This window comes from Chitinophaga sp. 22308, from assembly GCF_052045305.1.
GTDB lineage: Bacteria > Bacteroidota > Bacteroidia > Chitinophagales > Chitinophagaceae > Chitinophaga > Chitinophaga varians_A.
In genome coordinates this window covers 1-54,335 of the sequence record NZ_JBQEOP010000012.1, presented here as the reverse complement: position 1 = coordinate 54,335, position 54,335 = coordinate 1, and the positions used below count along the sequence as shown (strand labels likewise).

Genomic DNA, 54,335 nt, shown 5'->3' with positions numbered 1-54,335 from the left:
AACCTCTACTATCATCGGCGCACGCACAACGGAACAATTGCAGCAGAACATGCAGGCGTTGGCGGTAACCCTCTCTCCACAGGTGATTGCAGCACTGGATGCCTTGTCAGCGCCGGACCTCATTTTTCCCTACAACCTGCTGGCCAACGCCCGGCATATAGCGCAGGGGGGCGCCACGATCAACGGACAGGCCTCCGTGTTGCCCGCCATCCTGCCACAGCAGGAGAACGATCCTTATTGACGTGATATGTGTTATTTTTATGGCATGAAGAAAACGATGCCATCACCGGCGATATATCCGGATATCGCCTCTTTTCACAACGAACTGGGACTGCCGGCGCCGCAACATCCGTTGATCAGTTATGTCAGCTACGAAGGGATGCAGTTCCAGCGTGAATTTTCTTCCCGTATCTTGCTCAATTTTTACAAGGTTTCTTTTATTCATAAAACCAACGGCATGGTCCGTTATGGCCAGCACTACTACGATTTCAAAGAAGGTGGGCTGTGCTTTATGGCGCCGGGGCAACTGATCTCCGGCGCCTCTCCGGAAAAGAGCCTTTCAGGCGTGATCATTTTTTTTCATCCTGACCTTATCCGGCATCATTCGCTGGCGAAGAAAATCCGCCAATATGGTTTTTTCTCGTATGCCGTGTCGGAAGCATTACATCTGACGGAGAAAGAAAAGGCGGTGGTCCTTAAAATATTCGATCAGATAGGCATGGAGCTGGACACGCCGGCCGACCGCTTCAGCCAGGACCTGCTGGTGTCCGGGCTGGAGCTGTTGCTCGACTACAGCAACCGTTTTTATCACCGGCAGTTTGCTGCACAGCGCGACGATGACCACGGACTGTTGAACCGGCTGGACACCTTATTGTTGCAGTACTTCGACAGCGATGCACCTTCCCGTTCAGGATTGCCCAGCGTACAATATGTTTCAGCGCAATTACATTTTTCGCCCGATTATCTCAGCGATTTGTTGCGGGCCAATACAGGATTGAACACACAACAACATATCCACCGGAAATTATTGGAAACAGCTAAAGACCTGTTGGGCGCCGGCGAGTGGAGCGTGGCTGATATCGCGTACAAACTGGGCTTTGAGCAACCACAGTCTTTCAACCGGTTGTTCAAGAGTAAGACAGGTATGTCTCCGCTGGCCTACAGGCAATCCCTCAAAGCAGGAACTGATACCTTATGATTTGACATTTTCTTCCTGCACTTTTTTTCTTCTCTCCAGTTCCGCTGCAGATGGCGGTTTCGCATCAATAGCGCGGGTCTGTAATGCTCCCGCCGCTTCGTATGTAATCAGGATCACGCCGGTGGAAGTAGGAATGGCGTCTGTCAGTTTCCAGCTGCCGGGCAGCGTACCGTTTTCAAACAGGCGTTTGCCGGAACCGATAGTGACAGGATGGAGCCACAAATGTGCGATGTCCACCAATTGATGTTTCAGTAGTGTTTGCACCAGCCCGCTGCTGCCATAGACTTGCAAATCAGGTCCATCCGTTTTTTTCAGTGCCTGAAGTTGGGCCACCACATCGCCGGTAATCAATGTCGTATGTTCCCAGGGCAACGGAATGTTGTGATGGGAAACGACAAATTTTTCCGCACCGTTGAATTTTTTACCGACGAAGTCATCATAATGAGGCCAGTGGGCGGCAAAGATGTCGTAGGTACGTCTGCCCAGCAGCAGGTCGAACGGCTGCTCCATCACCGCCATCAGCTTCTTGTGGAGCATATCATCTCCAAAAGGCGCTACCCAGCCACCCCATTGAAAATTGCCGGAGGTATCTTCCTGCGGCCCCCCTGGTGACTGTATAACACCATCTAACGTAATAAAATTAACAAGGATGATCTTGCGCATAATGTTTGGATTTGTACAACAAAAGTACAAACGGCAGTTAACGGGAACGCTGTGTAAATGCGACTTTTTACGGGTGAGATTACGGCAGTCGGGTGGTCCAACGGCCGGTAAATTTGTTAATACAGACTGATTTACGGGAACAGGAGATTTAGTGGGATGGCAAACCATACTTTCGCGCCTTATCCATATTGTTATGCCTGAACAACAAAATATCGAATACAAAACATCCTGGAGGGATGAACATCTCAAATGGATCTGTGGTTTTGCCAATGCCCAGGGAGGCAGACTATTTATCGGTTTTGATGACAACGGAGTGGCAGTAGGCGTAGATGACTATCAGAAGCTAATGGATGAAATACCCAATAAGACTGTTAATCACCTGGGGCTCGTAGTGGATGTTAATCTTCATCGACGGGACCATCATTACTATATTGAGATCGTAGTACCGGTAAGCACGGTCCCTATTGCTTATCATGGCGTTTATCACTATCGCAGTGGCAGCACCAAACAGGAACTGAAGGGAATAGCCTTGCAGAATCTTCTATTGAAAAAGATTGGTAAAAAATGGGAGGAATTGCCGGTAGAAGGAGTTACGATAGCGGATTTTGACCGGGAAACGATTGATACTTTTCTCCGGAAAGCCAGGATGAAAGAACGTATACCGGCGGAGGCGTTAAAATTGAACACCCTGTCTTTGCTGAAAAAGTTGGGCCTGATGGCACCCGCAGGACAGTGCTCACAGGCGGCGCTACTATTGTTTGGGAAGCACCTGGGGCGGGTTTCCATTACCGCAAGCTTTAAGATCGGCAGGTTTGGAAAATCAAACCACGATCTGCTGTTTCATGACATGATCGAAACCAACATCTTCAGTATGGCAGACAGCGTGATAGAGTTACTGGACCGGAAGTACCTGATCCGTCCTGTTTCCTATAGCGGGCTGCAGCGGCTGGAACCGCTGGAGTATCCGGAGGAAGCACTCAGGGAGGCGATCTGCAATGCCATCATACACAGAGACTATTCAAGTACGTACACCTTTCTCCGCGTATTCGACGACCGCCTGCACTTATGGAACCCGGGCTGCCTCCCGGAAGAACTCAAGATTGATGCATTAAAAGAGAACCACTCGTCTTATCCAAGAAACAGAAATATCGCCAATATATTCTACAAAGCCGGTTATATTGAGTCGTGGGGAAGGGGCATTAACAGAATTGTGGAAGCCTGTGTAGAGGCTGGGTTGCCGGAGCCATTGATGGTAGAGGAACAAGGTGGGTTTAGTATTGTGTTTTATAAGAATAGATATACCCGGGAATTTATTGCAAGTCAGGGACTAAGTAAAAAGTTAGAAATGGTGATGTTTTATATTTTGGAACATGGCCGTATCAGTAATATAGAATACCAACAGTTAGCTGGAATATCTAAAAGAACGGCGTCAAGAGATTTACAATTATTAATCGGAATGGAACTTGTTCAAAAATTAGGCACTACTGGTAAAGGCACTTTTTATACCTTTTGGTATAAACGATAAAGGGGTCATGGAAAGGGGCCAAAATGGCTTTAAAGGGGCCATAAAGGGGCCAAAACGGTTTTATAGGGGCCATAAAGGGGCCACTTCTCTTTGGTGGCCATAAGATGACCGTAGTATTTCAGAATATCCATTATCATTATTTGAGCAGCCCCATGGGTGTAATGCCGAACTTCTTTTTAAACGCCCGGTGGAAATGTTGCGGATGCGTATAGCCGAGGCCGTAGGCGATCTCAGATATGTTATGCTCTCCCTGCAGTATCTGCTCCCGCGCGGCTTCCAGTCTTTCGTTGCTCACGAAACCGAAAACGCTCTGTCCGAACAGCAGCCGGAATCCTTTTTTGAGCTTGAATTCATTCAGCCCGCACAGGCGTGACAGTTCCGCCAAAGAAGGAGGAGCCGCCAGGTGTTCCAACAGGTATTGCCGGGCGTGATGGAGGCGTTCGCGGTCGGCGGCACGTAGCGGGTTTGTGGCGGATCTGGAAGAGGCAAGCAAAGCCTCACATTGCAACGCGAACAACTGCAGTACCTGTGTTTCAAAATGCAGCCGCTTCAGCCCTTGCGGAAGAGGGCTTTCCCATATATGGTCCAGCGTGTGCTGTAACCGTGGCGCGAAATAGGCGGCAGGGGAATGTATGACGAAAGGAGTGCCCTTCGCTATTTTGTCTGTCAGCTGATGCAGTTCCGGAGCGTAGCTGTTGAGCAGCGCTATCATCCGTTCGGGTGTAATATGCACGCCCAGGTTACGGAAACCTTTGGCGTCGGCCAGTTCATTCTTTTCCCAGGAGCGGGGGTTGAACAGGATATTGGCATATCCCTGTGTGAACAGCTGCCGGGAGATCAGCCCTTCGTGGGTTTGGTACAGCTTTCCTGCCATCACAAAATTGAGCTCCACAAAAGTCTTTTCGTTATAGTGCTGCCACGAAAATTCCGGTGGACCGGCCACCACGCTGCCATCTGCAATGGCCATATCCTCACAGAGGACAAACCTGCCGCTGCCATCAATGTCGGGCATCGGCAACCGGTACTGGTGCACTTCTCCCTGTGGTATCAGGAAAGCGTCTCTGAAAGCAGCGGTATGGTTAGCGGATGATTGCATCATGACAAATGTAGGATGAAACGGTTACAAAAATGGTACTTATTTATCCGTTTTATGCACCGGGCCCCCCGGCTCAACCAGCAATTTTGTAAAAACATTTTTTCATGACAACACAACATCAGCTGCATGTGCCGGTATTGATCGCCGGTGGTGGTATTACCGGTCTTTCGGCGGCTTTATTTCTTTTACAACAGGGTGTCCGGCCGTTGCTGGTGGAACGGCACCGCAGCACCTCTATCCATCCAAGGGCCAGGGGTTTTGATATCCGCACCATGGAGCTGTTCCGGGAGCTGGGCGTGGGCGAGGCCGTGCGGGAAGCAGGTAAGGCGCTGGGGCCGGCCTGGGGCGTATTGCGTGCCGATACGCTGACAGAAGCGTTGAAGGGTTTAAAACCACGGGAAGGAGGCCCTATTACTTATCCCAGTCAATTAAAAGGGTTGGAGAGCCTGGCGGCGCTTACGCCGGAATCCGGCGCCCGTTGTACACAGGACCTTGCAGAACCCGTACTGCGGACCGCTGCCGAAGAGCGGGGTGCCACCCTGTTGTTTTATACCGAGATGATTTCTTTTTCTCAGGATGATAGTGGCGTAACTGCGGTATTGCAAAACAGGGAAACCGGTGAGACGACTACCGTCACAGCCGACTATCTCATCGCGGCAGATGGCGCCGGCAGCCCCGTCAGGCAAAAACTGCAATTGCCGGTTGCCGGTCCGGGCGTGCTGGCCGATTTCCTCAACATTTACTTTGAAGCGGACATGGCTGAACTGGTGCTTAACAGGGAGTTCAGTATCTGCATCATCGATACGCCGGGCATTATTGGATTTGTGACCGCCATCAATAACAGCGACCGGTGGGTGTATCAGTTACGTTATTATCCGGAAAACGGGGAGCGGGTGACCGATTATACGGAAGAAAGACTGGTCAATCTGCTACATACCGCGCTGGGCATGCCGGAGCTGCCAATCCGTATCCTGAGCGTATTGCCCTGGGAGATGACCGTCCGCGTGGCAGACACCATGCAAAGCGGCCGTATCTTCCTGGCCGGTGATGCGGCGCATGTAATGACGCCATACGGCGGCAAAGGCGCCAATACCGGCATCCAGGACGCGCAGAACCTGGCCTGGAAAATAGCCGCGGTGTTAAAAGGCCATGCAGCCCCTTCGCTGCTGAACTCCTACACCACGGAAAGGCAGCCGATAGGCCTGTCCAATGCCATGTCTTCGGCCATGCTGGCAGATGAACGCGGCATCCTGAAAGACAGGGAGATCATGCAGCGGGCGGTAACCGCGCCTCCGAAGGAAGGCGAAAAGGCTAAGCAGCCGGAAATAGAACTGACACAAAACATCCGCACGCTGATCGGTATTCCGGACTATCAATACCCGGTAACGGTGCCTTCGCAATGTCCGCCATTGCCGGCAGATAAAGTGTTGTATGGCCTCCCTGGTACAAGAGTGCCGCATCTGTGGCTGGATGAGGAACGTAAGCGCTCTACCCTCGATATGCTGAAAGGACGTTTCACGCTCTTTGTTCATGGCGATACCACCCCCTGGCAGAAGATGCTGAACGGGCATAGTGTATTCGTACAGGTATTGCCGTTAGATGGAGACCTGGCGGCGCAGTGGACCGAAGCTACCGGCGCCGCTCCCGGCGATGCCCTGCTGGTACGCCCGGACGGCTTCGTGGCCTGGAGAGGCAATGTAAAGGCGTGTGCACAGCTGCCACTGAAGGAGCTGCTGTCATAGACGAACGGAGATTAATCCGGACAAACATATTACCGGCAGGCTTTCTCAAAGAAAATAGAGTAGCTGTGCCGGTAATATCAGGTCCGCAATAGTTTGCAGGACTTGTAATTATCCTTTCATGATTTGTGATTCGTAAGCGGAACCGCGCATCCAGAGCAGCCAGTTCATACTGGCCACAGCGCAGATATTGATCACGCCGGCGTATACTACCCAGAAGCTAAACCCGTAGAAATAAATAACAGGAATCCAGTAGCTGAACACGCTCCAGTACGATGCCATGCAGATAGGGCACTGGATGACCGGTTTGCGTAGATATTTATTGACTTTAAACACCTCGTCTATCTTAAAAAACCTGACGCCGTGGTCATCTGCCTCCACCTGTATTTTCCCATCGATCTTTGGTAAGATGTTATTAAGCTCTTTTAGCACGGGAATGCGGGAAGCATCGCCCAAAGGAAGCAGGAGGTAGTTATCTTCCGTCTGTAAGGGTGATTCCGGCATCAGCACCCGTAGTTTTTGTATAAGCAGTTCGAACTGCCCGTCGCTGTAATAGATTTTTGTCCACGCTGTGCGGGTGAGGTATTTAAAGATGGGAAACAGGATCATTTCGCTGTCCTTGTCTTTTCCGTTGGGCAGTTTTTCCACGGCGCCTTTTGCGGCCACCCGTACGCCCAGGATGAAGAGAGATTGCAGCACTATATAACCCAGCGCTGCCATGATGCCGAAAAATATTACGTTTGTATCCATTTTGTTTGAATTAGGAAGTACAAATTTACCATCGGGGCGTTTGGCATTTATGACACTTACCGTTGGATATTTGGTACAAAACACAGAAACTCATTATTGATTTTAAAAGCATTGGAAGATGAAGATAAGAAGAGCGACCGCCGAAGATTACCCGGAGATGGTACGTATATGGGAGTCTGCTGTCAGGGCCACCCATGATTTTTTAAAGGAGGAGGATTTTGACCACATCAAAGGACTTCTGGCAGACGCATTTTTCCCTCAGGTGGACACCTATGTGTTGTTGGATGAGAAAGGCATGCCGGTGGCTTTCCTGGGTGTACACGAAGATTCCCTGGAGATGTTGTTTGTACATGATACGGCAAGAGGAAAGGGGATAGGCAGGCATCTCGTGAACTATGCCATTACTGATCTGAACATTCGTAAAGTGGATGTGAATGAACAAAACGGGCAGGCCGCGGGCTTTTACGAGCGGATGGGTTTTAAAGTCAGTGGCCGGTCAGAAGAGGATGCTATGGGCAAACCCTACCCGGTATTACATATGACATTGTAAAAAAGAAGCCTGCGTGATCGCAGGCTTTTTAACTTAGGAACAGCTATGCTTACTTTGCTGGCTGAAGTGACCAGGCTTTTTCTTTGACCCTGGCGCGCGCAGGGAGTATCTGCCGCGCTTCCAAAAGGGTTTCCATTTTATACCAGTTTACAGATACTCTTCCGAAGATGTCTTCTTCCACAGGGCAGCCCAGTGCCGCGTCATCGATGTAGTAATCAGCCTGTACTTTCGGACTGCCGGTCCACCGGCGCTGTAGCGGGTTTCTGTTTTCACCGTACAGGGTAATGCCCCTGCCATTAAGCCATTTTACGGCATCTCTCAGGTATTTTCCCGAGCGCATGGTATTGAGGACAAGTTTTACTCCTTGCTGTTGTAATCTCTGCAACACATGGATACAGTGTGGAATTTCTTCCCCTATCATCGGAAACCGGTGATAAGTGCAGGTACCGTCAAAGTCTATCGCTATGATGATGTTGGAATGCATAAGTCATGAAGGTTTTAAAAAAAGATATGGTAAAATTTTTTATCAACTATAACTAGAGAAAGCGGTAAACCGGAAAAGGCAGATCTGTTCTGAGCATGGTGGGTGCCTTTTTCAGCGTCAGGGCTTTGTACGTGGCGGTATCGGCTATCAGGCGCCACGTTTTGAAATCCAGGAAGTGTTCAGAGAACCCTGCTTTAAAATGGAACAGTGAATCCTGTTGCCCGCCTACGCCGCCGCCGAGGTGCAGGTGCTGCATGCGTTTGGACTGCCCGAAAATACTGGCTTCTTCCACCAGCAGGCGCATGGGGGAGTCGTGAATGAAATCTTCATGCGTGGCTGCCAGGTGCAGCTGCATAATGTTGTTGCAACAGGTAGTGAGCACGCCGGCGGTGTCCCTTCCTTCAAAAGAGGCCAGTAGTATGTTGCTTTGAAACGAGGTGGCCTGTAACAGCTGCCGGAAATAATTTTTATCAAAATGATAATTCGCATTAGCCCCCAGCCGCTGCATATTCTGCAGGTAGATGGCTGCAAATGATGCAATATCTTCTTCGTATATGCCCTGGCGTACCTTGTAGCCTTTATTTCGCAGCTGGTTGATCTTGGAACGGAATGCCTTGCGGTATTGCTGCCGCTGTTCTTCCACAGGCAGTGTAAGGTCTATGGTCACTGTTTTTCCGTTGTCATACAGGCCGCCGGTCTGGCCGGGCCGAAAGTGCTGGTGAATCAATGGGTGCAGCCGTGTGAACACGCTCACTATCTTCTCTTTTTTCAGAAAATGAAGGAAGGTCTGCAAAAACTGCTGCATCAAAGATAATGGGATGTCGCTGAAATCCAAATTGGAAACAGGTCCTGCGTAGCCATACACGGAAGTGCAATCGAAATAATTCGTGTCTTCTATGTTCCGCTTCAGCAGTGGCACTGCCACAAAATGCCCCGCCTGTTCAAATACAAAAATAAAAGGATGGCTGTCTCCCGCTGACAATTGATGATAATACCAGGTATGGTGGAAATCGTAGCTGTGCGCTGCATGAATGAGCTGGTCCCATTGTTCCTGTTCCGTGATGTCAACTGTAAAGTAAGGCATAACAAATGAGGTTTTTAAACATATAGATTTGATGGTTATGTGTTGGCCGGTGCGGCCATAGACGACAGGATATTTGGCGTAACAGGAAAGAAGTTCGTACAGGCTTTCGCACAGGCGCATAGCATCCCTGCAGAGACCAACTGGTATCTTTTTTGTGTAATCCAGCCTGCTATTGATGTAAAAAATCTTTACCTGTTACTATCGCTGAAATCTGCTATTATTTTTTGTATGTGTTGTTTGGGCTTCAGTTTGTATTACAGACCTTCTGTAATTTTTTCCGGGTTAAAAATTTCCATCCGGAATTCAATGACTATGCCATGTGAGTAAGTTATTGTTAACCAGTTGTTTACAAAGGATGTTGGTCTATGCTCCCGTCCAATATTTTGGAGTTACCCAAATGGATATACGAAATATTGGAGATTGTTAACCGGAGTTGTCCCGGCAACTCATTGACCCGATAGTAAATGAAAAGTGAACAGTCAGAACATGATGCTACGTATTTATCAACGTCATACGGACCATTGATAGGGGGGCCTGCTTTGCAGACTGTGGTACAGCAGGTGCGGCAGGTGGCCGCCACCGACGCCACGGTATTGCTAACCGGTGAAACCGGTACGGGCAAGGAAGTGGTAGCGCAGGCCATTCATGAATTATCAGCCCTCCGGGCGCGTCCGATGGTGAAGGTAAACTGCGCTGCGCTGCCGCTGCAACTGATAGAATCCGAATTGTTTGGCCATGAAAAAGGTGCGTTTACCGGCGCACTGCAACGCCGCACCGGTAAGTTCGAACAGGCACACCAAAGCACTATCTTCCTCGATGAAATAGGAGAGCTGCCCTTGGAACAGCAGCCGAAACTGTTACGGGTGCTGCAGGAAAAAGAAGTGGAACGAATTGGTGGCGGAACCGTCAAAACAGACGTGCGGGTCATCGCTGCCACCAATCGTATACTGGAAGCGGAGTGCCAGGCGGGCCGCTTTCGCTACGATTTATATTATCGCCTCTATGTATTTCCCATACATCTGCCGCCGTTGCGCGAGCGGAAAGAAGACATCCCCCTGCTCGCGAAATATTTTCTGGAAAAAGCTGCCCGACATTTCCGCAAACCTATGGCCGCTATCAGCCAGCGCTCCCTGGATGCTATGATGAACTACCATTGGCCTGGCAATATCCGGGAACTGCAACACCTCGTGGAAAGAGCGGTGATCATCGGCAATGCGCCGGTGATCTGTGTGGAACTGCCCCCGCCGGAGAACGCCAGGAACACCGATTCCAGCCCGCCTATCACCAGTCTGGCAGAAGCGGAAAGACAACTGATTATTCGTGTAATGAAGCACTGCAATGGACGTATCCGCGGAGAAAACGGCGCTGCGGCCATTCTACAGATAAAGCCCACTACCCTGGAAGCAAGAATGAAAAAACTGGGCATCACCAGAGAACATGTCCACAACAACTAACACCAAAACTCTTTTCTCCCAAAATAATAACCTGCTACAGCTGTATATTTACTGTGTAAATATACCCGTTGCCGTATGATTGCTATTGACTGGATTCGGAAAGACCACCTGCCGGCACTGTTGTCAGCACTGTCCCATATCTGTCACCATGCTTTTAATGATGCCGATACAGCTGCAGTGTCTTATGGGTTAACCGATACTTCCCTCGAAAATGATTGCTGGTTTGATTATTCCCTGGCGGGAGAACAAACGATTGCACTACAATTTTGTACAGATGATGATGACTCCGACATCATTTGCTGCCGTATTCATTGTGCGGATGACCATCGACAAGCCATAGAGATGATGCAGTTTTTCCTGGAAAATTTTGCGTTACAGTACCTGCATTGATCATTAAAGTGATGAGCACTGCAGCTGCTGTGCGGCCCAGTCTTTTTTGCTCCAGGCCTGCAGCTCGAAAATAACAGTGAGCAATCCTTTCCCTTTGCAGGTAATGCTGTATTCCGTTTGTACGGGCGTAGTGGTGGTGATGCATGTTTTGCTGACAAGGCCCTGCGCTACCAGTTCCCCGAGCCTTTTGCCCAGCACCTGGTCGGATAAAGAGGGATGCGCTTTTTTCAGCTGACTGAAATGCTGCAGGCCGGTGAATATACTGTGCAGTATCTGTACTTTCCAGCGCTGGCTGATATTCAGCAGGGTTTCATTTACGTCGCAGTAGGATGCCAGTACTTTCAGGTTATGGGCGTTCATGGAACTGCCCTTTACTTTCGATGCCATACGTCACGTTTTGCTTACTCACTTCCGGGTGAGTTATTGTTGATGATGATAGGTCTGTCTAAAATTGCAGAAAATTATATTTCATGCAATCAAAGTTAGTCAAATTAATCATTGTATTCCTGTTGGTACAGATGTCCCTGATGGCACAGTCCCACAAAGTGTATGTACTGGTGCACGGCGCCTGGCATGGCGGCTGGTGCTGGCAAAGGGTAAGTGAAAAGCTGAGGGCGGACGGTAATATCGTATATACGCCCACACTCAGCGGCCTGGGTGAACATAACAATCAACCGCATGACAGCATTGATCTCAATACTCACATCACGGACATTGTGAACCTGCTCAACATGGAGGACCTTCATGAGGTGGTGCTGGTAGGCCACAGCTACGCCGGCGTGGTGATCACCGGGGTGGCGGACCGTATCCCGGAAAGAATCAGTAAACTGGTTTACCTCGACGCGGTGCTGGCGGAGAACGGGGAGAGCTGCATATCAGTACATCCGGAACAGGTCCGGAAAGAGTTTGAGAAAGATGCTTCGCAACATGGCATGCGTAGCTTGTCAGTACGGCCTTCCAGCCTGTTTGGCGTAAGCGACCGTAAAGACCGGCAGTGGGTGGACAGCCGTCTTACTTTACAGCCTTACCACACTTTTGCCCAACCACTGATGTTACAGCATCCATACGGGAATGGCCTTCCATTGATCTACATCGCCTGTACCCAGCCACAGCTGCCAGTGCTGCGCCAGTTTGCAGACAAGGCCCGGCAATCTCCCCAATGGAAATATTACGAAATAAAAACAGGCCATGACGCCATGATCACCCAGCCTAAAGAGCTGGCCAACCTGCTGGTGTCGTTAAGCCATTAGGGATTTTGGCGGAAGACGTAATGCGCTTATATTTGATACACTGTTTTTAACCAATACATTGTACTTATTATGAAGAAATTTTTTGGCGCATGCCTGTTGACCGCCGCCCTTTTCACAGGACATGCCTCCTATGCGCAACAGCCGGCAGCCAATACACTCCGCGAAGGAAAGCATGACCTTACCCTTCAATGGATCAGCTGGGACCGCCCCGGAAAAGTCATGATCAAGAAACAAAAAGACGGCACCTATACGGTACAGGGAGAACAACGCGATGCCAAAAGCGGTGATTTTGTGACTATCGACGGAACGCTTACGGTAGACTCGCCAAAGGAACTGACCTTTAATGGCATTATCCGCACGCAGTACAGCAATGTCAACGGCGGCAAGGTGTGCGAAAAAAACGGTACCTACCACTTCGTGTCCAAAGGCGCCAGAAAATACTGGAGGCTCCAGGAAATGGACAACTGTGAAGGCAATAACGTGGTAGATTATGTAGACATCTACTTTAAATAATCTCCCCCAAAAAAAATATGTAACCGATCGGTTTTATATTTATATTTGTAACCGAACGGTTATGTATTTTTTTATTGATTAAAACCACGCTCATGGCAACAACATCTCAACCAGCAGTCGCACAGACCGGCATGCTGATCAGAAAACCGGCAGCGGAAGTGTTTAACGCATTTATTGATCCGGCTGTCACCACTCACTTTTGGTTCACCAGGAGCACAGGCAAACTGGAGAAAGGCAAAGAAGTGATCTGGTCCTGGGAAATGTACAATGTGGCCTCCGCAGTGCAGACAGTGGACATCGTGCCCAACAGCAGGATAGAGGTCCGCTGGTTTGACGGCTTCGACATGAAAACCGGAGACCCCGGCACCCGTGAGAACGCCACCCGTGTGGTATGGACATTTATACCGCATGGAGACAACGCCACTTTTGTAGAGGTAGTGAACGATGGATTCTCCGGTGACGCGGCCACTGTATGCCAGAAAGCACTGGACTCCAACGGTGGCTTCTGCTGGGTGTTGGCCGGATTGAAGGCTTATCTTGAACATCAGCTGGAGCTGAACCTCGTGGGGGACCGTTTCCCCATGGGTAAATAATTTATCAGGGCATCGGTTTGCCCCAGGCGGTCAGCACCAGGTTGCGGGGCCCGCCATAATCCCTATGTTCACACAGGTAAATGCCCTGCCATGTGCCCAGCGCCAGCCTGCCGTTATGGATGGGGACCATCACAGAACAACCCAGCAGCGAGGATTTCAGGTGTGCGGGCATATCGTCCGGCCCTTCGTCATTATGTTCATAGTCCGGATCGTTCTCCGGAACAGCTTTATTAAAATACGTTTCAAAGTCTACACGCACAGTAGGGTCTGCATTTTCGTTGATTGTCAGCCCGGCAGACGTGTGCTGGATAAATACCTGCAACATACCGGACTGCAACGTGCCTATCTGCGGAAAGGCCTGCAATACTTCGTGCGTGATCAGGTGAAACCCCCTGGGACGGGCTTTTAAACGCAATGCCTGCTGAAAAATTTCCATGCTGCTGTATTTTCTGCAAAAGTAAGATTTCTGTACTGCATAAAATTCTGCTTGTAAATCACTGCATTGCACTGTATCTTACCGGGATTGATGAAAAACTAAACCGGAAATTTACTCATGGCGGAAAACGTACAACCTTTACGGGTACTCGTAGTGGGCTGTGGCAATATGGGCACGTCTCATGCGGTGGCCTACCATACCCTGGAAGGCTTTGATATCTGTGGTATTGTATCTACAGGCTCCAGCAAGCAGGTATTAAATGATAAACTGGGCGGCGGTTATACGCTGTACAGCAACTACGAGGAAGCGCTGGCGGCCACGCGGCCGGATGCTGTCTGCATCTCCACCTATCCTGATACGCATGAAAGTTATGCGATCAAGGCGCTGGAAAGCGGTTGTCATGTATTTATAGAAAAACCACTGGCAGATTCCGTGGCCGGCGCTGAACGGGTGGCCGCAGCTGCACAAAAGGCAGGCAAAAAACTGGTGGTAGGTTATATCCTGCGGCATCATCCTTCGTGGGAACGTTTCGTGGAAATAGCACACCAGCTTGGCAAACCGCTGGTGATGCGCATGAACCTCAATCAGCAGAGCTCCGGCAGCAAATGGGGCGTACACCGCAATTTGTTGCAAAGCCTAAGCCCTATCGTGGACTGTGGCGTTCACTATATCGATGTGATGTGCCAGATGACCCGTTCCAAACCGGTACAGGTGAGCGCTATCGGCGCACGACTGTCCAACGACATCCCGGCAGACAACTACAACTACGGCCAGTTGCAGATCCGCTTTGAAGACGGTTCTGTAGGCTGGTACGAGGCAGGATGGGGACCAATGATCAGCGAAACGGCTTTCTTTGTGAAAGACGTGATCGGCCCGCAGGGCTGCGTGTCTATCGTTGCCAAAGAATCCGGCAGCACCGGCAACTCAGATAACATCGAGGCACATACGAAAACAGAGTCCCTGCGGCTGCACCATGCTGCGCTGAATGAAAAAGGAGAGTTTGCAAAAGAAGATACCTGGATTAACATGCAGGATGAGCCGGACCACCAGGAGCTGTGTAACAGGGAACAGCGTTATTTCCTGAAGGCTGTCCGCGAAAATATTGATCTGACGGACCATGTGCAGGACGCGGTGAACAGTCTGCGTATCGCCTTCGCCTGCGATGAATCCGTTCGTACCGGAAAAATTGTAACGTTATAAACAATACAGGCCCGCCTTCGGGCGGGCTTTTCTTTACAGCCATAACCAGCCGCACACACCGGCCACCAATGCGGCAAACAGCGTGTTGGCAAAGTTCACGGCATCATTGCCGATGTAGTGTTTACGCTCCAGCGCAGCTCCCAATACAGAATCCACCAGGTTGCCTAATATGCCGGCTACTACGATAAAGGCTATACGCTGGTCGAACCCTTCCGCCAACGCATATACGACGGCAATAACCGCAGCGCCTGCAGCCCCCAGCAGCGTGCCTTCCAGGCTCACAACGCCATCCAGCCCTTTGGGCTCTTTCCTGAAAGTAAGAATATTAAAAAAACGGCGGCCATAAACGGTGCCCAGTTCAGACGATAAAGTATCAGCGGTGGCAGATGCCAGGCTGCCTGCCAGCATCAGCTCATACAACCCCTCATGCTCCGGGTCTGTAAGCATCATCAGGGCCATCAGGGCGGCGGCGCCACCATTGGCAAATACCTGTCCGGCCTTCCGCTTTTCAGGATGTGCGCCGTCAGCAGTAATAGCTGCTTTGATATTTTTTTTATGCGAGGTGGCCAGTGTGCCCAATACAAAGAATGTTCCCAGCTGCGCAATACCGGAATATCCCGCCCCGGCGAAGACCACCAGTCCGGTAAGGCCCGCCGCCATTGCTGCCGGGACAGACAGCTTGCCGGTCCGGACACAGACCACTATAAAGCTTGCCAGTAAGAAAATAAAGAGGCCGTAATACTGAAACATCGTATTCATAAATCGAGGTCAGCAAAACTAATTAATTACTTTTGCTGTCTGAAAATTTTATATGAAAACATTGTTGAATCTCGAAGAAATTGCCATGTTCCTGGCCGCCGTGGTACTCTTTAATGTACAGTCTCCCTATGCCTGGTGGCTCTTCCCGCTATGCCTGCTGCTACCTGATCTCAGCATGCTGGGTTATGCCGCAGGAAACAAAGTGGGCGCCTGGGTGTACAACTTTGTTCACCACAAAGGCATCGCCATATTGGTGTATTTAGCCGGCCATGCGCTGGCATTGGACTGGCTCGCTTTCACCGGCATCATCCTGTTTGCCCACTCCTGTATGGACAGGGTTTTCGGTTATGGCCTGAAATATCTCACCGCTTTCAAAGACACCCATCTGGGTGAAATAGGCAAAAAGACAATTACGAATTAGGAATTACGAATTACAAATTACGAATTACGAATTGAGGGCTCTCTTATAGCGAGGTTACTAAAATAACCTTTCCATAAAAGAGCCCTCAATTCGTAATTCGTAATTTGTAATTCGTAATTAGAATTTAAAAGCCACACTGGCAGAGAAGCGGCGGGGCATCATTCTTTCCACGGTAGTCCATCCGCTGTAATATGCCTTGTCAGTAAGGTTGTCCAGTTTCAACGCAATGCGGTAAGCATTTACCTGATAGAAAACACCTGCATTCAGCACTACATAGGAAGGCAGCGTGAACACACCCGTAGCTTTGGAATTGGTGATCATGTTTTCGCTGCCGTAGTTGCCACCGAAGCCAAGGCCAAGGCCATGCAATTTACCGCTGGTAGCGGTGTAGCTCACCCACCAGTTGGCCACATGCTCAGGGCCCGCACTGGTTGGACGGCGGTCTAACACGCTCGAATCGGATTTCACCATTTTACTGTCGTTGTAACCATATCCGGCCACAATGTTTAATCCGGGCAACGGGTTGGCGATCAGGTCCAGTTCCACGCCTTTGCTGCGCTGGGAGCCATCCTGGATCGTCACATTGTAAAGGTTGCCGTTTTTTTCCACGTCGATGCTGCGCGTCATGTTGGTAACGAGAATATTATAGTAGCTGGCGCTCATGCTCAGTTTGTTGTTGAGCACATTCAGTTTCACCCCGCCTTCAAACTGGTTGGCCTGCTGCGGTTTCAGTACGCCGCTGTATTCGGGCAGCGACTGTGTCACTGGTGCTGAATTTTTAAAGCCGTTCATATAGTTGGCAAACAGGCTCACTTTATCTTTTACCACCTGGTATATCAAACCAAATTTCGGGGAGACGGAGGTCTGACTGAAATCATCTTTGCCTTTCTCGCCGGTCACGTAGTCTTTGGTGGGTTTGGTGACGAAATGGTCTACGCGTAAGCTGGCCATGGCTATCAGTTGATCAGTGATATTCAGCACGTCTGATACGTAGGCGCTGTAAGTATAGTTGGTGGTGGCATTTTTCACCTGGCCGTCTTTTACCTGTGCCAGACGGGCGTCTACAGCGGCTTTGTTCAGCTGGGAGTAGCGCGGGTCTTTCGGGTTCACGGCATTTACCAGGTCAAAGAGCAGGTAAGGCGAATTGTTGTTTTCGGTGTACTGGCTCAGGAAGTCCAGTCCCGCTACGAGCCGGTTGCGCAGGCCGCCGATTTTAAAGTCACCGATGAAATTCTGTTGAACGTCGGTAGCAGTGGTGGTGGAGTTTTGATTCGTTACGTAGCGGCTCAGCAGCGTATCGTTGGGTTTCTGTACGGAAGCATCGCCCTGATCGAGGAACATCACGTAAGAGTAGTAGCCGTTGCTGCGGCGGGTGCTCCTGGAGATGGTGGTCTGCGAAGTCCATTTATCGGACAGTTGATAGTTGGCCTGACCGAAAAGGTTCACGGACGGCGTTTTCATGGTGATATCATTGCTGGTGAAAGACCGGTTGAAGTCGATGCCCAGCTGGTCCGGCGTTCTGGCAATCAGCTGGCGGCGACGGTTCAGGAACACCATGGTGGGATTGGTGCTTTCGCCGCTGTAGAATTCCGTGTTGACGAGAAAAGACAGGCGGTCATTCACGCGGTAGGAGAGGCTGGGGGCCAGGAACCAGGAGCGTTTGAAGCCTGCGTCCTGGTAGCTGCCTTCGGAATGATAGGCCGCATTGGTGCGCAGGACAGCGGATTTGTCTTTGTTCAGCGGTGTATTGATATCGGCCGTTACGCGGTTAAGGCCATAGGTGCCGCCGGTGTAGCTGATTTCGCCGCCGAATGCGTCGTACGGTTTTTTAGTGACGATGTTGATAAGACCGCCGAAGGAAATGAGGCTACTGCCAAACAGGGTGCCGGACGGGCCTTTGATGGTCTCGATCCGTTCTATGTCTGCCGGATCGGGGCTGCCGTTGGAGATGCCGGCGATACCGTTGACCATAGTAGGCTGCACGGCAAAACCACGCATGGTGAAGTAGCCTGCACCATCGCCGCCACGGCCGGTAGAGGACCACAGCCGGGTTACGCCGGGCGCATTTCTCAGCGCATCGTCAAAGTTGCTGACAACCTGTTCTTTCAGCAGTTCCTTGCCTACTACGTTATATACCTGCGGATTCTCCAGGTTTTTGATAGGCAGGCGCGCGATATAATCACTTTCCTTGTTGGCCAGTTTGTTCTGTCCGCCTGTCACCGTTACTTCCGACAGTTGTGTTTTAGATACCTGTAGCTTCAAATGCACGGTGGCCGTCTGGTTAGCCGTTACCGTTACTGTCTCTGCCATCGGTTCGTAGCCCAGCAGGGACACCTGTAATATATATTTTCCCGGATCGAGGCGACGGAAAGCGAAGTCGCCCTTACCGTCGGTAACAGTGCCCCGGCTGTGTTGTTCTATGCGTACGCTCACGAAAGCTGCTGCTTCTCCTTCACTGGTGACAATATTCCCTTTAATGCCACCGGTGCCGCTCTGCGCGCTTACACCGGCTGTTATGCTAACAAGCATTACCAATAATGCTGATAATTTTTTGACCATTGTTGTGCTATAATATTGATCTAAAGATGCTAAATGACAATCCCGGGCGCAAAATTCTATCAGCAAAAAGAAGTTGCACCATCAAATCGGGAAAAAAGTTTGCGCATTCGGGAATTATACATTGACGGTTCAACCCAGTTATCTGACAACTCGGCAAAAAATGGGCGGCCAGGGCGACGGGACATTGCATTTTTGTACCGTCCATAAACAACACATCATGAAATTTGAAAAAGTGCATAACAAAGGGCAGGCGAGGCTTTTTAAAAGCCGTTACCTGGAAATGCTGACCAAAACGCACCCTGTGGTGATTTTTGGTATGTACCTGCCCGTTATCGGGTATATGCTCTATTACAGCCATGCCAACCTGGGATATTCACTGCTCCGTATTGTATTGACCTACTTCGGCGCCATGTTCTACTGGACATTGTTTGAATATGTGGCGCACCGGTTTATTTTCCACTGGGTCAGCGACCAGCCGGCCATCCGCCGCGTGGTGTATACCTTGCATGGCAATCATCATGAATATCCGCGCGACCGGCAGCGGTTGTTTATGCCGCCGGTGCCCAGCATCATCATCTCTTCTGTTCTTTTTTGTATCTTCTATCTCCTCATGAAAAATAATGCGTTCGTCTTCTTCCCGGGATTTGTGTCCGGGTACCTGTTGTACGGCAGCATGCACTACGCTATCCATGCCTGGGCGCCGCCATTTAAATGGCTTAAACCGCTCTGGCGCAACCACCACCTGCATCACTATAAAAATGACGATCTGGGTTTTGGTGTCAGTTCTACTTTATGGGACCGGGTATTCCGGACCATGTTCACGCTCTGTCTGATGTTGAGTCTGTCGGCCGCCGGTTACGCCCACCAGCAGGCAGAAGGGGAGTACCGGCTGGTGAAAAGGGATAAGTCCATTTCGCTGTACGAAAGATGGATTACCGCAGGTAACGAAGAAAGTGTGCGGGAAATCAAGGCGGTATTTACCGTCAGGTCCGATGTTCCCGCAGTGGCGCGGCTGCTGACAGACCAGCAACAGGGCGTGGTATGGAATGCCCGTGCTAAAAGTTACCAGGTGCTGCCGGTAGACGACGGCCGGTGGATCACCTATCTGAAATACAACATTCCCTGGCCTTTCGGTGACCAGGACTGTTGCCTGCTGTTCCGCCTGAACATGCGTAATGAACATTCCGGGGAAATCAGCTTCGAAAGCACGCAGAACAACCGGTTCCCCGTTTCCGGTGATGTGACCCGCATCACGGGCACCCGGGGCAAATGGCTGATGGAGGAATTGGGCAACAACCATATGCAGATAACCTACACTATCACTACCAATCGCAGCGCCCGGATACCAAGATGGGTGTCCGATCCCATTGTACGGAACAACATGTTTGAAACCATGTCCACCTTCAGGAGCATCCTGGAGAAGCGTTGATCAACTTGTGCGGTATTTGATTATTTTTGGAGAAACCTCCGGTGAATGATCTACAGGGAGTTTGCACCTCATCCGCAACTGGCGCCATATGTTGAATGTTACTGGAAAGCTGATGCCGACAGGCCTCCTTTCCGGGACGAGGAATCGCTGATCCCCGATGGTACCATCGAGCTGATGTTTAATTTCGGTGACCACTATGCCAGCATCAAAGACGGCTCCCGTCAGCCGGTAAAAGGCTCACACATTATCGGTATCCGTCAGCATGCGCTGCGGATCTCTCAAACAGCCCATCAGCATGTGTTTTCCGTGCGCTTCCGGCTGGGAGGCACTTACCCGCTGTTTCGCATCCCGGCCCACCTGCTGGCCAACGATTTCTGGTGTCTCCCCGATGTAGTGGGAAAAGATTATTCCTTGCTGGAAGAACAGCTGTTTGAGGCTGCCACCGATGAACGACGGGTACAGCTCACCGATCAGTTTCTGTTGAACCGCCTGCAATTTGATAATATCCCCCATCGTTTTCTGCAACAATGCACCACATGGATGCTGCAACAGGAGAGTGTTTCCGTGGCCGATGCCTGCCGGGTATTCGGTGTTTCCTACAAAGCGATGGAGCGCCGGTTTAACCAGGTGGCAGGCCTTACCCCAACAGACATGCTAAAGATACGGCGGTTCAACAAGGCCATACTGGCTATGTACAGCTGTCGCTACGAATCCCTCACCGCGGTGGCACACAGCTGCGGCTTCTACGACCAGTCCCATTTTATCCGCGAATTCAAACAGCTTTCCGGCACCACCCCGCGTCATTTCCTTAAGGAACAATACACTATTGTACAGGTAATACAACCGGCCCTCGCAGCACGGTTGTCTAAATCGTACAATTTATAACCGCCCGCATTTATCATCTTCGTAAAAAAATATATGTCATGGAAGGAAAAAAATATGAACTGATTCCCTACCTCACTTTCGGAGGCAATTGTGAAGAAGCAATGAACTTTTATGCCAAAGCACTGGGCGCCACTTTTAAAGTATGGACCCGCTACGACAACCCCAACATGAAGGCGCCGGAAGCCTATCGTGACAAGGTGCTTCACAGCAGGCTGCATTTTAATGACCTGGCTATTTATGCCAGCGATACTTTTCCTGGTAAAGAAACGAAAGGCAACAGCGGAGATGTGTCTTTATCGCTCACTTTCCCCGATGAACAAACCGCACAAAAGGCTTTTGACGCACTGGCCGCAGGCGGAGAAGTGGGCGTGCCTTTCGGGAAACAGTTCTGGGGCGACTGGCATGGTAATCTTACAGACAAATACGGCATTAAATGGATGGTGAATTGCTGATTCGCAAATTTTCCCAGGGCTGAAGCCCAGGGCTACGATTTGTTCTTTCTCTTTTATAGATAACCTCCAATTGATGAGACAGGGTCAATGTAGGCAATAGGAGATTATCTGGTATCATCCAGGTTATCGATGCAAAGTTTCCGAAAATGATGGGTTAAAGCCAATTCATTGAGAAGCTCCACTCTGAAACAGCCTGAAGAACAGAACGTAACCCAGGGCTTCAGCCCTGGGACTTGGCCCTGGGGCTCCTCAGAAAATCTGCCCTAAAGCAATCAGATTACCGCATTCATCCTCGAAAACGGCTTCTATGCCCCAGTCGGCCTTGGTAGGTGGTTTCCGGAACACCACGCCTTTGGCTGTCAGCCGTTCGTATTCGGCTGCAATGTCAGCAGTGCCCAGCATGATAGCAGGTATTCCTGCTGCGTATAGCCCTTCCATATAGGCTTTGGCCACCGGATGCTGGGACGGTTCCAGCAGCAGGGTGGTGCCTTCGGGATCTTCAGGAGAGACCACTACGGCCAGTAATGCTTCGGGCATATAAACTTTCTCTTTAAAACCCAGTTTCTCTGTGTAAAAGCGAAACGCTTCCAGGGGGTCGTTGACGTGGACCCCTGCCATGGCTATTTTCATATGGATATGTTTTTAGTGGTGAGTGATCATGGTGGAGGTGTCTTTCCCGTGTTTGCGCTTTAATATCAAGGCGCTGATGAGCGCTATCACGATGCCGACAGGCAGTACTTCCGAATAGGTGATCAGTATAACAAACAGCGGGTTTTTATAGAGCTGCTTAAAATTTTCCGCTTCGGCCGTCTTTTTAGACAGTGTTGCAGCGTCGGCGCCTGCTTCTCTGGCCTCTTTCAGCAGGTGGGCGTTGTATTTGTCCATAAAATCCGGAACAAACAGGTAATAGTCAAACAGCCACACCACTACATATATGGTAGAGGCGATGAGGGCAATCAACAGGCCTACTTTAAATGCCTTGCCGAAGGTGATGGCGCCGTTGTTGTATTTGTCGCGATAGTTTTTGACGCCCACAAAAATGAAAGAGAAAGCGACGAGCATCCCGGCGTAGCCGAGCACCATATTCCCCTTATAGTTGGGGTCGCCGTAACACATTAAAACGGAAAACACCATCATCAGGCTAACGATGGCGCCGGAGATCAATCCGAAAACGAGCACATTTTTTTTCATCTGGTCAGGATTTGGTAGTGAGTACAAAAATGCTGGTCCTGCATCTTTTTCCGTTCATACTTTAGGGTGATTTTACCTTTCTTACCTTTTTTCCTGCTTTCGGGTGATGATGATTATGGTATGATATTCAGTCGCTTAGCTTTATCTATGGCTTGTGTTCTTCTTTTTACGTCCAGTTTTTCGAATAAACGTGACGCGTGGGTTTTGACCGTGTTCAGTGACAAGAACAGGCGGCCGGCGATCTCCTGGTTGCTGAGGCCGTCGGCCATCAGCTGTAGTACTTCCAGCTCGCGGTTGCTCAGGCCGGGGTGGTCCGGCGCAGGGGTATTTAAAGAGAAGGCAGCTGCCGGAGTAATAGGCACCGGTTTTTCGATGATCACAGTCTCCACTTTTGGTCTGGTGAGTTTTAAGGCCAGCCATATCCCCAGTGCTGTAAAAATGAGGGCCACCATGCCTACATATATCTCCATGGCATGATGAATGATCAGGAAACGCAGCTCCAGCCATTTCAGGAGAAAGAGCAGCAGGGCCAGCGAAAGGCCGTAAAGGATATTATGTTTGTTTCTGGTGATGGCGTGCCACTTCATGCGCAATGGTTTGCTGTTGGCATAAAGTTACATATTTGATGCAAAAGCAGTAGTCTGCGCCCATCCTTTTGCTGCCTGATATGCGTTATATGTTGGAGAGAGGTCTGTATTCAGCAAAACTTTTCCGGATGGTCTGTTGTATTAAATTATTATTCGCCGGACATCCCGGAGTAACATTTAAGTATTCTTGTGCGTTACACTGCTTTTGACGGCCTCTGACAAGAAACCGGCATGATTATTAATCTATTATTTATCATAAAATGACAGCAATTGTTCATTTTAACGCATGAATGTTCAATTACATACAAGATAAAATAAATTACATTTGACACCAGAAAAATTCAATTTTCCCATGAACAGACGCACTGTTATTGCATTGCCATTGGTTTGCCTGACACTTCACAGTTCCCTTGCAAGCCGGGCTGCAAATGTTTACCCCGCAACTGAAACTGTTGTTACTGCCATGGCGGACCAAAACAAAGCTGCCAAAGTGATCAACTATGGTCAGGGTATAGACCTGATCGTAAAAGCCCTGGGCCTCAACATTGACAATATTCGGTTTATCAAAGAGCCGAAGGCTACCGATTACTGCGAATATGCCGATAATAAGGCTCCCTACGCTTCATCCGTGATCATTGCGGCCAACAACGGCATTACGCTGGACCGCAAACAGCGTTTCAATACGCCTATGACACGCGAGCAGTTTGCGCTGGCACTGGAAGAAGCTATTGAACACACCGGTCCTTATCCGATGAACATGATGTGGATCAATATCGGCGATGCCGCAGCTTTTGCCAACAAAGACAAAGCGAATAACGCCGTGCAGGCGCTGATTAAATTTGGCGTGGTGTCGCTGGAGAAAAACAATTTCCGCCCAAGGGCGAATGTTACACCAGCTGAAGCCAATGCTATGGTGGCAAAGGCGGCCAAATTTGTAAAAGAACACAAACAACGCGTGGAAGAACATCAACAACAGAGCGAAGTAACGGTAACGTCTACACCGGTAAATGCGCAGGTGAACAGCGTAGTCCTGTCAAGAGGCAGCCAGCCCAATTCCGGCTACCAGATCGCCATCACGGGTATTGACTTTGCAGAAGGCACTGCCACCGTACGTTACAGGCTTACCAACCCCGAGCCCGGCAAAATGTACATGCAGATGATTACCGAGCCCAAAGCGGAAACTTTCGTGGGCAGCGCTTATAAGGTAGTTATACAACAGGATAAATAATTGATATGGCGGGACTGGACCTGTACCATCTAAAGCCTTGCGCGACACCCGTTGGCCCGACGCTTTTTTTTCGATGGAAGAGTTGGCAGATGCGCCGGCAGCATTCATCGAAAAACATCGGCATTTGATGGTGCAGGTGGCCGTCCCGCCTGATATTTTTCTGTCTTTATTTTTACCGGTGAGCAACAGGTGCGTGTTTTCGAAAAACTATTTGGTAAACATGACGACTACCGGCTGCTCACCGGTACTATGGCAGAGCCCCGGAAAAGTGCAAAAGAAGAGACCCTCCGCAATTTTCGGGAAAACTTCATTGATAATTTTGAAGGTGGTACCAGTGCTTTTTTTCCCGGCTGGTAAGCCTGGTCTTAGAGAAACAAGTCCGGCTGCAGTTTCCCGCCCGGCGTCACAGCATAATGCGCCAGATCAGTTATCCCTTCCGCTTTTAATACTGCTTCATCAATAAAGTTATTGCCCGTACAGGAAGCCGCCGGTTTCCCGAGTATGTAAAACGCCGCGTCCGCCATGATGTCCGGCTTACGGCTTATTTTCATCAGGGCTTCGCCGCCGAGGAGGTTTTTAATGGCCGCTGTAGCGATGGTGGTAGCCGGCCATAATGAGTTGGCCGCAATGCCGTATGATTTTAACTCTTCCGCCCATCCCAGGGTGAGCATGCTCATGTTGTATTTGCTGATAGTATAGGCCACGTGCGGACCGAGCCAGTTGGGGGACAGGTTTACCGGTGGCGACAGTGTCAGGATATGCGGGTTGTTCCCTTTTTTGAGATAGGGGATACAATGTTGTGTTACCAGGAAGGTGCCTCTCACGTTGATGTCGTACATGAGATCGAAACGTTTGGCCGGTGTTTGTTCGGTGTTGGTGAGTTGAATAGCGGAGGCGTTGTTGATGACCACATCGATGCCGCCAAATTTTTCGACTGCCTGTTGCACGGCTTGTTGTATCTGTTCTTCCTCGCGGATATCCACTTTGACGGGCAGGGCTTTGCCGCCGGCTTTTTCCACGGCTTCCGCCACGGAGAAGATGGTGCCACCGAGGCGGGGATCTTCTTCGGTGCTTTTGGCGGCGATAACGATATTGGCGCCGGCGGCTGCGAGCTTCAGGGCAATGGCTTCACCGATGCCTCTGCTGGCGCCGGTGATAAAGATGGTGCGATTTTGAAAGGTCATGTCAGGCTGCTTTTGTTGGGTGTAAGAAATATTTATGGCCGGATGTTTTTACCGGCTTTGTATACGGTCACAATATGACGGGTATTTTTGATGTTTGACTCCGGGTTGTCTGCCAGCACCAGCAGATCGGCCACCTGGCCGGGCGCGATGGTGCCGGTATTGGGGAGCTTCAGTACTTTGGCTGCGTTGCGGGTGCCTGCGCTGATGGCTTCCAGCGGCGTCAGTCCTGCCTGTACCATCAGCTCCAGTTCCAGGTGTTCTGAGAAGCCTTGTGTACGTAGCGGCGTAGCGCCGGAGTCGGTGCCCATGGCCACGAAGATGCCTGCGCGGTATATGCGGCGAAGGTTGCGCAGCGCTGTTTCAAAGGCCGCCTTGTTTTTGGCAAAAGCGGGAGAGCGCTCCAGTTGCTGTTTGTATTCCGGGGAGGTGATCATTTCATATACGCCCGGCTCCAGCGAACGTTTAAAGAATTCGTCGTGTAGCCATTCGGGTTGGCGTGCGTAGATGTAGGCATATTCATCGAGCGACAACGTAGGGATGTACACGATGCCTTTCGCCTTCATGGTCTGCAACAGTTTGTCGTCGATGTCCCGGTCACGGATGCTGTGCGCGAAAATATCGATGCCAGCATCAGCCAGCTGTTGCGCGTCTGCTGCGTAATACAGGTGGGAGGCCACCCTGATGCCGTGGCGATGTGCTTCGCTGATCACTGCCTTGTATACGGCAGGCTCCATCTTTTTAAAACGGCCGCTGAAATCGTCCAGCCACATTTTCACCACGTCGGGACGTACCTGTGCAACCTTGTCCATGGCCGGCGCCACATCGGCGGCCGTAGCGGGACGGTTTACGAGGTCCATGCCAAACTCCAGCGGCGGTGCGCCGTTGGGCACACCGAAGCCATAACCGGCAGAATGCAGGCGTGCGCCTGGCAACAGTCCGGTCAGCGATGAGTCCCGCAGACCGCTTTCAAACAGCATGGGCCTGTCGGTGCCCATGGCCAGCACATGCAGCACGCCATAGTCCGCATACTGTTGCAGCTGCCGCAGGATATTTTCCCGGGTGTAGTTAACGGCATTGGTGGTGGTGCCTTTCAGTGTGCCTACGTGCGTATGAACGCTGATCAGTGCGGGCATGACGGTCTTGCCCGTGAGGTCTACCACGGCGGCGCCCGGCGCTTTCAGGTGGCTGCCAACGGCGGCAATAGTATCTCCCTGTAACAGGATATCAGTATGCAGTTGAGACCGGTGGCCGGTGCCATCTATCACGGTGGCATTTTTAAGCAGGGTGGTCTGCGCTGACACCGCTGTTCCTGATAACAAGGCTGCTATCAGCAGCGCAGAAAAGTTTGTTGTCATTCTTTTGTTTTATGGATCTGTCTTAAATATAACCCAGACTGTATAAACTACCATGTAAAATTTTGCAGGACATTTTACCGGTTTTGCAGAGAAACCAGGCGGTGTTGCACAATACTGTTTGCTGACGCGGTCTGAGCGGCTATTTTTGACCGGCAATCATTTTTTATGGCGTACTGTATTGAAGTGGCCGGTCTGGCCTACCAATTTAGAGACAAAACACCTGTGTTGCAGGATATACAACTGAAGGTGCCGCAAGGGGCTATCTATGGTTTTCTGGGACCTAACGGTGCCGGCAAAACGACGACGCTGCGACTGATCACCGGCCTGCTGCGCATGCAGACAGGCAACGTGCAGGTACTGGGCAAGTCTTTCCGGCAGCACCGGCTGGAGATCCTGCGGCAGACGGGCTGCCTGATCGAAAGTCCGGCTATCTATGAACATCTGAGCGCCGCAGACAACCTGCTGGTATTGCAACGTATTTATCAATGCCCCAAAGCCAATATCATGGAGGCGTTGAACACAGTAGGGCTACAGGCCGTGCGCGATAAAAGAGCCGGTCAGTTTTCGCTGGGCATGAAACAACGGCTGGCATTGGCCATGGCGTTGTTGCACCACCCCAGGCTGCTGATACTGGACGAACCTACCAACGGCCTGGACCCCAACGGTATCATCGAGATGCGTGAGTTACTGAAGAAGATCAACCGGGAGCAGGGCATCAGCATTTTGATCTCCAGCCACCTGCTGCCCGAAATAGAAAAGCTGGCCACCCATATCGGTATCATCAGCAAAGGCCGTATGGTGTTTGAAGGCAGCCTGGAGCAATTGTCCGGCCTGCGGCAGCAGGTGAGGGGCTACTTGCTGGAAACGACGGACAATGCCGTTGCTGCGAAGCTTTTATCAGCCAGGGACATCCCCATTGTGACAGACACGGAAGGAATACAGCTGCCGGCATTGCCGGTGGCGGTCATCACGGAGCTGAACAGTCAGCTGGTGCAGCGTGGTATCGGCGTATATGGCATCCAGCCGGTTAAAAATGATCTTGAAACAATTTTCATGGACCTTATTCAACCTTAAATTATGTTGGCATATCTCCATAGTGTTCAGAGTGAATGGCTCAAAAGAAAGAACAGTGCCGCCACCTGGCTTACCGTTTTGGGCGCCGCGCTGGTGCCATTGATTGTACTGTGTTACCGTTTTTATTATTTTGAACTGCTGGCCACGCAAAACGCATCGGCCGACATATGGGAGCAGCTGTACAATCGTTCCTGGCAGTACATGGGATTCCTACTGTTGCCCATGGGCGTCATTCTGGTCACAAGTTTGATTACGCAGATCGAAACCCGTAGCAATGCCTGGAAGCTGTTGCATATAACGCCGCAACGGCTGACGACCATCTTCTTTGCTAAACTGACGGTTATTTTGATCATGCTGTTATCCTTTTTTCTGTTGTTTAACATCGGTATTTACCTGACGGGCGTACTGCCGGCGCTTTTGATAAAAGAGGTGCCCTTCCCCACAGCACCTTTCCCCTGGCTGAAATATCTGTATGGTAACGGAACATTCCTGGTTGCCTGTCTGCCGATAGTGGCGTTTCAGTACCTGATGGGATTGCGCTACCGGAATTTTATGGCGCCGCTGGGAGTGGGGCTGGGCCTGTATATAGTGTCTTTCATCGCGTTCAAATGGGAATATGCTTATTTTATTCCCTACATTTATAGTATACTGACATTTATCGATGGTATGCATCATACAGTAAGACCGGCGAACATTTATTTGTTGTCGACCGCTTATTTTGTGGGGTTCACCGTATTGGCGTATACGTTATATATCAATAAAAGTGAGAAAGGATAGATCATGTCGACATACATCTGCAGTGTTCAGAGTGAATGGCTCAAAAGAAAGAACAGTGCCGCCACCTGGCTCACCGTTTTGGGCGGTACGTTTGTGCCACTGATCATCCTGGGCGTCAGGTTATATCATTTCGACCAGCTGGCCGGTCAAAACGCCTCGGCCGATCTATGGGAACGGTTATATCATGAAGGCTGGCAATACATGGGCTTCCTACTGCTGCCCATAGGCATAATCCTGGTAACGAGCCTGGTCACACAGCTGGAAACCCGCAGTAATGCCTGGAAGTTATTGCATGTAACGCCACAGCGGTTCACTATTATTTTCCTGGCTAAACTGACGGTTATCCTGATGATGCTGTTGTGCTGCCTACTGTTGTTTAACGTCGGTATTTACCTGACAGGCGTGGCGCCTGCATGGGTGATGCATGATGTGCCCTACCCTGTGGCTCCTTTCCCCCGGATGAAATACCTGGTTGGCAGCACACAGTTTCTGTTGGCCGGTTTACCGGTATTGGCGTTACAATATTTGCAGGGATTGCTCTTCAGAAATTTCATGTTGCCCCTGGGAATAGGACTGGGGCTGTACATTGCATCAGTGATAGCGCTCCCGTGGAAGTATGCCTGCACAATTCCTTATATTTATTGTATGATGTTAGCTAATCAGGGGGCAATACCATCTGGTATTTACATCATGTCGACCGGGTATTTTGTATTGTTTGGCGTGTTGGCTTATATACTGTACGTCAGAAAAAAAGAGAAAGGATAATGACAAAGAAGGTAATCGTTGTACTGCTCCATATTGGATACTGGATGATGTACTTCTTCCTGATCTTACTTTTTTTGGCGATCATAGCCAAAGGTAACCTCCGTTCCGCCAACCTGCGAGGTTCGGCGCCAATGGCTATTTTTTGTTTTGCGCCCGCTTTGCTGGGCTTCTATAGCTTTTATGGCTTGTTGTTTAACCGCTACCTCCATCCTCAACGGGTAGGAACGTTATTGCTTGCTGGCATTGTTACCGTGCTTTGTTGTGGCGCCATTTCCCTGCTGCTGCTCTGGCCTTACAAGGGTCTTGCCTCCGGCCGGCAGCTAGTGGTAATGTGGTTGGTCACATCCGGAATGGCGGCCATTCATGGTATTGTCGCCTTCGTATTAAAGGGATTCATCAGCTGGTATGGAGACATTCAACTGAAAGAAGCGCTCAATAAAAAAAATTATGAGACCTCAATGGCGTTGATCAAAGCGCAGATCAATCCGCACTTTTTATTTAATACTATTAATAATATCGACGTACTGATTTCGAAAGATGCAGGGAAAGCTTCATTATATCTCAATAAACTGTCCGGTATCATGCGGTTTATGTTGTATGAGACCAGGGGAGAGATTATACCGCTGTCGCGGGAGATGGCCTACATAGAACAGTATATTGAGTTGCAGCGTATCCGGTCCTCCCATGCCGGATATGTCACCTATGAAGTAGAAGGCACGCCCGGTAACAGGATGATTGCCCCGATGCTTTTTATTTCCTATATCGAAAATGCGTTTAAACATGCGGAACATAAGAAAGCGGAAAACGCGATCCGTATCCGGTTGCAGATAGAAGACGACCGGCTGGTGTTTTCCTGTCGCAATCTGTATAGTGTGGAAGCGCCGGTGAAGCAGGAACACAACGGGCTGGGCAACGAGCTGCTGCAACAGCGGCTGGAGCTGCTGTATCCAGGCCGCCACGAGCTGGATATTACACGCGAAGGAGGTGTTTATCAGGTAAACCTTATATTGCGGGACGCATGAAGATCAGTTGTATTATAGTAGAAGATGAGCCGCTGGCCATGGAAAGGGCGAAGGAGTACGTTGGGAAACTGCCCTACCTGCACCTGCTGGCCACGTTTGACAATGGCGTGGATGCTATGGTATACCTGCGGCTGCATCCTGTGCAACTTATCCTGCTGGACATCAATATCCCCGGTATTTCCGGCATACAACTGCTGGAAGCGGCCAATACCCGCTGTGAAGTAGTGCTGCTCACTGCTTATGAGGAGTATGCGTTGAAAGGGTATGAGTTGAATGTGACTGACTACCTGTTGAAGCCTTATACGTTCGACCGCTTTGTGCTGGCGATGGACAAGGTCCAGCATAACCTGCAGCGGCAGGCGCCCGCCGCACCGGATTATATCTTCATAAAAACTTCCTGGCGACTGGAAAAAGTGTCACTCGATGATATTATTTATATAGAAGGCCGTCGCGATTACCGTAAAGTATATACGCAGCAGAAACAGATCATGACCCTGCAACCATTTGGCTGGTTTGAACAGGAACTGCCGCCCCAACAGATCTGCCGGGTGCATAAGTCTTACATGGTGGCCATCTCCAAAATAGACAGTATTGAGAAAGAAGGTATCCGCATCGCCGGGATTACCATTCCGGTATCCGAAACATACCGCAAACAGTTTTATGCTTTGATTACGCGCGGCTGATTTTACGGCGGGCAAACCAGTAGGGGACCACAAAAATCAACACAGCGGCGGGTATCCGGTACCAGTTAGCCTCTGGCCCGTAGAAGTCCGGATAATTAGTTTGCTCTATTCCGGTTACATTGAGTATCCATTGCATTATTTCTATGATATGCGCAATGATGCTGACACTGATTAATAGTAAGCAGGTAAACCAAACGCTGGTGTTGCGTTTACGGGAGAATGCCAATACAGGAACGATGCCACATAATAGCGATATCATTACTATCATCTCCCCGCGATAATCCCGATGGACGGGGACTTCCTTATAATATTCTCCACTGAAAAGGTACATTACCCAAAGATGCAGGAGAACCGACACCCCTAACATGATTAACCCCAGTATGGCAAAGGGAATATTGGCATTATGAAGATAATGTGGTCGTATTTTTTTCAGGGCAGGAATGAAAGCTGATGCTATCAGAAAAAGAAAGAGCGAAATGATACAGCCATCCAGCAGATAGATGGTAATGGTCCAGATAAATACCATGGTATATAGGTTGTCCCTTAAAATAGAGAAAACGACTGCAGCCAGGCGTTAGTCTTTGTTATGGTCGCGGTGCGCCATTCCGGTAGTCGCATACTATAAAAACAGGAGCGTCGAGAGTATATAACCAGCTATCAGGTGATGGAGAAAGTTCCAGAAGTATTCCATAGTTAGGGCATAAGCTGTTACTTTGTAAAGTAAAGACAAACGGGCATATGTTCCAACTGCAACCTAAACCGGTAATCGTCACGCTTGAGATAGCCCCTTCTGATATGGCACGGTTCAATACCTTGCGGGAATTGTATTTCCCGTCCCACGCCAATTACCTGGAGGCGCATCTTACCTTGTTCTACCGGTTACCCGGCATGGAAGCTGTTATCCCCGAAACGTTGCAGCAGTACAGCCGAAGGGCGCCTATGGCCCTTCAAGTAAATGGCCTGGTGAACTTTGGTACCGGGGTGGCCTATACATTGTATGCACCGGCATTAGAGGCGCTGCATAAAAAATTACAAGTGGCGTTTGAGCCCTGGCTGGTGCGGCAGGACCGGCAGCCCCTTCGTCCGCATATTACCATACAAAACAAAGTGACTGCTTTTAAAGCGGCGCAGTTACATGCACAACTCTCCGCTGCATTCACTCCTTTCGATATTACCGCTACCGGCTTTGGTACCTGGGCGTATCTGCGCGGCCCATGGAAAGCGCTGGACAAATTTATGTTTCAGGAATAGATGGCCCGGATGATCGCGATGTCATCGGAAGGTCTTAGTCCGTGTTGATGTTCCAGGGCTTTCAGTTTACGGTCCAGCATATCTTCGTGCTCGTTAAAATGGAGGTCATGCAGGAGAAAATCCACGGGATCTGTGCTGGTATCAGCGATAGGGCGGCATGGTTGAAATAACATGATGCCGTCGGTGGTAATGCTGACATCGCGGAGCTGCTCCACGAATATTTTCTGATCAAGGGAATGATACCAGTTATCGAAATTTTCATGCAGGTGGAAGCCAAGGTAGTCGGGCTTATTGTCCTGGTCAAACACGGTAATTGTGCCGTTTACACTGACTAACCCATCGCCGATGGCGAGTATAAGGCCGTTGTTTTGTTTTTTATCGGCCAGAAATAGGACCAGTGTGGTGAGCAGGTCTTTTTGTTCCAGCAGCAGCAGGCTTTGCAGTTGTTTCAGTTGTTGCATCAGTGCGGAGAGTATCTGCTTCATCTGTTCTTCCGGCGACGGAAGCGGAAGGCCAGGCTGGTGCAGTTCCAGGTATCCCTGGGTAACGCATATTTTCCGGAGTATGCGGGCCACGAGCGTGGACGCAAAGTAGCTGTCGCGTGCCATGGTACATCCGTCCATGACGGCCATCAGTGTTCTGTTGGTACCGGCATTTTCAATCAGGAAATAATCTTCGCAGTGGTTGAGGTGAAAATCACCGATTTGAAGGGTGGTGTATATCTTCATATATGGGAAGCGCGAAGATATTCATTTTTTCTTTCGATGATTTCAGGGCTTTCCGCCCCGGCACAAAAAAAAACGCCTCCTTCAGGAAGCGTTTTCATAATGAAATAATCTTGTCAACTATTGCTGTGCTGCTTTTTTCTTTTTGGAGTGATCAACGATCGCGCCGGTACCTGCACCTACGCCAGCACCGATGATGGCACCGATGGCTGCACCTTTTACATGGTCCGGGTTTACGATGGCACCGGTGATGGCGCCAGCGCCTGCACCAACTACTGCGCCTTTAGCGGTATGGCTCCATCCTTTTTTCTTTTGAGGAGCAGGGGCCGGAGCGGGTGCTGCGGCGGGAGTATTGTCGGCTGCTACGGAGTTAGGCGCTGCGTAACTGTTACGTTCCGGCGATTCGATCCGCTGGCCTTTATGAGCAGAGTGGTGGATAGTGTTGATAGAATCGATTACCTGTTGTTTCGCTACATTGATGGCGTTGATGGAATCGATCGTTTCTTTTTTGGCCTTTTCAACCGCTGTGGCAGTGTCTGTGCTGTTACTGTTACAGGCGAAAAGAGTTACTACAGTGGCCAAGGCTAAAACTATCTGTTTCATGGTTCAAAATTTTTGAAAATTCTAGGTTTAACCAGCTGTTAGCGAAAATTATGCCATATGTTTAAAAAGTGTTATAAAATTTTAATTTTATGAGGTCTATGGTTGGTTGAAATTTAATATATGATTGACCGTTAGGACTTTATATCCGGGAGGGATTATGCTTTGGGCATCCGGCGGACAATCAGCCAGGCCACGATGATGTTGGGCACCCAGCAAAGCCAGGCTACTACCCGATAGGCAATGACAAAATAGTGCAGTTCATATACCAGCAGCGGGAGCCATAGCCGGAGGGTAACCGCAGCGAGGCAGGCCGCGTAGCTGTATATCATCAGTTTTTCATGTTGGGCGGTATTACCCTGACGGATAGCCGTGTAGGCCAGTAAGGTAGTGGTGGACCATACCACAGCGAGACAAATAAATCCGGTTTGCGCAATGGGGCCGCCGGTAGCGGTGAAGCCAATACAGAAGCCCGCCAGCCCGCTGATAAGGGCGGTGATGATGTATACCTTGCCCAGTTGCCGGTGCCACTGTACTTTGCGCTCACGCAGCCTGCGGCTGAACTGTGGCCAGCCCGTCAACAGTGCTATTCCGCCGGGTACAATGTGGGCGTAAAAACCGATGCGCCACAGTGTGTTGCTCAGTAATGCGGGTGGTTTGGAACGCAGTAAGCCGAATTTTTCTCCCAGAATAAAATAGAGGGAGGGATAGAGGCCAACGATAACAGCCAGCAGGGACAGGAGTGCCCAGGCGGATATCCGGAAATATTTTGCCGTGGAAGAAGGGGTGGTCATGGTCCAGGGATTTATAACTTCCATAAGTTGCAAATAAAATCCCGGATTAGCAACGGTGATTTTGACCACGATAGGTTAATGCAGGGTTTCCTGCTTCCGGTTCATTTTGCGGTATATGCCCGGTGTGATGCCGCGGTATTTTTTAAACAGGCGGGAGAGGTAGCTTTCATCGGTGAAACCCAGTTCCTGCGCTATTTCCCGTACCCGCATGTTGCTATAGCAAAGGCGGATGTCCACCAGTTTTAGTTTGTAGCCGATGATATAATCCTGTATGCTTTCACCCGTATGTTTTTTAAAGTATTCGCCGAGGTAATGCACCGACATGTTGAAGTGTGCCGCCAGTGCGGGCATGCGCAGCATTTCCGGTTGATAGACATGTTCCTGGAGGTAGCTGATCATGCGCAGTATGGAGAACTGGCCGCTGTTTTCCTGTACGTCAGGGTTTTCCGACATGAGGAGGTTGCGGGCAATGAGATTGAGCAGAATGGAGATGGACTGGCGGATGATCAGCTGATAGCCTTTGCCATGCTGTCGATGTTCGCGGGCGATGCCGCCGAGTAGTGCCTGGGCCATGGCGCCGTCTGCGGCGTCGCGGAAGATGCAGCCCGCTTTGGCGTGATAGTTATTGAAGATGTAGTCTGTCTTTTTTATCCAGTCGCACAGTTCCAGCCGTTCAGCATCATCTTTTAATTGTGTGATAAAAAGCTGTGTGAAGCGAATAATAGTAAAAGCAGTGTGTGCTGTGATATCGCAATGGTAACGATCTTCCGGGGCAACGAGGAACAGTTTGCCCGGGCAGTAATCATATTGGTTGCCATTGATATAGTGATGGCCTTTTCCTTCGCGGACGTATACCAGTTGGAAGGAGGTTTGCGGGTGCCGTGTGTTTTCCCAGGAGTCTTTCTCTTCCAGCACAATGTCGTATGGCTCGTGCAGCAGTTTGTTGAACATGTTGCAAAAGTACTGGCAAAACCCGTTAAAGTACAATTTTTTATTGTACAAATGGGGTTTCCTTTGCAACCATAAAAGCAAGGATTTGTATGGAAGCGATGGAAAGCCGCCGTTGGTGGGCATTGGCGGTACTATGTATGGGCGCGTTTTTGTCGCCGTTGGATTTTTTTATTGTCAATGTAGCGTTGCCGGCCATTAAGAGCAGTTTAAACGCCTCAGAGGGAGGTTTGCAGCTGGTCATTGCCGGTTATGGCGCGGCGTATGCCGTACTGGTAGTAACCGGCGGGCGGCTGGGAGATATCTATGGCCGCAAGCGTATTTTCCTGTCGGGCATGGCGATGTTTACGCTGACATCGGGTATTTGTGCTATGGCAGGGGATATCCGGGTGCTGATTACTGCACGTATTGTGCAGGGGTTGTCGGCAGCTTTGCTGGCACCACAGGTGTTGTCCACTATCCGGGTGATATTTCCGGTGAAAGAGCAACCGTTGGCCATGGGGATTTTCGGGTCAGTATTTGGATTGGCGGCCATAGGCGGACAGCTGTTGGGCGGCATGCTGATTGAAGCCGGTATTTTTGGCTGGACGTGGCAAAGTGTATTTATGATTAATATACCAGTGGGTGTGATCACGGGTATTGCGGGGATGTATATACTGAAAGAGAACCGTCCGCCTGTGCGGCAGCGACTGGATATCCCTGGTATGCTGCTGATCACGCTGACGTTGGGACTGTTTATTTATCCGGTGATCATGGGAAGGGAAGCGCATTGGCCGCTATGGGTATACGGCTGTTTGTCGGCATCGGTGGCGGCGGGACTGTGTTTTGTGTATACGGAGCGCTATATGCTGCAACGGGGAAAGGCGCCGTTGATACACCTGCCACTGTTCCGGGACAGGCATTTTGTGACGGGCCTGGCGATCATCTACCTGTATAATCATACCGCAGCATTTTTCCTGGTGTATCCTTATTATCTGCAGCATGAGTTGCACCGGGACGTGTTGTCTGCCGGATTGGCCGTATTGCCGTATGCCGCCGGTTTTTTTACCGGGCCGTTAATCAGTCCTTTGCTGGCCAGACGGATGGGCGTGTATATTGTGGGCCTGGGCCAGGGCTTGCTGGCAATGGGCTTTGTGCTGGTGGTGACGGGCCTGTGGCATTCGCCGGAGCCGGGTGGTCTTGTACAGGCAGGATTGTTTTTCGCGGGTATTGGTCATGGTATCGTGATGCCTTCCATGATGCGGATCATCCTTTCTGAAGTGGCGGTATCGGTAGCCGGGCAGGCGGCGGGGATCGTAAGTACGGCCATACAGGTGGGCAGCGTGATGGGCGTGGCCTTGCTGGGGACCTTGTTCTTCGCGTTGCTGGATGCATATCCTTCACCAGCAGCGGTAAGCATCACGCTGGGCATTCTGGCCGTATTGGAAGTAGTGGGGCTCTTGTTGGTCATCACCCTAAAATCATCTTCAAAACAAAAGATCATATATGGACAATCTTAGTAAAGCAAAAGAAGAAGTTATCCGGTTTCATGAGCAGATGGCCGCCTGGTTCAGGGGCGGGGAGCAGGCTGCAGCAGCCGGTACAGCGGGGCTATTGGCCAATTTCAGCCCGGATTTCCGGATGGTGTCGCCCCATGGGAAGCGCAGCAGCCTGGAAGATCTGGCGGAATGGATGCCGGAGTTGCTGGGTAAGTTTCCTGATATGCGTATAACCGTAATGGATATACAGGGATATGCGACAGACTACCATGTACTGTTAACCTACACCGAAGTGCAGGCTGACAGTCGAGGTGGAAATACCCGTCATTCCAGCGCTGTATTTATCCGCGATGGAGAGCGCATGTTATGGCTGGACCTGTGGGAGAGCCTTTAAGTTCTGAATGATCCTGTCGAGGAAAAGAATGGTGTAGGCATAGTCTTCAGGGTCTGTGCCTTCCAGCATTTTTTCCCGGATGTGTTTTTGCCGCCCTTCTATTTCAGTGAAAACATCTGCGCCGGCAGCCGTAAAACGGCAGGTATCGTTGCATACCGAGATCCAGTCCCTGTCCAGCAGAGAGGCGATGATAGCCTGGAATGTTTCCGGTGTAATGAAGCGGGCTACCTGCGGGTAGTAGTCTTTCGTATATATTTCTCCATTGTCCGCGATGTTTTTCAGCAGTTGCCAGTGAAAACGGGTGAGGCCAAAGCATTCGAAAGCATTGTCGAAAGTAGAGGTGATCAGGCTGTCTGCTTCTTTCAGGTACCAGCCGATAGGTTTAACGTGTCCCATGTTAGTCTTTGCTTGCGGTAGTTATTTCAATCATGATGTTGTCGTACCGGAAATAGAAACCAAAGGTTTTTCTGATCCGGCGCGGTGATTCTGTCAGCGGAATGCCGCCGTCATGCAGCTGTTGCCAGGTTTGATGCACGGCAGCCTGGTCCGGCAGATAGAAGCCGATATGAAAAGCGTCAGGGTAGGCGCATTGGCCGCTTTCATTGAACCGGTCGTGCATGAGTACCAGTATGAAACCGTCCGGACCGTTCAATACGGCCAGGGCGTCGTTCGGCGGCATGTCAGCAGGTTTGAATCCGAGGTATGTCTGGAAGAAGTGGCTGGCATGGGCCACATCGCTAACGGTCAGATTCAGATGGTTGAGTGTCATTTTTTGAGATATTTAAAAAGAATGATCGTTCGTTTTTATGGTGCAAATATAAAACGAATGATCATTCTTTTTAAAATTATTTTATCGTGACAGGAAGTCCGTTGAAAGCGCTGTACTGTTGGATGGCTTTCTTAAGAGCAGGCTGGTGTGTTTTTTTTAGTGGTTTGATCGGCTGGAGTTCAAGGGAGATATCTTTTTTGTTGACCGTACGTTTCCAGGTGCCGGTAATTTGTCCATCGGCCACAATGACCGGCCCGAGGCTGGCCATCGGGGCCAGGTTGCCGTTGATATGCAATTGTTGGATATCGCGTTTTTTATAGGCTACGGTGAATTCATCGTAGGCGGGCAGGAGGAAAACAGACAATTTTTCTTTTGTTGTTTTCACGGGTGGCGTCCAATAGGTTTTGTCATCCGCTTCCACGGCAATAAGCTGGTCTTTTACCGCTTCCAGTCCGCTTTTGGCTTCAGTAACCGTCAATCCGGACCACCAAGCAAAGTCCTGCAGGGTAGCAGGTCCATGGCTGTGGAAATACCGTTGGGCCAGGGCAGCTATCGATTCTGCTTTGGAGAGCGGGGCAGTTGCCAGCACATGTTCTTCCAGCAATACATAAGAGAACTGTTTGCCGTGCCGGGGACCGCTACAGATCAGCCCGTCCAGCTCTGCGTGTACCAGCAGGGAACCAAGCCGGTATTCATCGGTCACAATGCCGGCCTGCTGCAAGGCAGGGGCTATCTGCAACCGCGTTAGCTGTTGCCGGTTGCGGAGCAGCTTCTCCAGTACTTTCTGGCTTTTGGTGATAACAGCCTTAGTGATGCCCCAACGGTTATCGTTATATGCACACAGCGCCTTGACCCTCGGTGCTGACAGTTTCAGCATCCAGCGCAGGTCTGCCGGCGCCACAAAATGCCAGGTAGGCCGAAGCACATGCGTACGGATGATTTCCCAGTTGCCCATAGCGTCGTCAAGCAAGGTGTCAGTAGCGGCGGTGAGCCGTTGACCGATAGCCCATTTGGCAGCTGCATAATCCTGTGCCTGCACGGCGCCCATCCAGGCCACCAGTTCACCGGGACGGCTGTGTTGCGGTGTGATCAGGCATTGTTGTTGTAATCTCAGTTGGGTGATATCAAAAGCGTTCATCATGGACAAGTTAGTAGTTCTGTTTCTGATTACAAAGAAATACCCCGTCTGTGACAACTATATGTCAGCAGCCTTTTGATTTATTTGGAATATTTTCAAAATGGGACTATGAGCAGTTATGACGCCATCGTGGCAGGCGCCGGTCCTAACGGTCTGGCCGCCGCTATTACCCTGCAACAGCGGGGCTTACAGGTATGCCTGTATGAAGCAAAAGATACTGTCGGCGGCGGCATGCGTACCAAAGAGCTCACGCTGCCCGGATTTCATCACGATGTATGTTCCGCCATTCATCCCATGCTGGCCATATCGCCTTTCTTCCGCAGTTTATCGCTACAGTCATATGGCCTCGAACTGATACATCCTGCCATAGCAGCTGCACATCCCTTTGACGATGGGAGCGTGGCCGTTCTGCGTAACAGCCTCGCCGACACGGCTGCCGCATTGGGAGAAGACGCATCTGCCTATCGGGAACTGATTGCTCCCCTGGTGGATGACTGGGGAAGCATAGGCGCCGATATCCTGGCGCCCCTGCACCTGCCGCGGCATCCTCTAAAGATGGCCCGCTTTGGGCTCACCGCTTTACGATCAGCGGCAGGTGTGGCCAAACGTTTTCGCACACAACAGGCCCGCGGCCTCTGGGCAGGTATGGCCGCGCACTCCATGCTGCCATTTGACCGTTCACCTGGCGCAGCCATCGGCATGGTGCTCTGCGCTGCAGCACATATTGGCGGTTGGCCGCTGGTGAAAGGCGGTTCACAGAAAATAGCAGAAGCCATGGCCGCTTGCTTCCAGTCGCTCGGCGGCACTATCGTCACCGGTGTTACTGTCAACACCATCGATCAGCTGCCGCCGGCAAAAATGGTCCTGCTGGATGTTTCTCCCCGACAGTTGACAGACATAGCGGGGCACCGTTTTTCTTCACGCTACCTCCGGCAGTTGAGCCGTTACCGTTATGGTCCCGGTGTGTTCAAAATCGACTGGGCACTCAACGGCCCCGTACCTTTCACCAACGCCGAATGCCGGCAGGCAGGGACGGTACACCTGGGAAATACTTACGAAGAAATAGCAGCCGCCTCCCGGTTGCCCTTCGTGTTATTCGCGCAGCAGAGCGTATTCGATGATACCCGCGCCCCCCATGGATACCACACCGCCTGGGGTTATTGCCACGTTCCCAATGGCAGCACCACCGACATGACCAACCTCATTGAAGCACAAGTCGAGCGCTTTGCTCCCGGATTTAAAAAGCGTATCCTCGGCAGGCATATCATGAATACTGCCGATATGCAACAATACAATCCCAACTACATCGGCGGCGATATCAATGGTGGCATTATCGATCTTCGTCAGCTGTATGCCCGGCCGGTACTCAGTACCTCACCTTATCGCACCAGTGCCAAAGGCATCTATATCTGCTCCGCTGCCACACCGCCCGGAGGAGGTGTACATGGTATGTGCGGATACCACGCCGCATTACAGGCGTTAAAAGATTTTTAATAATTTTTTTGGAGATGAAAATGTTTTTACTACCTTCGCGCTCCCGTTAAGGGGAAATGATTCCGTAGCTCAGTTGGTAGAGCAATACACTTTTAATGTATGGGCCCTGGGTTCGAGTCCCAGCGGGATCACAAACAACTTCTAAAACCTGCGCTGGTCGCAGGTTTTCTGTTTTTACTCTATAATTTATTCTATAAAAGCTTTGATAAGCTTTTCTGTTGGACGCAGCTTTACAAAAGCGAACTATCCGTACGAAGTTAAAGAAAATTGTTGCGCAATTAAATTCCTTTTTGGCTACTCTTATACTAATGCCTGCATTTGAGATCTAATAATTATTAGAAACAATTAAGAATGAGAAATGTGCGAGATATGAAGAGTAATTTACGTTACATCACTATATTGTTCACTGAGCTTTTATGTTGAGAATATCTGCTACGACTTCTTCGAAATCATGGAATTTGTGAATCATTGTTGTCGAAAAAATCATCTCTTTTGTATCCTCATCTAAATTTGCCACCGTTAATTGAATTTGTCCTCCGATTACGACCCTTTCAGAAATATCCATTAACATATCCTCTTTTTTTTGTTTATTCATTAATTCGATGATCGCAGCAATGTGATCATTGCCATATTTTTTCAGTATTAGATTGTGTTCATTTTGTATCAATCCAGGCTTCATTAAGAAGCCGAATCCAGTCAAGTCTGTAAGTTCTATACCCTTATTTTTTGATAACACAAGCTTAAAGCTCTGCAAACTCTGTGACTGATTCGAATATCCAAAAAAATAAATAGTGCCTATATGATTTGTTGGATAATAGTCTATGTCGATATAGGTTAAAAAGTACGCTTTAAAAGAGTCCAAAAACCCCGTAATGTCAACGGCCTTAACTGTCTCTTGACCAAAGCAAAATATCTGCTGGTTAAGTATGCTAAAGCCTTGTGTTGCATAACATAGTTTAAATTGAGGTAAGCATGTAGTTTTTGATGTTAGATTCAGAGGGACTACTGTATTAAGCGTTTTTTTGTGCGACAGTGTATCTGTAGCTATGATGAAACCATCATCATGCTTTAAGGCAATCAAGCTTGACATATTTAGGAAATTAGAGTGGTAAATATATATATGGATTATAATCTCAAAAAATGATCTCTTATAAAGAGGCCCCGCTGGTTGTAGTTATGACATAGGTAGCATATTACTGTGATCCTATGCTACCCATGTCTTGTCTACATTGGTTTGTTTATTTTCCACTCTTATTTTTAGTAGGATCAACAAGTTTATAAGTTGAACCTGGTTTTTCACTTGGTGGAAGTGGATTGCCTTTTGTTGAGGTAATTTCTTTACCTTGTCCTCCCCTAGGCCCAATTGTAATATACTGTCCAGACTTCGGTGCCTGCTGGCCAGGCTTCAGATTTTTACTCATTTACTTTAATTTTTAGTGTTAGTAATAGCACCATTCATATAATAATTTGCAAATTTGAACTTTGTTTGCTTAAATTTGTCTTATTAATGCAACGATGTCTTTGTAAAGATACGAACTGTTTCACTAATGCAACAATGAATCACAAAAGAAACTTATTCACATGAAATCCACATTAAACACAGAGCTATTTGCCAGTATGATCAAATCAAAGCGAGGCAAAATGGGTTTAAGGGAAACGGCAAAAAGCATTGGAAACATAAGTTCAGCAACGCTTTCACGTATTGAACAAGGTAAGCTACCTGATGTTGAGACTTTTATTACTATTTGTAAATGGCTGGAAGTCAATACAGAAACTTTTGTTTCAGGTGACCCGCAGCAATTCAGTGACTTATCCGAAAAAGATCAGCTGGTATACCAGCTTAGGTCAAGTAGAGAATTAGACTCTGAAACAATAGAAACTATGATTAAGATGGTTGATATGGCATTTACCAAAGTACGTAGAAATGGCTAGAAAATCAATATTGCCGCGAGGCTTTAAAAGCCAAGCAGAGCGACTTTCGAGAGATTACAGGTCTCAAATGAATTTAGACGATACAGCTCCGCTTTGTGCGTTTAGATTGGCGAAACATTTAAATATTCTCGTCGCATCTATAGAAAATCTTTTGTCACCAAATGAGGTTGATATATTGAAAGATAGTTTTAACGCTTTGTGGATGAACAATGTGGATGGGGACAAAGTAATTATTCACAATAATTTTCATTCGGTTTACAGACAGCAAAGTAACTTAATGCATGAAATTGCACACATTATAAGAAAGCATGAAAGACCGGAGAATATTAAGACTCTACGTCTTCCGTTGAATTTGTATTATTATAACGAACTTCATGAAGAGGAGGCAAGGTATTTGGGCGCTTGTCTTCAAATACCAAGAGAGGGCCTGGTACAGGCCCTTAGGCAAAGGTGGACAGAAGCATATATCTCTGAGCATTTCTCCGCAAGTCCCCAAATGGTAAAATATAGGTTATACTCTACAGGTGTTATAAAGCAAGTAAACCATAGCAGGCTCTAGCATATTATGTACCCGTGTGAGCATTGCAATTACTTTCTGAGTTGCTCTATGGCAAAGTAGCTTTTAATGTATCAATAGAGGTCCTCACCTCATTTTCGTACTGGATAGTGAGAATTTTCATTTGTGTATCCATTTTTTGATAGAGTTCCGCATTTTCGTCAGCTAATACAGCAGCAAATGTTGCGTCTATAATTCTGCTCAGTTCATTCACGTTAAGAACTACGTTAGCAGTGCGCCCTTTAAAAAATAAAGCCCCAGTAGGGTTAGATGACCTAAATGATAGTTCTAACTCTAATTTTGGGTAGTAGTTATGTGCCATGCCATTTCTGAAACACCCCATGCCGACTACAAAGTGTTGCTCATTGAATGTCCAGGTTTTATATTCATCCGCTTTTTGAAAAAAAGCTCTCAGATTTTGTTCAGACTTATAATATGTTTTAGCATCCCTAAGCAAAAAACCTAATAATTCTGCTACAGAGAATAAATTTTGAACCAGAGGAATTGCACACCTAGGTTGATCTGGTCCAGGGACAAATACTCGGATATTGGAACCCTCTCTGGATGTTGTTTCATGGTATCGGCCAGTTTCATTTTCTTTATTCTCTGCTTCTGCCATTATGTTATAAAATACTTTTAAATCACTATCAAAATAGCGTTTAACCCCTTCAAGGTATTTATATACTTCAGTGTCTTTTATAGGCATAGTATTAACATTAAATTTCACAAATATTATTGAATGATTTCAACCTCTGCTTATATAGGTAAGTTTTCTTAAATTTAAGGAAAATAGTCGTGTATGAAAAAGATTTTAGAGCGGTTGCTGTCCTTCGTTATCTTCGATCTTCCTCTTAGAAGCTCTTATATCCAACAAACGTTTGTAGTCACCCACGAAAATTATAGTAGAGACTATGTTGGCTGGAGCCTTTATGCGTCTCGTAAAAAAGTCATTGCAGACTACTGGATTAAACATGTTATAGCTCATTTTGCTACCTTTTATCTTGTGGGTATATTCATTACTATACCGTTTGGCACCAAATTTAACCAATTTACTATGTCCAGCCTATTTCTGGGCGGGATGATCAGCTTGACTGTGTTGAGCATTTGGCTTTATGGTCAGCTGTTTTACTTCGATTTCCTACCCAAGCTGGATACTATCATGGAAAATTATGAGGGCAAACGACTACAGCATCTTAAAAAGTGTCAACAGGCACAAATGTCCAATTTTGCAGCGACAGTTGTTTATTATGCTTTGGCTAAAGCTAGCGGGGTACAGATAACAGGAGCAAACCGGCAATATGGGGAGCTGCTAATGCAGCTTTTCGGGAAAGATCCTGACGATATGTACAAGGCTTTAAAGCTGATTACCTGTAAAGTATCAAAGCTATCTCCTCATAAGCAAACCGAAATTGGGAAAAGTCTGGAGGAAGCTCGTAACTTCTTTGAAGCTATCGGTTTCTCTTCCGGAATTAAGGTTATGGAACAACTGGACTCAAAACTAATGACGGTGTAAGCCAGTATAATGGTATAGCCAATGTTGTCAAGCCCGTAAAAAGTATACTTTACTTTTTACGGGCTTGTTGTTTTGCTATAGTTGCAGAAAAATCGTAGAGCTATGCAAGACAATGTGAAGAATGGAAGTGCAGCAACGCCGATGCTATTTCCTTACGAACCGGGTCAATTCTGGCAGAATGTCCGTCAGATTATACGTGAGGAAGTCCAACTAGCAGAAAAAGGCCGGCCCGCTTCCCCGGTTTATGAAACCCCCGGTTTGACCTACAAGCCGCTTTTTAAGATTTCCGAAGTATGCTCCCTGTTCCAAGTGTGCCGACAGACTATCTATGACTGGGTTAAGGATGGCAGGCTAAAGCCTTACAAAATTAAATCCAGAGTCTATTTTCTTTGGAATGACATACAGCGATTGCTGGAGCCCGGAGAACGACCGAAAGAATGACAGGCAGCTTTGCTACCTGTCGCGGAGATGGGGCGGGGCTGCCACGCAGGCCCGCCCGCGAAGATCGAACGGGCCGCCTTCGGCATCCCGTTCGCGGATTCGGAACGGGCTTCGCTCCGTTAGCGAGCGGTGTTTTTGCTGCGCAAAAACCGCTCGCCCCCTCGCCCCCTTGCGACCGGTGGTCGCAAGGGGGAAGTGCGGAGATTTTAGCGGAGAATGACGGGCAGCTTCGCTACCCGTCTGCGGAGAAAGTACAGGCGGCGTTGCCACCTGTACGGGAAGATCGGGCAGGGCAGCAGAGCTGCCAGCCCTCAAAGGTTAAAATGTAGCAGATATGGAACAGACGCAGGAAAAGAAGAAGGGTAAAGGCGGCAGACCGCCTAAAGCTGTAAGGAAAGAAATACGTACTGGCGTACGGTTTACCAAGGCAGAGTACTTTATTGTGAGGGAAAAGGCCATTAAAGCAGGTCTGCGTTATACTGGCTATATCCGTCAGATGGCATTGTTTGGCAGCGTTGTAGCACGTTTAAGCGACGAGGAACTGGCATATATCAAACAGTTAATAGGGATGGCCAATAATATCAATCAGGTATCAAAATAGGCACATAAAGAGCGCATGTTGAATGCCATGTTACTTTTTGAAAGTTACCGCCAACAGATTGACAGCCTTCTAAACTGGTTAAGACGTGATAAGTAAAGTAATTACCGGTAAATCCTTTTATGGCTGTTGTCGCTATGTCTGTGCAGATGAACGACGGGCGGAAATACTGGAAGCAGAAGGTGTGAGAGATTACAGCTACCGGCATATGGGTAACGATTTTGAAACGAACAGGCAGCAGTTGTCAGATAAGCACCGGGCCGTTTTTCATGGTATCCTTAGCTTTTATCCAGGTGAGCAGGTAACTGATGAAAGGTTGGCGCAGATAGGACGGGAATATCTCGAAAAACTAGGCATCACTAATACCCAATATGTGATAACAAAGCATACCGATACCGATCATTTGCACCTGCATATCATCGCTAACCTGGTTAACAACAGTGGAAAGGCAATCCGGGATAACTGGATAGGGTTACGGGGGAAGAAGGCCGCGCAGCAGCTCACCCAAAAGTATCAGCTAATTCCTGCCATCGAAAAGAAAATAGCCCTCACCAACCTACAAGCCCTTAACCATGAAGAAACGGCTCGCTATGAAATTTTTCAGGCTATCGAAGCTGTATTGCCCCACTGTAAGACCTTGCCGGCATTGGAAAACGAGTTAATGAAAAAGGGAATAGACGTACAGTATAAGTACAAAGGGAATACGCAACAACTACAGGGAATTAGTTTTAAAAAAGGTTCATATGCCTTTAAAGGCAGCAGTATTGACCGAAAATGTTCTATATCAGGCTTACAAAAGACAATGCAGCAGCAGATTACGCAGGAACAGCAGCAAATAAAAAAACGTGGTTTGCGCTTGTAACGGTAAACTATTTAAGAATGAATTAAACTATATGTTATGAACGAGTTGTTATTGCAGACAATTGTAGACAAGTTAAATAAAGTTGATGAAGGTATCCGACAAATAAGTAGCGCCGCGCTGCAAATGCTGGACTATACTGAACAGTTAAAGAATGTCAGTACTTCTTTAGAGCAGATAAGAGCCGATGTAGCTGGAATGCCGGAACGCCTGAAATTTCCTACAGCGGCGGTTTATACACTATCGCAGAATCTTGAAATAAATAACGATCTGCTGAAACGTCCGCCTGTACAGGAAATAAAACATCACCATCATGTAAAGGCAGGGGCAGTTGTTTCCGCTTGCCTGTTCCTCTTACTTGTCTTAGGGGCTGTATGGTTATTCAACACACGTTCCATTTTACAGGCTTATAGGGCAGGAGATATAAAATACCGTTATATGCAGCTACAGGGAGGGAAACAGCTACGTCCGTTCCTGTCTACGATAGATAGCTTGTATCATGCGCACCCGCAGGCTTTCCGGGATAGTGTGGTACAATGGGAAGAAGAAAGGCTGCGCATAGCAACTATGCTACATGAAGCACAGGAAAAGGAGGAGGAAGCAAGCCAGTTGAGGAATAGAGCAGGGAAAATTCAGTAAGGCCAGCTTGTCCGGGGGGGAGGCGCTGCCGCCGCGCCATCCCCCGCGCCCCCTCCCGGCGGGGTTTCAAAAAATGGGAAATGGTCAACTATGAACAAGTTGTTGTCATCATAATATTGAAGTTTAAAATTATTTTTTGGTGAAAGATTACTACTTTCCCCATAGTAGCATGTTTTATCGACCGAAATCTGTAGTGTTTTCTTCTTTTGTGACGACTTATTGATATCTCCCTGTGTTGTCTGATAAGCAGTTTTTGTTAATCTCATAATCCACATCTGTTCTGCTGTTCCTTACAATGATCATCAATTTGATCCGCGACTTAATCAAAATTTACCATTTTAAAGCTCAGAGTTGATTTTTGATTTATGTAACAAGAAGCCTTCCACTTTCTAGGAAGGCTTCCACTTTTATCGCACCTCTTTGGCTAAAGTGTTATATAAGTGATAAATTATATATGTGTAATTATAGATTTTAAACAATCAAAAGCTAAATATTTCTAAATGCCATACTTGTTTTTTCATAATTTTTTTTATCTTAGTCAATTGACAACTACTAGAGTAGTTGAATACTCCTATACTGAATTTAAGTAGCGAATAAACCTCATTATTACTGATGATAGATTCATCTTATAAGTTCCTATCGAATGTCCCAATTGGACAAGACCTTTTTGAAGGTAAATCACAAGAGAAAATAGCCAACCTCCTTTCAGAGGTCCTTCAAAAAGATGATTTTCAAATTATTGGTATAGACGGTGGCTGGGGGACAGGCAAGAGCAATCTTGTTAAAATCGTAGAAACAAAGCTCCAAAAAGAATGCAATTTTTTTATTTATGATGTTTGGGGACACCAGGAGGATGACCAAAGGAAAGCAATATTGGTAGAACTTACAGAGTATATTGCTGACCAAAATAGCGGTCTCTCGGTGCAGCATAAAAAGTGGGCTGACAAGTTAGACCGATTATTATCGAAGGAGAAGCGAGTAACTACAATTACGATTCCATTTCTAAGTATTGGCTTTATCCTTTCACTCTTCCTGATCATCTATGTACCTTCAGTAACAGTCTTTGTAAAAGACCTGGAAAAAGATAAATTTTATACAAAACTTGTATTAGTAATGCTTCCAATAATTATTTGGTTTGGCATTTACATTTGTAAGCTCATAGGAAATTTTAAAAAGGCGAAAACACGGTGGACGCGAAACAACGTTAAGAGCTCTCTTAAGCTTACTCTTCAACAAATGATGCAAGTTTACGGAAGTAAACAAACGGATGAAACCAAGGTGGAGACAATATCTGAAAAAGAGCCAACTGTTAGGGATTTTAGAGACTGGATGAAAGAAATTGACTTCGACCTTGGTACAAATAGAAAGAAAATGGTTATTGTCTTGGACAACTTTGATAGGCTTTCTAAAAAACACATCCAAAGTATTTGGTCATCGATACACATTTTCTTTCACGAAGAAAAGTATAAGAACATAAAAGTAATTATTCCATTTGACCGGGCTCATATAAGAACCGCCTTCAGTGAGCTGAATGGGAGTGAGAAAGAGAAAATAGGTCCCAACTTCGCGAATGATTATATCAACAAAACATTTGATCTTGTATATCGTATATCCCCTCCCATAATGTCTAACTGGAAAAGCTTTTTTGCTAAGTGTTGGATGGATGCAGTCCAAAGTCATTACGAGGAAGCAGAATACATCAAGATTGAGCAGATCTTTGAAACTTATGCACAGACAGTTACTCCGAGAGAGATTATTGCTTTTATCAACGAAGTGGTTTCCGTAATTCAACTCTACAACAAAATCCCTGCTCGATATATTGGAATATTTGTCCTAAACAAGGATACGATCCTGGTAGATCCACTTAAAGCCATAACCGAGGCAGATTTTCTGAGAGGTCTAGGATACTTGTATAAAGAAGACGACAACTTTCAAAAATACATCACCTCACTTTCTTATCAGATAGATCCCGACAATGCATTGGAAGTAGTCTATACTAAACGACTTAAAGAGAGCCTGGTTAACAGAGAAATCAATAACCTAAATGAAATTGCCAAAACAGAAATTTTCTCCAAAATTATTTTTAGTGTATTAAATGATTTGGATGATTATGAAATGCCAGTAATGGCGCTGGACAAACTTTCGTCAGAAGCAAACATTTCCAAAACAAAGTTAGAGTATGCTTGGAGTATCGTATACATAAAGGAAAAGAAGAAACCTTTTACAGGATTTATTTTGAAAGCACATCAAAAAACCATCTTTAAGCGAATTGATATTAATGAGAAGATAGAATGGGTCCTAACACATCTGAACGCACTCCAAGCAGCATCAGAATTTCAGGTTGTAGAATATGCCAAAGTAGTGGATGAATACGACACTATCGATCGGGAAAATAGCTTTAATATAGACATCTTCAAGCTATTGAAGCCGAAAAAAATTGATCCAGAGGCACTCCTATCATTAGTGGATACATATCAGAAATCCTATAGTCTATTTAAAATAACGACCGGTGAAAAGGAATTAAACGACATCCTCATCGATCAAATAAACGATAACCCTTATGCTCTTGTGGCCATAGAGTACCTGGTCCCATATTATAACTTCGACCGAGTAAAAGATAAAATTATAGCTAGAATCAGCAAGGTCAAATCGGACTATGAACAATTACGTCAACTTTTTCCACCGCTAAAACACATTATGAAATCAAAGGGTCTCATCGGAACTCTTCTGACAGATTCGGAGATAAATAACTATTACGGAGATAGCGACGAAGATGATGATCTTGGCTACGACATGGTGGCTATGTTCCTTGCAAGGGGTAATAACTACCAAGTTTCCACTGATGAATATTTACAACCAGAACTAGACCAAGATCCATTGCCTGAATTTGTAAAAAAGGTATCAGAGAGAATCCAATATTACATTAACTATGAGGCTTTATTGAAATTATCAACCAGTTTTAACAGTTCACTTATGAAGGCTGTTATTCAGGATGTTGTCCAGAATAACTACCAAATGCAAAGTGTAGATGTCAGAGAGTTAATTGAAATATTCGATAAAGTCTGCGAAGCGAACGAATTAGATCCGTTTCTATTTATGAATGGACTTAATAGTTGGAATACTCCAGAATTTGACTCTACTCTATTTGAATCTACCCCTCCGCTATTCTGCCAAACTGCCGTTAGTAGTGACACTAACTTGGGCAAAGAATTTATTACATCTTTGAACAATTACTTTGATACCCTTACAACGAACTCATGGGTTGATATATTTAAAAATACCGAAAATAATATTTTTTGTGCGCTCAAGATTATAAATTATTCGAATTGGAAGAGTTTTGCTATCACTGCATTTGAAAAGGTCCTCCTGGAGATGATTTCAATTTCATTAATCAAAAATCCCACTGACCACTTATACATTATTCAATCATTCAAGGACTCAGGAAAAAATTTAACCAATTTATTTAAAAACATTAGGGACGAGTTCACTTCGGGTAGAACTAAAATGATTCCATTGCTTTTTGAGTTTATTGGAGATGCCATACTTGAGACAGGAGAAATTCAAGAAAAATCTGTAGACGTATTCCGAACTATCTTAATACCTTCCCTCTTAACATCTGAACCATGTCTGAATATTCTTAAGAAGCACAATACGATAATAAAAAAACTACTCAAAAATGCTCCAAAGACTGATAGTGCATCATTAGTTGACACTATCATAGACCTCAATGACAACCAGTCGGTAAAGGAATTTGGAGATTTGATAGGACTTAAAAAGCACTCAAAAGAGAAAAACGAAGGAAACAATAAGAAATCAGGCACTTAAAAGAAATGGTACGAGTTGATGATATCTGCGGCAATTAAAGGAGAGGATAAGGTGACCATACCTAATACATTCGTCATATGCTCCGATGGTTTTACCAGCCGAGCCACATGATGAAATGCTTTTTGTTATTTATTGCTTGTTGGACTGTTTGTTTGGAAAGAATTGATGGAGTTCGGCTTCCATGGCCTCAGCCAGTTTCACTATTGTATACAATTCTATGTTCTTTTTCCCATTCTCTATTTTGCTGATGTCTGCGCGATCTATGCCGGTGCGGACTTCTATATCCAGCTGAGTAAGGCCCGCGGCTTTTCTCACAGCGCGAATATTTTTTCCGAGGCTTATTTGTTCCCTTAAATACCTATCCATAGCCATCTTTAAATGTTGAACAGGTAATAATCGAAGATTTTATCCGAAAATAATGTGGGTTATAAACCACATTTCAAAAAATGTGTTATATTCGCATTGTGATAGTGAATTTGTAGTAATTGATTATTTTCGCAATCCTTAAGATATTTAAGGCTTTGCTTGAATCCTCTTCTTGGGAACGTGAGAAATTCTAAAGGGAACGAGGGGTTAAGTGACAGCCCATGCTATGCGTGGGCCCACTTACTTGTTCCCAGGGCTTCTCACGGCCTCCAAGACAGGTAATGTTGGGTCTGCGCTTTTTTTATGCCCTTTAGCAGACCTCCCCAATCGTCATGTAGACTTTTTTATTGTTTTTGTCGGCAATTATGTCGGCCGGAATGCTATTGTCAATTCCATAGTGAAAGCCAGAGAATAGTTCCCGGCACGGTTTATTTATCACTTTAAACATTTTACGATGGCTGATCTCTTAACCGATTTAAAGAAAATCACGCTTTACACCACCAAGCAAAGCCTTACTGAATACTGCTGGGAGCTATTCACCATTGTTTTGTCAAGTTCAGAGGCGGATGGGTGGGATATGCGCCAGAGGAATCAGGCTATACTCTTTTGTCGGTTTTTCATGAATACAATAAACGCGGCCTTCTCCATGAAAGAAGCCATGATACGGGATAACCTGACTAATCTCAACAATTCACTGGGTAATGAGTTACAGGTGCATTTGGCTAATCTGGAAGAATACCGGTCGGAAGTTGACGTTGACGAGATGGAACAATTCTTTGATGGCTATTCAGAAATCCTGTTTAAGTATGAAGAATCCCTGTTTGACAGCTTATCGCTCAGAATCAGTTTAAGCTTTTTTAAAGATTTCTTTACCCGTCTTAGACTAATTGATTTAAGTTTTTAAAGTTATATATTATGAAATACATTTATTCCTTTCAGGATGAATTGAATCCTAATCCACTAAGAGTTTTGTACATGGCGTTTTTCAACGCAAGCGCAGTATTTAGAGCGCGTATGTGTGAAGAATGTGGTTTTAGTGAACCCACATTTTACCGTAAGATGCGGGAGTTGCAACTAGGAAATGGGCGTGTGCGCGTGGTAGATTTGAGCAACGCAGAAAAGTATAAGGCCTGCCAAATCGCGGAAATAGTGAGCAAGAACCTGGTACAGGAAGTGGAAGCCCTTGTTGCCTCGATGCAAGCCGAGTGAGCTTGTTGAGTTTGTCAAAGGTGTTGTTTCAGATTTTTGAAACAACACCTTTTTGTTACCGGCTATCTTACATTCACCAAAGTTGTAGCTGTGATACCAATATCGCCCCGCTTTTCCCATATTTCCCTGATCTTTCGGCCCGCTTCCTCCGGCGTAATCCTGATGTATCTGTAAAAATCGCGCAGGCTTTTATGGCCGCTGATCTTCATTATCAGCTCTACAGGTGTTCCTGCCAAAAATTCGTTGGTACAGAAGGAGCGGCGGCAGGTGTGTGAGGTTATCCATTCATTTTTGGGTTTTACCTGTACTATGTCTTTATTTCCCTTTTTATGGGAGAACTTTATTAACTCGCAAATGCCCGCCAGTTGTGCTACTTCTTTGATATGTCGGTTAAATTCGGGGTTACTGACCGCGGGAATCTGGCGGTTAAAGCGTTTAAGCAATATTTCCTCCGCCGCGTCCCTCAGTGGTACAACTACCCAATGGTCAGATTTTTCTTGTTTCTTATATAATGACCCTTTCCGTACGTCCTCCGGCTGGATAGACGAAAAATCGGAAAACCTTAGCCCTGTCAGGCAGCCAAGTACAAATAAGTCCCGGTACTTTGTCAGATGGGGCTTTTTGGATAGGTCTGCCTGATAAATCCGGTTAATTTCGGGCCAAGACAGGTATACGGCATCGGCGTCCTCGTCCAGTATTTTAAAATCGGATAGGTCAATAGGAGCGATAATTTTACGGCGCATTCTATCCCGCAGGAATATACGAAGCTGTTTAATAGTTTTGCCTACGGTGGAGGTTTTTAGCCCTTTTATCTGTTCCTTTTTACCGTCAATAACCTCCGATCTCCGGCGTTGAACATAGTCGTAAGTCAGATAATTGACAAGGCTTTCATACAGGTTAAAGTCAAAGGAATCGAATGTGATAGCGGCTTCCCGGTGTTCCTGAAAGGCCGCCATGTGGTCTTTCATGTTCTTATACACGTTCAGCATACCCGCCGAAACCTTATCCCGCTTGCATTTGATGTAGTCCTCTATCTGGAAAATCAGATCAAGATTGGTTTTAGGGTCGAGGGCCGCGGCCTGTTGGGCCTTTTGAGTAAGCGTAGCAATGTCAAATCCCGGTTTGAAAGTCGTTTTAAGGAATGAGAGAGGGTCAGTTATTTTTTCCTTTATAGCAAAATTTAGTATGTCCTGCACACTTCTAATGGCCCGTTGAAGTTGTTCATTAAGTGCTGCTGCCTTGCCGTAATTTTCAGGTAGGTTGTCGTCTATCCGTTGCCGTTTAAGGTTCCAGCACGAAGGAGGGATAGCTATACCTGAATTTAAAAGGGTACGCTTATCAATGGAATGGCAGTATTGGATGAAAATTACGCTTGTGCCGTCCCTGCGTACAAATTTCTTTTTGCATACTGGTTTGACTGGAAACATAGTTACTCTATAATTTACTCTATAAAAATTGTGTCGGCCTCTATAAAGGTAGTTTACAGAAAAACACCACGATGTTATAGAAT

General features: G+C 47.7%; 63 protein-coding genes and 1 tRNA gene (1 of these 64 running past the window's edge). 37 read left to right on the top strand and 27 right to left on the bottom strand.

All coding sequences use genetic code 11. From position 1 onward, the window contains the following. Both ACTJJS_RS32850 and ACTJJS_RS32845 read left to right on the top strand, forming a co-directional pair. Positions 1 to 241 carry the final stretch of an aldo/keto reductase gene (locus ACTJJS_RS32850; RefSeq protein ID WP_440668211.1) on the top strand. Its footprint begins 839 nt before the window's first position, so only the last 241 of its 1,080 coding nucleotides appear in the window; the start codon falls outside the window, past its left edge; its stop codon occupies positions 239 to 241. Between the two features lie 24 nt (positions 242 to 265). Beyond that, positions 266 to 1,198: a helix-turn-helix domain-containing protein gene (locus ACTJJS_RS32845; RefSeq protein WP_440668209.1), complete on the top strand. Its 933-nt coding sequence runs from the start codon at positions 266 to 268 to the stop codon at positions 1,196 to 1,198. Here the strand turns inward: ACTJJS_RS32845 and ACTJJS_RS32840 are convergent. Further along, complete coding sequence (locus ACTJJS_RS32840) at positions 1,193 to 1,861, bottom strand: dihydrofolate reductase family protein (protein ID WP_440668207.1); 669 nt, start codon at positions 1,859 to 1,861, stop codon at positions 1,193 to 1,195. The genes ACTJJS_RS32845 and ACTJJS_RS32840 overlap by 6 nt on opposite strands. Positions 1,862 to 2,054: 193 nt before the next feature. On the opposite strand from ACTJJS_RS32840, the gene ACTJJS_RS32835 reads away from it, so the two are divergent. After that, positions 2,055 to 3,386 (top strand): ATP-binding protein, encoded by a 1,332-nt coding sequence (locus ACTJJS_RS32835; protein WP_440668205.1) that lies wholly within the window; start codon positions 2,055 to 2,057, stop codon positions 3,384 to 3,386. A 136-nt stretch (positions 3,387 to 3,522) separates the two neighbouring features. Here ACTJJS_RS32835 and ACTJJS_RS32830 read toward each other — a convergent pair whose 3' ends face one another. Beyond that, positions 3,523 to 4,485, bottom strand: a complete 963-nt coding sequence (locus ACTJJS_RS32830; protein ID WP_440668204.1) for a helix-turn-helix transcriptional regulator — start codon at positions 4,483 to 4,485, stop codon at positions 3,523 to 3,525. Between the two features lie 101 nt (positions 4,486 to 4,586). Between ACTJJS_RS32830 and ACTJJS_RS32825 the strand changes: the two genes are divergently transcribed. Beyond that, complete coding sequence (locus ACTJJS_RS32825; protein ID WP_440668202.1) at positions 4,587 to 6,224, top strand: FAD-dependent monooxygenase; 1,638 nt, start codon at positions 4,587 to 4,589, stop codon at positions 6,222 to 6,224. A gap of 108 nt (positions 6,225 to 6,332) precedes the next feature. Here ACTJJS_RS32825 and ACTJJS_RS32820 read toward each other — a convergent pair whose 3' ends face one another. Beyond that, positions 6,333 to 6,971 (bottom strand): hypothetical protein, encoded by a 639-nt coding sequence (locus tag ACTJJS_RS32820; protein WP_440668200.1) that lies wholly within the window; start codon positions 6,969 to 6,971, stop codon positions 6,333 to 6,335. Positions 6,972 to 7,089: 118 nt separating this feature from the next. Here ACTJJS_RS32820 and ACTJJS_RS32815 point away from each other — a divergent pair, with 118 nt between their 5' ends. Further along, positions 7,090 to 7,521, top strand: coding sequence for an acetyltransferase (locus ACTJJS_RS32815; protein WP_168873119.1), 432 nt, complete (start codon positions 7,090 to 7,092; stop codon positions 7,519 to 7,521). A 49-nt stretch (positions 7,522 to 7,570) separates the two neighbouring features. Here the strand turns inward: ACTJJS_RS32815 and ACTJJS_RS32810 are convergent, their stop codons facing one another. Together ACTJJS_RS32810 and ACTJJS_RS32805 are read right to left on the bottom strand one after the other, a co-directional pair. Further along, on the bottom strand, positions 7,571 to 8,005 hold the full coding sequence (locus ACTJJS_RS32810) for a hypothetical protein (RefSeq protein ID WP_440668198.1): 435 nt from the start codon (positions 8,003 to 8,005) through the stop codon (positions 7,571 to 7,573). 52 nt (positions 8,006 to 8,057) lie between these two features. Beyond that, positions 8,058 to 9,089 (bottom strand): GNAT family N-acetyltransferase, encoded by a 1,032-nt coding sequence (locus ACTJJS_RS32805; RefSeq protein WP_440668196.1) that lies wholly within the window; start codon positions 9,087 to 9,089, stop codon positions 8,058 to 8,060. Between the two features lie 464 nt (positions 9,090 to 9,553). Between ACTJJS_RS32805 and ACTJJS_RS32800 the strand changes: the two genes are divergently transcribed. Next, a complete protein-coding gene (locus tag ACTJJS_RS32800; RefSeq protein WP_440668195.1) occupies positions 9,554 to 10,543 on the top strand; it encodes a sigma-54 interaction domain-containing protein in 990 nt (329 codons plus the stop codon). Between the two features lie 75 nt (positions 10,544 to 10,618). Further along, positions 10,619 to 10,933 (top strand): hypothetical protein, encoded by a 315-nt coding sequence (locus ACTJJS_RS32795; RefSeq protein WP_168873122.1) that lies wholly within the window; start codon positions 10,619 to 10,621, stop codon positions 10,931 to 10,933. A 3-nt stretch (positions 10,934 to 10,936) separates the two neighbouring features. Here the strand turns inward: ACTJJS_RS32795 and ACTJJS_RS32790 are convergent, their stop codons facing one another. Then, on the bottom strand, positions 10,937 to 11,320 hold the full coding sequence (locus tag ACTJJS_RS32790) for a winged helix-turn-helix transcriptional regulator (protein ID WP_440668193.1): 384 nt from the start codon (positions 11,318 to 11,320) through the stop codon (positions 10,937 to 10,939). Positions 11,321 to 11,403: 83 nt separating this feature from the next. On the opposite strand from ACTJJS_RS32790, the gene ACTJJS_RS32785 reads away from it, so the two are divergent. The 3 genes from ACTJJS_RS32785 (at position 11,404) to ACTJJS_RS32775 (ending at position 13,289) form a co-directional block, all read left to right on the top strand. Further along, positions 11,404 to 12,183: an alpha/beta fold hydrolase gene (locus tag ACTJJS_RS32785; protein WP_440668191.1), complete on the top strand. Its 780-nt coding sequence runs from the start codon at positions 11,404 to 11,406 to the stop codon at positions 12,181 to 12,183. 69 nt (positions 12,184 to 12,252) lie between these two features. Beyond that, positions 12,253 to 12,696, top strand: a complete 444-nt coding sequence (locus tag ACTJJS_RS32780) for a hypothetical protein (RefSeq protein ID WP_440668189.1) — start codon at positions 12,253 to 12,255, stop codon at positions 12,694 to 12,696. Between the two features lie 92 nt (positions 12,697 to 12,788). After that, positions 12,789 to 13,289, top strand: coding sequence for an SRPBCC family protein (locus tag ACTJJS_RS32775; protein WP_440668188.1), 501 nt, complete (start codon positions 12,789 to 12,791; stop codon positions 13,287 to 13,289). A 4-nt stretch (positions 13,290 to 13,293) separates the two neighbouring features. On the opposite strand, the gene ACTJJS_RS32770 is transcribed toward ACTJJS_RS32775, so the two are convergent. Next, complete coding sequence (locus ACTJJS_RS32770; protein ID WP_440668187.1) at positions 13,294 to 13,725, bottom strand: secondary thiamine-phosphate synthase enzyme YjbQ; 432 nt, start codon at positions 13,723 to 13,725, stop codon at positions 13,294 to 13,296. Positions 13,726 to 13,842: 117 nt separating this feature from the next. Here ACTJJS_RS32770 and ACTJJS_RS32765 point away from each other — a divergent pair, with 117 nt between their 5' ends. Continuing rightward, positions 13,843 to 14,925 (top strand): Gfo/Idh/MocA family protein, encoded by a 1,083-nt coding sequence (locus tag ACTJJS_RS32765; protein WP_440668185.1) that lies wholly within the window; start codon positions 13,843 to 13,845, stop codon positions 14,923 to 14,925. A 33-nt stretch (positions 14,926 to 14,958) separates the two neighbouring features. Here ACTJJS_RS32765 and ACTJJS_RS32760 read toward each other — a convergent pair whose 3' ends face one another. Then, a complete protein-coding gene (locus ACTJJS_RS32760; RefSeq protein ID WP_247655000.1) occupies positions 14,959 to 15,684 on the bottom strand; it encodes a DUF92 domain-containing protein in 726 nt (241 codons plus the stop codon). Positions 15,685 to 15,736: 52 nt separating this feature from the next. Between ACTJJS_RS32760 and ACTJJS_RS32755 the strand changes: the two genes are divergently transcribed. Continuing rightward, entirely contained in the window at positions 15,737 to 16,105 is a 369-nt protein-coding gene (locus ACTJJS_RS32755) for a DUF4260 domain-containing protein (protein ID WP_343745638.1), read from the top strand. Between the two features lie 117 nt (positions 16,106 to 16,222). On the opposite strand, the gene ACTJJS_RS32750 is transcribed toward ACTJJS_RS32755, so the two are convergent. Continuing rightward, on the bottom strand, positions 16,223 to 18,634 hold the full coding sequence (locus ACTJJS_RS32750; protein ID WP_440668183.1) for a TonB-dependent siderophore receptor: 2,412 nt from the start codon (positions 18,632 to 18,634) through the stop codon (positions 16,223 to 16,225). Positions 18,635 to 18,881: 247 nt separating this feature from the next. Here ACTJJS_RS32750 and ACTJJS_RS32745 point away from each other — a divergent pair, with 247 nt between their 5' ends. Genes ACTJJS_RS32745 through ACTJJS_RS32735 form a run of 3 tightly spaced genes read left to right on the top strand, consistent with a single transcriptional unit; the run spans position 18,882 to position 21,430 of the window. Beyond that, entirely contained in the window at positions 18,882 to 20,093 is a 1,212-nt protein-coding gene (locus tag ACTJJS_RS32745) for an START domain-containing protein (protein WP_440668181.1), read from the top strand. Positions 20,094 to 20,138: 45 nt separating this feature from the next. After that, the gene (locus ACTJJS_RS32740) at positions 20,139 to 20,978 is read left to right on the top strand and encodes an AraC family transcriptional regulator (protein WP_440668179.1); all 840 of its coding nucleotides are present in this window, start codon (positions 20,139 to 20,141) and stop codon (positions 20,976 to 20,978) included. 38 nt (positions 20,979 to 21,016) lie between these two features. Beyond that, positions 21,017 to 21,430, top strand: coding sequence for a VOC family protein (locus ACTJJS_RS32735; protein ID WP_168873133.1), 414 nt, complete (start codon positions 21,017 to 21,019; stop codon positions 21,428 to 21,430). A 249-nt stretch (positions 21,431 to 21,679) separates the two neighbouring features. Here the strand turns inward: ACTJJS_RS32735 and ACTJJS_RS32730 are convergent, their stop codons facing one another. From ACTJJS_RS32730 to ACTJJS_RS32720, 3 genes are all read right to left on the bottom strand, one after another. Beyond that, on the bottom strand, positions 21,680 to 22,060 hold the full coding sequence (locus ACTJJS_RS32730; protein ID WP_440668178.1) for a VOC family protein: 381 nt from the start codon (positions 22,058 to 22,060) through the stop codon (positions 21,680 to 21,682). A 12-nt stretch (positions 22,061 to 22,072) separates the two neighbouring features. Further along, positions 22,073 to 22,621, bottom strand: coding sequence for a DUF4199 domain-containing protein (locus ACTJJS_RS32725; RefSeq protein ID WP_343745643.1), 549 nt, complete (start codon positions 22,619 to 22,621; stop codon positions 22,073 to 22,075). A gap of 113 nt (positions 22,622 to 22,734) precedes the next feature. Further along, positions 22,735 to 23,208, bottom strand: coding sequence for a response regulator transcription factor (locus tag ACTJJS_RS32720; RefSeq protein ID WP_440668176.1), 474 nt, complete (start codon positions 23,206 to 23,208; stop codon positions 22,735 to 22,737). A gap of 463 nt (positions 23,209 to 23,671) precedes the next feature. On the opposite strand from ACTJJS_RS32720, the gene ACTJJS_RS32715 reads away from it, so the two are divergent. Beyond that, the gene (locus ACTJJS_RS32715; protein ID WP_440668175.1) at positions 23,672 to 24,436 is read left to right on the top strand and encodes a protease complex subunit PrcB family protein; all 765 of its coding nucleotides are present in this window, start codon (positions 23,672 to 23,674) and stop codon (positions 24,434 to 24,436) included. Positions 24,437 to 24,625: 189 nt separating this feature from the next. After that, a complete protein-coding gene (locus ACTJJS_RS32710) occupies positions 24,626 to 24,793 on the top strand; it encodes a hypothetical protein (protein ID WP_440668174.1) in 168 nt (55 codons plus the stop codon). 8 nt (positions 24,794 to 24,801) lie between these two features. On the opposite strand, the gene ACTJJS_RS32705 is transcribed toward ACTJJS_RS32710, so the two are convergent. Then, positions 24,802 to 25,620, bottom strand: coding sequence for an SDR family oxidoreductase (locus ACTJJS_RS32705; RefSeq protein WP_168873138.1), 819 nt, complete (start codon positions 25,618 to 25,620; stop codon positions 24,802 to 24,804). 32 nt (positions 25,621 to 25,652) lie between these two features. Continuing rightward, complete coding sequence (locus ACTJJS_RS32700) at positions 25,653 to 26,975, bottom strand: amidohydrolase family protein (protein WP_440668173.1); 1,323 nt, start codon at positions 26,973 to 26,975, stop codon at positions 25,653 to 25,655. Positions 26,976 to 27,140: 165 nt separating this feature from the next. On the opposite strand from ACTJJS_RS32700, the gene ACTJJS_RS32695 reads away from it, so the two are divergent. The 5 genes from ACTJJS_RS32695 to ACTJJS_RS32675 are packed head-to-tail and all read left to right on the top strand — an operon-like array spanning position 27,141 to position 31,296. Continuing rightward, positions 27,141 to 28,049 carry an ABC transporter ATP-binding protein gene (locus ACTJJS_RS32695; RefSeq protein ID WP_440668172.1) on the top strand — a complete coding sequence of 303 codons (909 nt, stop codon included), beginning with the start codon at positions 27,141 to 27,143 and terminating at the stop codon, positions 28,047 to 28,049. A 3-nt stretch (positions 28,050 to 28,052) separates the two neighbouring features. Beyond that, on the top strand, positions 28,053 to 28,826 hold the full coding sequence (locus ACTJJS_RS32690; RefSeq protein WP_440668170.1) for an ABC transporter permease: 774 nt from the start codon (positions 28,053 to 28,055) through the stop codon (positions 28,824 to 28,826). A gap of 3 nt (positions 28,827 to 28,829) precedes the next feature. Beyond that, on the top strand, positions 28,830 to 29,591 hold the full coding sequence (locus tag ACTJJS_RS32685) for an ABC transporter permease (RefSeq protein ID WP_440668169.1): 762 nt from the start codon (positions 28,830 to 28,832) through the stop codon (positions 29,589 to 29,591). Next, entirely contained in the window at positions 29,591 to 30,613 is a 1,023-nt protein-coding gene (locus ACTJJS_RS32680) for a sensor histidine kinase (RefSeq protein WP_440668168.1), read from the top strand. The genes ACTJJS_RS32685 and ACTJJS_RS32680 overlap by 1 nt, the downstream gene beginning before the upstream one ends. Then, positions 30,610 to 31,296, top strand: a complete 687-nt coding sequence (locus ACTJJS_RS32675; RefSeq protein WP_440668166.1) for a LytR/AlgR family response regulator transcription factor — start codon at positions 30,610 to 30,612, stop codon at positions 31,294 to 31,296. Before ACTJJS_RS32680 ends, ACTJJS_RS32675 begins: the two co-directional genes overlap by 4 nt. On the opposite strand, the gene ACTJJS_RS32670 is transcribed toward ACTJJS_RS32675, so the two are convergent. Then, the gene (locus ACTJJS_RS32670) at positions 31,283 to 31,822 is read right to left on the bottom strand and encodes a hypothetical protein (protein ID WP_440668165.1); all 540 of its coding nucleotides are present in this window, start codon (positions 31,820 to 31,822) and stop codon (positions 31,283 to 31,285) included. The two genes, ACTJJS_RS32675 and ACTJJS_RS32670, sit on opposite strands and share 14 nt — an antisense overlap. Before the next feature lie 212 nt (positions 31,823 to 32,034). Between ACTJJS_RS32670 and ACTJJS_RS32665 the strand changes: the two genes are divergently transcribed. Continuing rightward, the gene (locus ACTJJS_RS32665; RefSeq protein ID WP_440668163.1) at positions 32,035 to 32,547 is read left to right on the top strand and encodes a 2'-5' RNA ligase family protein; all 513 of its coding nucleotides are present in this window, start codon (positions 32,035 to 32,037) and stop codon (positions 32,545 to 32,547) included. Here ACTJJS_RS32665 and ACTJJS_RS32660 read toward each other — a convergent pair. From ACTJJS_RS32660 to ACTJJS_RS32645, 4 genes are all read right to left on the bottom strand, one after another. Beyond that, the gene (locus tag ACTJJS_RS32660) at positions 32,538 to 33,275 is read right to left on the bottom strand and encodes a protein phosphatase 2C domain-containing protein (protein ID WP_440668162.1); all 738 of its coding nucleotides are present in this window, start codon (positions 33,273 to 33,275) and stop codon (positions 32,538 to 32,540) included. The two genes, ACTJJS_RS32665 and ACTJJS_RS32660, sit on opposite strands and share 10 nt — an antisense overlap. Positions 33,276 to 33,392: 117 nt before the next feature. Next, positions 33,393 to 33,875: a YMGG-like glycine zipper-containing protein gene (locus ACTJJS_RS32655; protein ID WP_440668160.1), complete on the bottom strand. Its 483-nt coding sequence runs from the start codon at positions 33,873 to 33,875 to the stop codon at positions 33,393 to 33,395. Positions 33,876 to 34,030: 155 nt separating this feature from the next. Continuing rightward, positions 34,031 to 34,690 carry a DUF2306 domain-containing protein gene (locus ACTJJS_RS32650; protein ID WP_440668158.1) on the bottom strand — a complete coding sequence of 220 codons (660 nt, stop codon included), beginning with the start codon at positions 34,688 to 34,690 and terminating at the stop codon, positions 34,031 to 34,033. A 51-nt stretch (positions 34,691 to 34,741) separates the two neighbouring features. Then, a complete protein-coding gene (locus ACTJJS_RS32645) occupies positions 34,742 to 35,617 on the bottom strand; it encodes a helix-turn-helix domain-containing protein (protein WP_440668156.1) in 876 nt (291 codons plus the stop codon). A gap of 89 nt (positions 35,618 to 35,706) precedes the next feature. On the opposite strand from ACTJJS_RS32645, the gene ACTJJS_RS32640 reads away from it, so the two are divergent. Together ACTJJS_RS32640 and ACTJJS_RS32635 are read left to right on the top strand one after the other, a co-directional pair. Then, positions 35,707 to 37,113 carry an MFS transporter gene (locus ACTJJS_RS32640; RefSeq protein ID WP_440668154.1) on the top strand — a complete coding sequence of 469 codons (1,407 nt, stop codon included), beginning with the start codon at positions 35,707 to 35,709 and terminating at the stop codon, positions 37,111 to 37,113. Continuing rightward, positions 37,100 to 37,486: a hypothetical protein gene (locus ACTJJS_RS32635; protein WP_440668152.1), complete on the top strand. Its 387-nt coding sequence runs from the start codon at positions 37,100 to 37,102 to the stop codon at positions 37,484 to 37,486. Before ACTJJS_RS32640 ends, ACTJJS_RS32635 begins: the two co-directional genes overlap by 14 nt. Here the strand turns inward: ACTJJS_RS32635 and ACTJJS_RS32630 are convergent. The 3 genes from ACTJJS_RS32630 to ACTJJS_RS32620 all read right to left on the bottom strand — a co-directional run bounded on the left by ACTJJS_RS32630 (position 37,457) and on the right by ACTJJS_RS32620 (position 39,396). Continuing rightward, positions 37,457 to 37,882, bottom strand: a complete 426-nt coding sequence (locus ACTJJS_RS32630) for a MarR family winged helix-turn-helix transcriptional regulator (protein ID WP_168873153.1) — start codon at positions 37,880 to 37,882, stop codon at positions 37,457 to 37,459. The two genes, ACTJJS_RS32635 and ACTJJS_RS32630, sit on opposite strands and share 30 nt — an antisense overlap. A 1-nt stretch (position 37,883) precedes the next feature. Continuing rightward, positions 37,884 to 38,255 carry a VOC family protein gene (locus tag ACTJJS_RS32625; protein WP_168873154.1) on the bottom strand — a complete coding sequence of 124 codons (372 nt, stop codon included), beginning with the start codon at positions 38,253 to 38,255 and terminating at the stop codon, positions 37,884 to 37,886. Between the two features lie 76 nt (positions 38,256 to 38,331). After that, positions 38,332 to 39,396, bottom strand: coding sequence for a winged helix DNA-binding domain-containing protein (locus ACTJJS_RS32620; RefSeq protein ID WP_440668150.1), 1,065 nt, complete (start codon positions 39,394 to 39,396; stop codon positions 38,332 to 38,334). Between the two features lie 105 nt (positions 39,397 to 39,501). Here ACTJJS_RS32620 and ACTJJS_RS32615 point away from each other — a divergent pair, with 105 nt between their 5' ends. Both ACTJJS_RS32615 and ACTJJS_RS32610 read left to right on the top strand, forming a co-directional pair. Further along, a complete protein-coding gene (locus ACTJJS_RS32615) occupies positions 39,502 to 40,887 on the top strand; it encodes a phytoene desaturase family protein (protein ID WP_440668148.1) in 1,386 nt (461 codons plus the stop codon). 58 nt (positions 40,888 to 40,945) lie between these two features. Then, a tRNA-Lys gene (locus ACTJJS_RS32610) sits at positions 40,946 to 41,018 on the top strand. Positions 41,019 to 41,290: 272 nt separating this feature from the next. On the opposite strand, the gene ACTJJS_RS32605 is transcribed toward ACTJJS_RS32610, so the two are convergent. Both ACTJJS_RS32605 and ACTJJS_RS32600 read right to left on the bottom strand, forming a co-directional pair. Further along, positions 41,291 to 41,977 (bottom strand): hypothetical protein, encoded by a 687-nt coding sequence (locus ACTJJS_RS32605; RefSeq protein WP_440668146.1) that lies wholly within the window; start codon positions 41,975 to 41,977, stop codon positions 41,291 to 41,293. Between the two features lie 148 nt (positions 41,978 to 42,125). Further along, a complete protein-coding gene (locus tag ACTJJS_RS32600) occupies positions 42,126 to 42,308 on the bottom strand; it encodes a YjzC family protein (protein WP_440668144.1) in 183 nt (60 codons plus the stop codon). Between the two features lie 160 nt (positions 42,309 to 42,468). On the opposite strand from ACTJJS_RS32600, the gene ACTJJS_RS32595 reads away from it, so the two are divergent. Then, on the top strand, positions 42,469 to 42,819 hold the full coding sequence (locus ACTJJS_RS32595; protein ID WP_440668142.1) for a helix-turn-helix domain-containing protein: 351 nt from the start codon (positions 42,469 to 42,471) through the stop codon (positions 42,817 to 42,819). Continuing rightward, positions 42,812 to 43,378: an ImmA/IrrE family metallo-endopeptidase gene (locus ACTJJS_RS32590; RefSeq protein ID WP_440668141.1), complete on the top strand. Its 567-nt coding sequence runs from the start codon at positions 42,812 to 42,814 to the stop codon at positions 43,376 to 43,378. The genes ACTJJS_RS32595 and ACTJJS_RS32590 overlap by 8 nt, the downstream gene beginning before the upstream one ends. Positions 43,379 to 43,424: 46 nt before the next feature. Here the strand turns inward: ACTJJS_RS32590 and ACTJJS_RS32585 are convergent, their stop codons facing one another. Next, a complete protein-coding gene (locus ACTJJS_RS32585) occupies positions 43,425 to 44,081 on the bottom strand; it encodes a hypothetical protein (protein WP_440668139.1) in 657 nt (218 codons plus the stop codon). A 93-nt stretch (positions 44,082 to 44,174) separates the two neighbouring features. Between ACTJJS_RS32585 and ACTJJS_RS32580 the strand changes: the two genes are divergently transcribed. From ACTJJS_RS32580 to ACTJJS_RS32555, 6 genes are all read left to right on the top strand, one after another. Next, positions 44,175 to 44,888: a hypothetical protein gene (locus ACTJJS_RS32580; protein WP_440668137.1), complete on the top strand. Its 714-nt coding sequence runs from the start codon at positions 44,175 to 44,177 to the stop codon at positions 44,886 to 44,888. Positions 44,889 to 44,990: 102 nt separating this feature from the next. Then, positions 44,991 to 45,329, top strand: coding sequence for a helix-turn-helix domain-containing protein (locus ACTJJS_RS32575; protein WP_440668135.1), 339 nt, complete (start codon positions 44,991 to 44,993; stop codon positions 45,327 to 45,329). 334 nt (positions 45,330 to 45,663) lie between these two features. Next, positions 45,664 to 45,930, top strand: coding sequence for a plasmid mobilization protein (locus tag ACTJJS_RS32570; RefSeq protein WP_440668133.1), 267 nt, complete (start codon positions 45,664 to 45,666; stop codon positions 45,928 to 45,930). Positions 45,931 to 46,015: 85 nt separating this feature from the next. Beyond that, complete coding sequence (locus ACTJJS_RS32565; protein WP_440668132.1) at positions 46,016 to 46,789, top strand: relaxase/mobilization nuclease domain-containing protein; 774 nt, start codon at positions 46,016 to 46,018, stop codon at positions 46,787 to 46,789. 36 nt (positions 46,790 to 46,825) lie between these two features. Continuing rightward, positions 46,826 to 47,425 (top strand): hypothetical protein, encoded by a 600-nt coding sequence (locus tag ACTJJS_RS32560; RefSeq protein ID WP_440668130.1) that lies wholly within the window; start codon positions 46,826 to 46,828, stop codon positions 47,423 to 47,425. 612 nt (positions 47,426 to 48,037) lie between these two features. Next, positions 48,038 to 51,250, top strand: a complete 3,213-nt coding sequence (locus tag ACTJJS_RS32555) for a P-loop NTPase fold protein (RefSeq protein ID WP_440668128.1) — start codon at positions 48,038 to 48,040, stop codon at positions 51,248 to 51,250. 129 nt (positions 51,251 to 51,379) lie between these two features. Here ACTJJS_RS32555 and ACTJJS_RS32550 read toward each other — a convergent pair whose 3' ends face one another. After that, positions 51,380 to 51,616 (bottom strand): helix-turn-helix domain-containing protein, encoded by a 237-nt coding sequence (locus ACTJJS_RS32550; RefSeq protein WP_440668126.1) that lies wholly within the window; start codon positions 51,614 to 51,616, stop codon positions 51,380 to 51,382. A gap of 454 nt (positions 51,617 to 52,070) precedes the next feature. Here ACTJJS_RS32550 and ACTJJS_RS32545 point away from each other — a divergent pair, with 454 nt between their 5' ends. Together ACTJJS_RS32545 and ACTJJS_RS32540 are read left to right on the top strand one after the other, a co-directional pair. Further along, a complete protein-coding gene (locus ACTJJS_RS32545; RefSeq protein WP_440668125.1) occupies positions 52,071 to 52,520 on the top strand; it encodes a hypothetical protein in 450 nt (149 codons plus the stop codon). An 11-nt stretch (positions 52,521 to 52,531) separates the two neighbouring features. Then, positions 52,532 to 52,825 (top strand): hypothetical protein, encoded by a 294-nt coding sequence (locus ACTJJS_RS32540; protein ID WP_440668124.1) that lies wholly within the window; start codon positions 52,532 to 52,534, stop codon positions 52,823 to 52,825. A 62-nt stretch (positions 52,826 to 52,887) separates the two neighbouring features. Here the strand turns inward: ACTJJS_RS32540 and ACTJJS_RS32535 are convergent, their stop codons facing one another. Next, positions 52,888 to 54,252, bottom strand: a complete 1,365-nt coding sequence (locus ACTJJS_RS32535) for a tyrosine-type recombinase/integrase (protein WP_440668122.1) — start codon at positions 54,250 to 54,252, stop codon at positions 52,888 to 52,890. Positions 54,253 to 54,335 lie beyond the last annotated feature (83 nt).

Coding starts and splice junctions, on each gene's coding strand:
- ACTJJS_RS32670 (WP_440668165.1), bottom strand. CDS start 31,822: ATGGTATTTATCTGGACCATTACCATCTATCTGCTGGATGGCTGTATC.
- ACTJJS_RS32820 (WP_440668200.1), bottom strand. CDS start 6,971: ATGGATACAAACGTAATATTTTTCGGCATCATGGCAGCGCTGGGTTAT.
- ACTJJS_RS32605 (WP_440668146.1), bottom strand. CDS start 41,977: ATGTCAAGCTTGATTGCCTTAAAGCATGATGATGGTTTCATCATAGCT.
- ACTJJS_RS32655 (WP_440668160.1), bottom strand. CDS start 33,875: ATGAAACAGATAGTTTTAGCCTTGGCCACTGTAGTAACTCTTTTCGCC.
- ACTJJS_RS32645 (WP_440668156.1), bottom strand. CDS start 35,617: ATGTTCAACAAACTGCTGCACGAGCCATACGACATTGTGCTGGAAGAG.
- ACTJJS_RS32700 (WP_440668173.1), bottom strand. CDS start 26,975: ATGACAACAAACTTTTCTGCGCTGCTGATAGCAGCCTTGTTATCAGGA.
- ACTJJS_RS32680 (WP_440668168.1), top strand. CDS start 29,591: ATGACAAAGAAGGTAATCGTTGTACTGCTCCATATTGGATACTGGATG.
- ACTJJS_RS32570 (WP_440668133.1), top strand. CDS start 45,664: ATGGAACAGACGCAGGAAAAGAAGAAGGGTAAAGGCGGCAGACCGCCT.
- ACTJJS_RS32840 (WP_440668207.1), bottom strand. CDS start 1,861: ATGCGCAAGATCATCCTTGTTAATTTTATTACGTTAGATGGTGTTATA.
- ACTJJS_RS32635 (WP_440668152.1), top strand. CDS start 37,100: ATGGACAATCTTAGTAAAGCAAAAGAAGAAGTTATCCGGTTTCATGAG.
- ACTJJS_RS32650 (WP_440668158.1), bottom strand. CDS start 34,690: ATGGAAGTTATAAATCCCTGGACCATGACCACCCCTTCTTCCACGGCA.
- ACTJJS_RS32770 (WP_440668187.1), bottom strand. CDS start 13,725: ATGGAAATTTTTCAGCAGGCATTGCGTTTAAAAGCCCGTCCCAGGGGG.
- ACTJJS_RS32555 (WP_440668128.1), top strand. CDS start 48,038: ATGATAGATTCATCTTATAAGTTCCTATCGAATGTCCCAATTGGACAA.
- ACTJJS_RS32640 (WP_440668154.1), top strand. CDS start 35,707: ATGGAAGCGATGGAAAGCCGCCGTTGGTGGGCATTGGCGGTACTATGT.
- ACTJJS_RS32665 (WP_440668163.1), top strand. CDS start 32,035: ATGTTCCAACTGCAACCTAAACCGGTAATCGTCACGCTTGAGATAGCC.
- ACTJJS_RS32575 (WP_440668135.1), top strand. CDS start 44,991: ATGCAAGACAATGTGAAGAATGGAAGTGCAGCAACGCCGATGCTATTT.
- ACTJJS_RS32745 (WP_440668181.1), top strand. CDS start 18,882: ATGAAATTTGAAAAAGTGCATAACAAAGGGCAGGCGAGGCTTTTTAAA.
- ACTJJS_RS32590 (WP_440668141.1), top strand. CDS start 42,812: ATGGCTAGAAAATCAATATTGCCGCGAGGCTTTAAAAGCCAAGCAGAG.
- ACTJJS_RS32690 (WP_440668170.1), top strand. CDS start 28,053: ATGTTGGCATATCTCCATAGTGTTCAGAGTGAATGGCTCAAAAGAAAG.
- ACTJJS_RS32720 (WP_440668176.1), bottom strand. CDS start 23,208: ATGAAGTGGCACGCCATCACCAGAAACAAACATAATATCCTTTACGGC.
- ACTJJS_RS32585 (WP_440668139.1), bottom strand. CDS start 44,081: ATGCCTATAAAAGACACTGAAGTATATAAATACCTTGAAGGGGTTAAA.
- ACTJJS_RS32845 (WP_440668209.1), top strand. CDS start 266: ATGAAGAAAACGATGCCATCACCGGCGATATATCCGGATATCGCCTCT.
- ACTJJS_RS32600 (WP_440668144.1), bottom strand. CDS start 42,308: ATGAGTAAAAATCTGAAGCCTGGCCAGCAGGCACCGAAGTCTGGACAG.
- ACTJJS_RS32660 (WP_440668162.1), bottom strand. CDS start 33,275: ATGAAGATATACACCACCCTTCAAATCGGTGATTTTCACCTCAACCAC.
- ACTJJS_RS32835 (WP_440668205.1), top strand. CDS start 2,055: ATGCCTGAACAACAAAATATCGAATACAAAACATCCTGGAGGGATGAA.
- ACTJJS_RS32750 (WP_440668183.1), bottom strand. CDS start 18,634: ATGCTTGTTAGCATAACAGCCGGTGTAAGCGCGCAGAGCGGCACCGGT.
- ACTJJS_RS32830 (WP_440668204.1), bottom strand. CDS start 4,485: ATGATGCAATCATCCGCTAACCATACCGCTGCTTTCAGAGACGCTTTC.
- ACTJJS_RS32785 (WP_440668191.1), top strand. CDS start 11,404: ATGCAATCAAAGTTAGTCAAATTAATCATTGTATTCCTGTTGGTACAG.
- ACTJJS_RS32725 (WP_343745643.1), bottom strand. CDS start 22,621: ATGAAAAAAAATGTGCTCGTTTTCGGATTGATCTCCGGCGCCATCGTT.
- ACTJJS_RS32800 (WP_440668195.1), top strand. CDS start 9,554: ATGAAAAGTGAACAGTCAGAACATGATGCTACGTATTTATCAACGTCA.
- ACTJJS_RS32675 (WP_440668166.1), top strand. CDS start 30,610: ATGAAGATCAGTTGTATTATAGTAGAAGATGAGCCGCTGGCCATGGAA.
- ACTJJS_RS32775 (WP_440668188.1), top strand. CDS start 12,789: ATGGCAACAACATCTCAACCAGCAGTCGCACAGACCGGCATGCTGATC.
- ACTJJS_RS32705 (WP_168873138.1), bottom strand. CDS start 25,620: ATGACCTTTCAAAATCGCACCATCTTTATCACCGGCGCCAGCAGAGGC.
- ACTJJS_RS32730 (WP_440668178.1), bottom strand. CDS start 22,060: ATGAAAATAGCCATGGCAGGGGTCCACGTCAACGACCCCCTGGAAGCG.
- ACTJJS_RS32815 (WP_168873119.1), top strand. CDS start 7,090: ATGAAGATAAGAAGAGCGACCGCCGAAGATTACCCGGAGATGGTACGT.
- ACTJJS_RS32755 (WP_343745638.1), top strand. CDS start 15,737: ATGAAAACATTGTTGAATCTCGAAGAAATTGCCATGTTCCTGGCCGCC.
- ACTJJS_RS32805 (WP_440668196.1), bottom strand. CDS start 9,089: ATGCCTTACTTTACAGTTGACATCACGGAACAGGAACAATGGGACCAG.
- ACTJJS_RS32535 (WP_440668122.1), bottom strand. CDS start 54,252: ATGTTTCCAGTCAAACCAGTATGCAAAAAGAAATTTGTACGCAGGGAC.
- ACTJJS_RS32545 (WP_440668125.1), top strand. CDS start 52,071: ATGGCTGATCTCTTAACCGATTTAAAGAAAATCACGCTTTACACCACC.
- ACTJJS_RS32580 (WP_440668137.1), top strand. CDS start 44,175: ATGAAAAAGATTTTAGAGCGGTTGCTGTCCTTCGTTATCTTCGATCTT.
- ACTJJS_RS32825 (WP_440668202.1), top strand. CDS start 4,587: ATGACAACACAACATCAGCTGCATGTGCCGGTATTGATCGCCGGTGGT.
- ACTJJS_RS32810 (WP_440668198.1), bottom strand. CDS start 8,005: ATGCATTCCAACATCATCATAGCGATAGACTTTGACGGTACCTGCACT.
- ACTJJS_RS32540 (WP_440668124.1), top strand. CDS start 52,532: ATGAAATACATTTATTCCTTTCAGGATGAATTGAATCCTAATCCACTA.
- ACTJJS_RS32760 (WP_247655000.1), bottom strand. CDS start 15,684: ATGAATACGATGTTTCAGTATTACGGCCTCTTTATTTTCTTACTGGCA.
- ACTJJS_RS32780 (WP_440668189.1), top strand. CDS start 12,253: ATGAAGAAATTTTTTGGCGCATGCCTGTTGACCGCCGCCCTTTTCACA.
- ACTJJS_RS32685 (WP_440668169.1), top strand. CDS start 28,830: ATGTCGACATACATCTGCAGTGTTCAGAGTGAATGGCTCAAAAGAAAG.
- ACTJJS_RS32595 (WP_440668142.1), top strand. CDS start 42,469: ATGAAATCCACATTAAACACAGAGCTATTTGCCAGTATGATCAAATCA.
- ACTJJS_RS32560 (WP_440668130.1), top strand. CDS start 46,826: ATGAACGAGTTGTTATTGCAGACAATTGTAGACAAGTTAAATAAAGTT.
- ACTJJS_RS32695 (WP_440668172.1), top strand. CDS start 27,141: ATGGCGTACTGTATTGAAGTGGCCGGTCTGGCCTACCAATTTAGAGAC.
- ACTJJS_RS32550 (WP_440668126.1), bottom strand. CDS start 51,616: ATGGATAGGTATTTAAGGGAACAAATAAGCCTCGGAAAAAATATTCGC.
- ACTJJS_RS32740 (WP_440668179.1), top strand. CDS start 20,139: ATGATCTACAGGGAGTTTGCACCTCATCCGCAACTGGCGCCATATGTT.
- ACTJJS_RS32615 (WP_440668148.1), top strand. CDS start 39,502: ATGAGCAGTTATGACGCCATCGTGGCAGGCGCCGGTCCTAACGGTCTG.
- ACTJJS_RS32715 (WP_440668175.1), top strand. CDS start 23,672: ATGGCGGACCAAAACAAAGCTGCCAAAGTGATCAACTATGGTCAGGGT.
- ACTJJS_RS32620 (WP_440668150.1), bottom strand. CDS start 39,396: ATGATGAACGCTTTTGATATCACCCAACTGAGATTACAACAACAATGC.
- ACTJJS_RS32735 (WP_168873133.1), top strand. CDS start 21,017: ATGGAAGGAAAAAAATATGAACTGATTCCCTACCTCACTTTCGGAGGC.
- ACTJJS_RS32795 (WP_168873122.1), top strand. CDS start 10,619: ATGATTGCTATTGACTGGATTCGGAAAGACCACCTGCCGGCACTGTTG.
- ACTJJS_RS32625 (WP_168873154.1), bottom strand. CDS start 38,255: ATGACACTCAACCATCTGAATCTGACCGTTAGCGATGTGGCCCATGCC.
- ACTJJS_RS32790 (WP_440668193.1), bottom strand. CDS start 11,320: ATGGCATCGAAAGTAAAGGGCAGTTCCATGAACGCCCATAACCTGAAA.
- ACTJJS_RS32630 (WP_168873153.1), bottom strand. CDS start 37,882: ATGGGACACGTTAAACCTATCGGCTGGTACCTGAAAGAAGCAGACAGC.
- ACTJJS_RS32765 (WP_440668185.1), top strand. CDS start 13,843: ATGGCGGAAAACGTACAACCTTTACGGGTACTCGTAGTGGGCTGTGGC.